This window comes from Bifidobacterium tsurumiense (genome assembly GCF_000741765.1).
GTDB classification, from domain to species: Bacteria; Actinomycetota; Actinomycetes; order Actinomycetales; family Bifidobacteriaceae; genus Bifidobacterium; species Bifidobacterium tsurumiense.
The window spans coordinates 288,357-346,027 of sequence record NZ_JGZU01000003.1 but is presented as its reverse complement, the minus strand read 5'-3'; the positions used below and the strand labels follow the sequence as shown (position 1 = coordinate 346,027).

At 53.4% G+C, this 57,671-nt stretch carries 46 protein-coding genes and 1 tRNA gene (2 of these 47 cut by a window edge); 31 read left to right on the top strand and 16 right to left on the bottom strand.

Going from position 1 to position 57,671, the window contains the following annotated elements:
* Window positions 1-115, top strand: partial view of an endonuclease NucS gene (gene nucS / locus BITS_RS02240; protein ID WP_026642752.1) — the end only. The gene continues 590 nt to the left of window position 1, outside the view; only the last 115 of its 705 coding nucleotides appear in the window; its start codon lies beyond the left edge, outside the window; the stop codon is at window positions 113-115.
* A gap of 247 nt (window positions 116-362) precedes the next feature.
* Here nucS and BITS_RS02235 read toward each other — a convergent pair whose 3' ends face one another.
* On the bottom strand, window positions 363-1,319 hold the full coding sequence (locus tag BITS_RS02235) for an FKBP-type peptidyl-prolyl cis-trans isomerase (RefSeq protein ID WP_229774932.1): 957 nt from the start codon (window positions 1,317-1,319) through the stop codon (window positions 363-365).
* Between the two features lie 114 nt (window positions 1,320-1,433).
* Here BITS_RS02235 and BITS_RS02230 point away from each other — a divergent pair, with 114 nt between their 5' ends.
* From BITS_RS02230 to BITS_RS02220, 3 genes are all read left to right on the top strand, one after another.
* On the top strand, window positions 1,434-2,639 hold the full coding sequence (locus BITS_RS02230) for a hypothetical protein (protein WP_034534422.1): 1,206 nt from the start codon (window positions 1,434-1,436) through the stop codon (window positions 2,637-2,639).
* Entirely contained in the window at window positions 2,639-3,640 is a 1,002-nt protein-coding gene (locus BITS_RS02225) for a DUF8094 domain-containing protein (RefSeq protein WP_026642754.1), read from the top strand. The genes BITS_RS02230 and BITS_RS02225 overlap by 1 nt, the downstream gene beginning before the upstream one ends.
* Before the next feature lie 344 nt (window positions 3,641-3,984).
* The gene (locus BITS_RS02220) at window positions 3,985-4,950 is read left to right on the top strand and encodes a tetratricopeptide repeat protein (protein WP_026642755.1); all 966 of its coding nucleotides are present in this window, start codon (window positions 3,985-3,987) and stop codon (window positions 4,948-4,950) included.
* A gap of 288 nt (window positions 4,951-5,238) precedes the next feature.
* Here the strand turns inward: BITS_RS02220 and BITS_RS02215 are convergent.
* A tRNA-Arg gene (locus tag BITS_RS02215) sits at window positions 5,239-5,312 on the bottom strand.
* Window positions 5,313-5,509: 197 nt separating this feature from the next.
* On the opposite strand from BITS_RS02215, the gene BITS_RS02210 reads away from it, so the two are divergent.
* Both BITS_RS02210 and BITS_RS02205 read left to right on the top strand, forming a co-directional pair.
* On the top strand, window positions 5,510-6,136 hold the full coding sequence (locus BITS_RS02210; protein WP_026642756.1) for a CYTH domain-containing protein: 627 nt from the start codon (window positions 5,510-5,512) through the stop codon (window positions 6,134-6,136).
* Window positions 6,137-6,398: 262 nt separating this feature from the next.
* A complete protein-coding gene (locus BITS_RS02205) occupies window positions 6,399-6,788 on the top strand; it encodes a Rid family detoxifying hydrolase (protein ID WP_026642757.1) in 390 nt (129 codons plus the stop codon).
* 143 nt (window positions 6,789-6,931) lie between these two features.
* Here the strand turns inward: BITS_RS02205 and BITS_RS02200 are convergent, their stop codons facing one another.
* Complete coding sequence (locus BITS_RS02200) at window positions 6,932-7,297, bottom strand: DUF1304 domain-containing protein (RefSeq protein ID WP_026642758.1); 366 nt, start codon at window positions 7,295-7,297, stop codon at window positions 6,932-6,934.
* 267 nt (window positions 7,298-7,564) lie between these two features.
* On the opposite strand from BITS_RS02200, the gene BITS_RS02195 reads away from it, so the two are divergent.
* Window positions 7,565-8,953, top strand: a complete 1,389-nt coding sequence (locus BITS_RS02195) for a metallophosphoesterase (protein ID WP_152571231.1) — start codon at window positions 7,565-7,567, stop codon at window positions 8,951-8,953.
* Between the two features lie 188 nt (window positions 8,954-9,141).
* On the opposite strand, the gene BITS_RS02190 is transcribed toward BITS_RS02195, so the two are convergent.
* Window positions 9,142-9,918, bottom strand: coding sequence for an IclR family transcriptional regulator (locus BITS_RS02190; protein ID WP_044259229.1), 777 nt, complete (start codon window positions 9,916-9,918; stop codon window positions 9,142-9,144).
* A 201-nt stretch (window positions 9,919-10,119) separates the two neighbouring features.
* Here BITS_RS02190 and leuC point away from each other — a divergent pair, with 201 nt between their 5' ends.
* The 12 genes from leuC to BITS_RS02130 all read left to right on the top strand — a co-directional run bounded on the left by leuC (window position 10,120) and on the right by BITS_RS02130 (window position 24,949).
* Window positions 10,120-11,523 (top strand): 3-isopropylmalate dehydratase large subunit, encoded by a 1,404-nt coding sequence (gene leuC / locus BITS_RS02185; protein WP_026642762.1) that lies wholly within the window; start codon window positions 10,120-10,122, stop codon window positions 11,521-11,523.
* A 13-nt stretch (window positions 11,524-11,536) separates the two neighbouring features.
* Window positions 11,537-12,217 carry a 3-isopropylmalate dehydratase small subunit gene (gene leuD, locus BITS_RS02180; protein ID WP_026642763.1) on the top strand — a complete coding sequence of 227 codons (681 nt, stop codon included), beginning with the start codon at window positions 11,537-11,539 and terminating at the stop codon, window positions 12,215-12,217.
* Between the two features lie 149 nt (window positions 12,218-12,366).
* Window positions 12,367-13,500 (top strand): tRNA-dihydrouridine synthase, encoded by a 1,134-nt coding sequence (locus tag BITS_RS02175; protein ID WP_026642765.1) that lies wholly within the window; start codon window positions 12,367-12,369, stop codon window positions 13,498-13,500.
* 438 nt (window positions 13,501-13,938) lie between these two features.
* A complete protein-coding gene (gene murA / locus BITS_RS02170) occupies window positions 13,939-15,282 on the top strand; it encodes a UDP-N-acetylglucosamine 1-carboxyvinyltransferase (RefSeq protein ID WP_051264392.1) in 1,344 nt (447 codons plus the stop codon).
* 280 nt (window positions 15,283-15,562) lie between these two features.
* Window positions 15,563-16,450 (top strand): lysophospholipid acyltransferase family protein, encoded by an 888-nt coding sequence (locus tag BITS_RS02165; protein WP_026642767.1) that lies wholly within the window; start codon window positions 15,563-15,565, stop codon window positions 16,448-16,450.
* An 82-nt stretch (window positions 16,451-16,532) separates the two neighbouring features.
* The gene (locus BITS_RS02160; RefSeq protein ID WP_026642768.1) at window positions 16,533-17,534 is read left to right on the top strand and encodes an NAD(P)H-dependent glycerol-3-phosphate dehydrogenase; all 1,002 of its coding nucleotides are present in this window, start codon (window positions 16,533-16,535) and stop codon (window positions 17,532-17,534) included.
* 222 nt (window positions 17,535-17,756) lie between these two features.
* On the top strand, window positions 17,757-18,896 hold the full coding sequence (locus BITS_RS02155; protein WP_026642770.1) for a D-alanine--D-alanine ligase family protein: 1,140 nt from the start codon (window positions 17,757-17,759) through the stop codon (window positions 18,894-18,896).
* 248 nt (window positions 18,897-19,144) lie between these two features.
* Complete coding sequence (locus BITS_RS02150; RefSeq protein WP_026642771.1) at window positions 19,145-20,287, top strand: ABC transporter substrate-binding protein; 1,143 nt, start codon at window positions 19,145-19,147, stop codon at window positions 20,285-20,287.
* A 12-nt stretch (window positions 20,288-20,299) separates the two neighbouring features.
* On the top strand, window positions 20,300-21,223 hold the full coding sequence (locus BITS_RS02145; protein WP_026642772.1) for an ABC transporter permease: 924 nt from the start codon (window positions 20,300-20,302) through the stop codon (window positions 21,221-21,223).
* The gene (locus BITS_RS02140; protein ID WP_026642773.1) at window positions 21,223-22,095 is read left to right on the top strand and encodes an ABC transporter permease subunit; all 873 of its coding nucleotides are present in this window, start codon (window positions 21,223-21,225) and stop codon (window positions 22,093-22,095) included. The genes BITS_RS02145 and BITS_RS02140 overlap by 1 nt, the downstream gene beginning before the upstream one ends.
* A complete protein-coding gene (locus BITS_RS02135) occupies window positions 22,082-23,281 on the top strand; it encodes an ABC transporter ATP-binding protein (RefSeq protein ID WP_026642774.1) in 1,200 nt (399 codons plus the stop codon). The genes BITS_RS02140 and BITS_RS02135 overlap by 14 nt, the downstream gene beginning before the upstream one ends.
* Before the next feature lie 168 nt (window positions 23,282-23,449).
* Entirely contained in the window at window positions 23,450-24,949 is a 1,500-nt protein-coding gene (locus BITS_RS02130) for a type II CAAX endopeptidase family protein (protein ID WP_051264393.1), read from the top strand.
* A gap of 14 nt (window positions 24,950-24,963) precedes the next feature.
* Here the strand turns inward: BITS_RS02130 and BITS_RS02125 are convergent, their stop codons facing one another.
* Entirely contained in the window at window positions 24,964-25,758 is a 795-nt protein-coding gene (locus BITS_RS02125) for a mechanosensitive ion channel family protein (RefSeq protein WP_026642776.1), read from the bottom strand.
* A gap of 63 nt (window positions 25,759-25,821) precedes the next feature.
* Here BITS_RS02125 and BITS_RS02120 point away from each other — a divergent pair, with 63 nt between their 5' ends.
* Window positions 25,822-27,192, top strand: coding sequence for an Mbeg1-like protein (locus BITS_RS02120; protein ID WP_044259262.1), 1,371 nt, complete (start codon window positions 25,822-25,824; stop codon window positions 27,190-27,192).
* 50 nt (window positions 27,193-27,242) lie between these two features.
* On the opposite strand, the gene BITS_RS02115 is transcribed toward BITS_RS02120, so the two are convergent.
* The 3 genes from BITS_RS02115 to BITS_RS02100 form a co-directional block, all read right to left on the bottom strand.
* Window positions 27,243-27,920, bottom strand: coding sequence for a TetR/AcrR family transcriptional regulator (locus BITS_RS02115; RefSeq protein ID WP_026642777.1), 678 nt, complete (start codon window positions 27,918-27,920; stop codon window positions 27,243-27,245).
* Window positions 27,921-28,070: 150 nt separating this feature from the next.
* The gene (locus tag BITS_RS02110; protein ID WP_026642778.1) at window positions 28,071-29,096 is read right to left on the bottom strand and encodes an adenosine deaminase; all 1,026 of its coding nucleotides are present in this window, start codon (window positions 29,094-29,096) and stop codon (window positions 28,071-28,073) included.
* 190 nt (window positions 29,097-29,286) lie between these two features.
* The gene (locus tag BITS_RS02100) at window positions 29,287-30,588 is read right to left on the bottom strand and encodes a DUF2974 domain-containing protein (RefSeq protein WP_026642780.1); all 1,302 of its coding nucleotides are present in this window, start codon (window positions 30,586-30,588) and stop codon (window positions 29,287-29,289) included.
* A 269-nt stretch (window positions 30,589-30,857) separates the two neighbouring features.
* On the opposite strand from BITS_RS02100, the gene BITS_RS02090 reads away from it, so the two are divergent.
* Window positions 30,858-31,880 carry a helix-turn-helix transcriptional regulator gene (locus BITS_RS02090; RefSeq protein ID WP_026642781.1) on the top strand — a complete coding sequence of 341 codons (1,023 nt, stop codon included), beginning with the start codon at window positions 30,858-30,860 and terminating at the stop codon, window positions 31,878-31,880.
* Window positions 31,881-32,033: 153 nt separating this feature from the next.
* Here BITS_RS02090 and BITS_RS02085 read toward each other — a convergent pair whose 3' ends face one another.
* A complete protein-coding gene (locus BITS_RS02085; RefSeq protein ID WP_407712184.1) occupies window positions 32,034-33,284 on the bottom strand; it encodes an MFS transporter in 1,251 nt (416 codons plus the stop codon).
* 224 nt (window positions 33,285-33,508) lie between these two features.
* Entirely contained in the window at window positions 33,509-34,555 is a 1,047-nt protein-coding gene (locus BITS_RS02080) for a PfkB family carbohydrate kinase (protein ID WP_026642783.1), read from the bottom strand.
* 351 nt (window positions 34,556-34,906) lie between these two features.
* Between BITS_RS02080 and rpmB the strand changes: the two genes are divergently transcribed.
* The 7 genes from rpmB to rsmD all read left to right on the top strand — a co-directional run bounded on the left by rpmB (window position 34,907) and on the right by rsmD (window position 43,585).
* Complete coding sequence (rpmB, locus tag BITS_RS02075; RefSeq protein ID WP_026642784.1) at window positions 34,907-35,101, top strand: 50S ribosomal protein L28; 195 nt, start codon at window positions 34,907-34,909, stop codon at window positions 35,099-35,101.
* A 148-nt stretch (window positions 35,102-35,249) separates the two neighbouring features.
* On the top strand, window positions 35,250-37,667 hold the full coding sequence (locus BITS_RS02070) for an ATP-dependent DNA helicase RecG (RefSeq protein ID WP_026642786.1): 2,418 nt from the start codon (window positions 35,250-35,252) through the stop codon (window positions 37,665-37,667).
* 147 nt (window positions 37,668-37,814) lie between these two features.
* Window positions 37,815-38,936, top strand: coding sequence for a PfkB family carbohydrate kinase (locus tag BITS_RS02065; protein ID WP_034534432.1), 1,122 nt, complete (start codon window positions 37,815-37,817; stop codon window positions 38,934-38,936).
* 178 nt (window positions 38,937-39,114) lie between these two features.
* Window positions 39,115-40,053 (top strand): uridine-preferring nucleoside hydrolase UriH, encoded by a 939-nt coding sequence (gene uriH / locus BITS_RS02060; RefSeq protein WP_026642788.1) that lies wholly within the window; start codon window positions 39,115-39,117, stop codon window positions 40,051-40,053.
* Between the two features lie 281 nt (window positions 40,054-40,334).
* Window positions 40,335-41,753: a uridine transporter UriT gene (gene uriT, locus BITS_RS02055; protein WP_026642789.1), complete on the top strand. Its 1,419-nt coding sequence runs from the start codon at window positions 40,335-40,337 to the stop codon at window positions 41,751-41,753.
* 370 nt (window positions 41,754-42,123) lie between these two features.
* A complete protein-coding gene (locus BITS_RS02050; protein WP_026642790.1) occupies window positions 42,124-42,723 on the top strand; it encodes a nitroreductase family protein in 600 nt (199 codons plus the stop codon).
* 166 nt (window positions 42,724-42,889) lie between these two features.
* Window positions 42,890-43,585: a 16S rRNA (guanine(966)-N(2))-methyltransferase RsmD gene (rsmD, locus tag BITS_RS02045; RefSeq protein ID WP_407712187.1), complete on the top strand. Its 696-nt coding sequence runs from the start codon at window positions 42,890-42,892 to the stop codon at window positions 43,583-43,585.
* Window positions 43,586-43,723: 138 nt separating this feature from the next.
* On the opposite strand, the gene trmD is transcribed toward rsmD, so the two are convergent.
* From trmD to rpsP, 4 genes are read right to left on the bottom strand one after another with little or no spacing between them, the layout of a single operon-like run.
* Window positions 43,724-44,695: a tRNA (guanosine(37)-N1)-methyltransferase TrmD gene (gene trmD / locus BITS_RS02040; protein ID WP_044259226.1), complete on the bottom strand. Its 972-nt coding sequence runs from the start codon at window positions 44,693-44,695 to the stop codon at window positions 43,724-43,726.
* A gap of 43 nt (window positions 44,696-44,738) precedes the next feature.
* A complete protein-coding gene (rimM, locus tag BITS_RS02035) occupies window positions 44,739-45,320 on the bottom strand; it encodes a ribosome maturation factor RimM (protein ID WP_044259224.1) in 582 nt (193 codons plus the stop codon).
* A gap of 7 nt (window positions 45,321-45,327) precedes the next feature.
* Window positions 45,328-45,564 carry an RNA-binding protein gene (locus BITS_RS02030; protein WP_026642794.1) on the bottom strand — a complete coding sequence of 79 codons (237 nt, stop codon included), beginning with the start codon at window positions 45,562-45,564 and terminating at the stop codon, window positions 45,328-45,330.
* Between the two features lie 2 nt (window positions 45,565-45,566).
* Window positions 45,567-46,031 (bottom strand): 30S ribosomal protein S16, encoded by a 465-nt coding sequence (gene rpsP / locus BITS_RS02025; RefSeq protein ID WP_026642795.1) that lies wholly within the window; start codon window positions 46,029-46,031, stop codon window positions 45,567-45,569.
* A gap of 788 nt (window positions 46,032-46,819) precedes the next feature.
* On the opposite strand from rpsP, the gene BITS_RS02015 reads away from it, so the two are divergent.
* On the top strand, window positions 46,820-52,540 hold the full coding sequence (locus tag BITS_RS02015) for an endo-alpha-N-acetylgalactosaminidase family protein (protein ID WP_238556521.1): 5,721 nt from the start codon (window positions 46,820-46,822) through the stop codon (window positions 52,538-52,540).
* Window positions 52,541-52,830: 290 nt separating this feature from the next.
* On the opposite strand, the gene BITS_RS02010 is transcribed toward BITS_RS02015, so the two are convergent.
* Together BITS_RS02010 and BITS_RS02005 are read right to left on the bottom strand one after the other, a co-directional pair.
* On the bottom strand, window positions 52,831-53,979 hold the full coding sequence (locus BITS_RS02010) for an ROK family protein (protein WP_051264394.1): 1,149 nt from the start codon (window positions 53,977-53,979) through the stop codon (window positions 52,831-52,833).
* Entirely contained in the window at window positions 53,976-55,430 is a 1,455-nt protein-coding gene (locus tag BITS_RS02005) for a right-handed parallel beta-helix repeat-containing protein (RefSeq protein ID WP_051264395.1), read from the bottom strand. The genes BITS_RS02010 and BITS_RS02005 overlap by 4 nt, the downstream gene beginning before the upstream one ends.
* A gap of 216 nt (window positions 55,431-55,646) precedes the next feature.
* Here BITS_RS02005 and BITS_RS02000 point away from each other — a divergent pair, with 216 nt between their 5' ends.
* Complete coding sequence (locus BITS_RS02000) at window positions 55,647-56,957, top strand: ABC transporter substrate-binding protein (RefSeq protein ID WP_026642799.1); 1,311 nt, start codon at window positions 55,647-55,649, stop codon at window positions 56,955-56,957.
* A gap of 155 nt (window positions 56,958-57,112) precedes the next feature.
* Window positions 57,113-57,671, top strand: partial view of a carbohydrate ABC transporter permease gene (locus BITS_RS01995; RefSeq protein WP_026642800.1) — the 5' portion only. 410 nt of this gene lie beyond the right edge of the window; 559 of the gene's 969 nt are visible here — the first part of the coding sequence; the start codon lies at window positions 57,113-57,115; its stop codon lies beyond the right edge, outside the window.

Genomic DNA, 57,671 nt, shown 5'->3' with positions numbered 1-57,671 from the left:
GCAGACCATAACCCCTCAAGCGAAGGTATTGGCAAAGGACCGTGGTTTTGAATGCCTTATTCTCGATTATGACGAAATGAAGGGTGTCGAGGACGATAGCCTGAGGTTGTTCTGATGGTGCGTCTGACTTGACCGGGGATTGTGAGCAAACACAGGATACTGCAGAAATCGAACCCGTCGCGTAGCCGACCGGATTGCAGGAAACACACACAAGTCGGAACAACAAGTTGATGACATTATGTGTCGTAACGAAGTGGGGGCGGCAACGTGAGACCAATCACGTTGCCGCCCCCCACATCATGTGGTGCATAGCCCAATCACGAATATCGCTTATCGAACACACTCATGCGCAGCCGCCGCAATCAGGAAGCGTAGAGAATGTCGACAATGAAATACAGTGTCGAATTGGCTGGAATCTTTTCTTGTGCCGTGGATCCATAACCCTGGTCCGGAGGCACAATCAGCAAAACTTGTGAACCGATGGTCTGGCCGGTAAGGCCATTCGTCCATCCCTTGATGACCTGGCTGAGCGAGAAGCTCGAAGCCGAACCGCGGTCCCATGATGAATCAAATTGCGTCAACGTGCCGTCGGAGCCTATGCACCAGCCAGTGTACTGGACGGTGAGGCTGTCGGTGGATTGCACCTCACGGCCTGAACCCTTGATCAGAGTCTGTGACACCAACTGGTCACCGGGAGTGTATCCATTGAGATCAAGCGAAGGCTTGCCGCTGTCATCCAGAGTGACCTTGGGCAGATCGGATGGGATATCGATTACTGCAGTACCTTCAGCACGTGTAGGAACGGTGCCTGTGGAAATCAGCGTCAAAACCATGATGTATGACGTGCCCGAAGTGTTGTTGTCATTCACGCCGAAGGCAATGGTGGTATTGACCTTCTTGCCGATGATCAGATTGTAATACGTGGAGTTTGTGGTGTCCTTCGTCATCGGAGTGCAGGAAGGCGTGTTATTGGTCCACGTATTCATCAGCTCCGAGCCGTCCTTGGCTTGCAGGGCCTTGCCTTGGAAACAGACCAGATCGCCTTCTTTGATGACCGCGCCATCCCCTTCCTGCAGCACGGCGCTTGCGCCATCCTCCACAGTCATTGGGGTATGGAAAGAAATCGTGGGCTCCTTGCCCAGATCGCCGGTGGCGGTTATGCCGGCGAGTTGGTCGGTGGAACCGACAGAGGAAGCGGATGAGCTGTCGGATGAAGCCGATGAGTCAGAGCAAGCGGCCATTGCGGTGCACAACGCAAGTGTGCAAAGAGCGGCTACAGCCTTGACAGGCATCCGCATAACAGATTTGAACGAAACCATGTCCCATACCCTACCGTTCAACCATGATTTTGAGGCATAAAATAGTGTTATGGATCACTGTATTCGCCTATTGGCTAGGCGTTAAGGGGACGAATCTAGTAGAATGGTTTCGCTATGACTGATGTACAAGAAGAACACGACAAGCCAAGCGATACCGGACGGCCGAGCCGGCACGCCATGATTATGCGCGGCGTCGTTGCTCCTATATTCGGTCTGCTTGCCGTGGCAAGTGTGATTTTTGGGGTGCTGAACGCGACGATATGGAAGCCTAGCTCGCAGATTACCGCGACTACTTCCGTATCAGGAACGCAGTATGTGGTCACCGATCCATCGGTACTGACTTTGGTGGACACTCAGGCGACGCTTACCGTGCAGGGGCAATCCGGGACGCAGGTGTGCGTTGCGTTTGGTTCAAGCAAGGATGTGACCGGTTGGGTAGCGGGATATCCATACACCCGCATAACGGGATTGAGTGACTGGACTACGCTGTCGACCGAACAGGCCAGCGCTCAGGGGACTAGGGAATCCACGGATGGTGCTGTCGATTTCCAGAACTCGGATATGTGGTCCTCGGTGAAATGCGGCACCGGCAGCGTCAGTCTTTCGGCGAGTGAACAAGACACCGATAAACTCGCCATTATCGATTTTGGACAAAGCATAACCACACCAGCGACCATAACCCTGCATTGGGTGCGTCAGACCTTGCCAGATTTCGCAATGCCTTTGTATTTCATAGGAGGCCTATGCGTGGTGCTGACCATCCTGTCTGCATCGGTATTTGCCATGCCGCCACACAAGCGCCGCAAGCGCATGGTTGCCAGCGAACCTGTCGAGGTCGCCGAGGAGGTAACCGTCGGTCAGGCCGTGGCGGGCAGCCTGTCGGGCTTGCGCTCGGCGGTTAAAGTTCGTCCCAAGAAGCGTCGGCGTCATGCACGGCGTGCGGATGATGGCAAGAAGTCGAGAAACGGATCGGCTCAGAACGCGAATGAAACTGAATCAGAGGCCCCACTGGTTGTGGATCCTTCCGCTCGCAATCTTGTGGCGGATCAGCAGCATGGTGAATCTCAAGGAGATGACATTCACCAGACCACGGTGATTAACACGGATGAGCTCCAGGCTTATTTTGCCAGGTTGGCTCAAGAGATGGGTGATTCGCAATCTTCCTCAGGTGAAGATGCGGAGTCTTCAACCGATGCGGCATCACTTGACGATCAAGACCATCAAGATCATTCGGAAGATATGCCAGAACAAGAAGCCCAAGGCGATAACGACCAAATGCAGAATGACCACGATTCAGCAGCTGAGGAAGGAGGCGAGTGATGAAGAATCAAGCAGCAAAAATGATCGCAGCCATCATGTCTGTCGGTCTGTTAATAGGCGTTGCCGCCTGTGAAGGCCAGGTACCCAAGCCCACTTCATCAACCTCAGCGCAAGAGAGTCCTGACCTGACTCAGGACCAGGAAAAAGCCATCAGGCAGCAAATCCTTTCGGTGATCAATGCCGCGAATGAGGCCAAAAGTGCGGATGGTCTCGATGTCCGAATGACCGGTCCCGCCTTGGAAATCAGAACCAGTGAATTGGCCATTGCACAGGCGACAGGATCTTTGGATGCGAAGACAACCATTCCTGAGGACATCACGCAGACGGTGATTCCAACCGATTCCGGATGGCCTCGTTCGGTATTCACCATTACTACAACTACTGAAGATCAGCAGTCGAAGCGTTTGCTAGTCATGAATCAGGACAGTGCTCGCAGCAACTACAAATTATGGGCGATTGCACGGCTCTTCCAGGGTGCGAAATTACCGAAGTTTGCCGTGCCCGATCATGGATCGCAAATGGGAACCGCTGATGACACCGGTTTGGTGGTCACTCCTCAGCAAGCCGTGGAGCAGTATGCTGACCTGCTGCAGAACGGTTCATCAAGCCAATATGCGTCCAATTTCGCCGACGATTATTTCCGTCAGGAATTGACGACCTTGACCCAAACCGTGCAAGAAGGCATGGAGCGGAACAACGGTACGCAGCAGCAGACCTTCTCAGCGGTGAAAGATCAAATTGCAGTTATGCGCTCGTCGGATGGCGGCGATCTCGTGGTTGCACAGATCAATTCTGAGTGGACACGGCAGGCAGGAGAAGGCCGTGAATCCCAGCCGGCTTCGGATGCTGAGCGTGCGCTATTCGGTGATGGAACGGCGACCAGCACCATGAAGGTCACGTATGTCAATGTGATAGCGCTGTATGTGCCGCCCGCGGATTCGGGCCAGCAGATCACTGCGGTTGGCGCTGAACGTCAGCCAGTGAAGGTGGAAGCGATCTAGTTTCTGGCGACTCAGCCACATATGATGCGGATGCCTCATTCCTGATATCGGAATGAGGGCATCTGTCATTTGTAGAGACAGGCATATGAAATAAAACGAGCCATAAGCCATGTGACAATTTCTGTTGTCTATTGTGACAATATGCGTATGCCCACGCTGTTGGTAGTCATCTTGTATCCAATGAAGCGGGCGGGGAATATCTGCCACCGGTGAACTCATAACCCATCGGTGACGGGTGGCGCTAAGTTGTGTGTAGATGAAGTAGGCCACGAAAGTGGATCTGGAAACGCATGAATGCGGTGAATGGCCGTGTACATGCGCGAATATTTGAGGAAAGGGCCGATATGGCAGGTCAACAGCAGTTCAATCCAGGATTCTCTCTTGCTGGGGCCGTGGATTTGGAATCATTGAAGCATCAGGTCAAGGCTGAGCCGGGGCAAGATGGCGGTGCGCCTGCAGCCGGCGGATATGTTATTGATACCACGGAAAACACGTTCCAAGCCATGGTGCAGACTTCGGCGACATTCCCCATTGTGTTGCTGCTGTGGGTTCCCACAGACGAACGGCTTATCGGCATGGCCAAAACACTTGGCGATGCCGTCAATGCTCTGAACGGCCAGATTCAGCTTTCCCGTATCGATATCAGCCAGTACCCTTCAATCGCCCAAGCCTTGCAGGTGCAAGGCGCACCGGCATTATTCGGCTTGATCGGTGGCCGTCCTATGCCGATTCTGCAAGGCCTCCCCGCTGAGGATGAGCTGCAACAAATCGTTGATCAAGTCATTCCACGGCTGATCCAGGTTGCCCAGCAAGCCGGGATTACGGGAAGCGCCCCTTATGCTGAAACAGGCGAAAACGAGAATGCCGGTGAGGATGCGCAAAGTTCCCAGGAACCACAGGTGCCTCCTGAACATGCTGAGGCCCATCGCCTGGCTCAAGAGGGTGATTATGCCGGCGCTGCAGCCGCATACGCCACGGTACTGGAGTCGGATCCCTCTGATTCATTGGCAGCGCGCGAACGCTCGAAGGCTCTTTTGCTGGCACGTTCTGGCGAAGCGGATGTGCGTGTGGTGCGCGGTCAGGCTGCCGATAATCCTGATGATGTCGATGCACAGTTGGCTGTTGCCGATATCGATATGATCGGCGGGCAGATAGAGGATGCTTTCAATAGGATTCTGGATTTCGCAGCAAGTCATCGTGCCGATATGGATGCCATAAGGCAGCGCTTGCTGGAATATTTCGTTATTCCTGAGGCGGATGACGAAAGGGTGAAGCGTGCTCGTCGTCGTTTGGCGACGCTGATGTATTAAGCAAATTATGGCTCAGGCAAATTTCATGAAGAGGAGGATTCGCAGTGAATTGCGGATCCTCCTCTCGTTATTGTTTATTGCCAGCGTCCGGGCGCGTTTCTCGGCGCTGGCATAAACGTTGGTGTCGGCTATGACTGACGGTGTTGATGCAAGTTTTCATGATGAGTCATCAGTGTTCGCAGTGGAACACAGGTGACTGGAGAGGAGAATCACTTGCATCAATGCGATAGGGCATAGGTACTTGGAATCCCGTGCGAAACGAGGGGTCGAGATTCCCGTTGAATGATGTGGGCTCGAAGAGATTCGAACTCTCGACCTTTCGCTCCGGAGGCGAACGCTCTATCCAGCTGAGCTACGAACCCATGTGCAAATGCACCGTACCTACTTTACACGCACCGTTGACTGTGCGTTGACTCATGTGTTCCTTTGATTGCATGAATTGAAGAGCTGTGGATCTCGGCATAAGTGCGAAGCCTGAAGCATACCCCGTAAGATAAGATATCTGAAGAAATATGCCCAGAACACTTGGTTTGCTACGCAAGTCACTTACACTGGAAGCATGGAAGCCGATTTCGAGTATGAGCGCCGATTTTTCTGCAGGCATATGCCAGAGGAACTGGATGACGGCGATGCTCCTACGCTTATCATCCAAAGCTATTATGTGCATGACGATAATTACGCACTGCGAGTACGTGTGCAGAGTCATCAGATTCGCATCGATGTCGATGAGCATACGGATCCCATAGCTGTTTTGGACCAACACAGGGATCTCTTCACGGACGCATTCGTCACGATAAAAGGCCCATCGGTTGGCGGAACACGATATGAGGCCGAACGTGTGATCGATGCGCATATCGCGGCCGAATTGATCAAACGTGGGGGAGTGCCGATCATCAAGAATCGCTTCTCGGCATGGATTGGCGAAGATGGTTGGAGTATCGATATTTTCGGAGGGAATAACGCCCCGCTGATCATTGCAGAAGCGGAGCGAAGTAGGCCGGTGACCAACCTTATCATCCCGAATTTTTGCGTCACTGAAATCACTGATGAGGCACGGTTCTCCAACGATGGCCTGGCCAATCGTCCATTCAGTGTATGGCGCGATGATTTCGAGCGGGACCTTGCCCAGCATGGTCCTCATTTTGAAGAGATGTTTGGTGTCAACCGTATGGAGTCGTCGAATTAATCACGCAGAAGCGATTCACTGACGATGCGGAGAACATGCAATATTGCTGGCACGTTTATGTCGGCTTCGATGCCGCATCTCAGTTGTTGACTGTTCTCTGTCGTTGAGCACAGGCTCAACGTAGTGTGTGATATTGAGATCGGCGGGTAATTTGCCGTGTTGTTCGACGCGTTCGCATGGCATACGCTGTGTGTGACTACTCGTTCACCATTGAATGGCGAAGCGGTCTCAAAACGTTGTGAACCACTTGCAAGGAGCAAAGATGAGTGCAGTGATAGAGGCAGTGTCAACGCCGAAAGCGCCGGCAGCATTGGGAGCGTACAGCCAAGCTGTTAAGGCGAATGGCTTTGTTTTCGTGTCAGGGCAGCTGGGTATTGATCCCGAAACAGGTGCGTTGCACGGAGAGGATGCTGCGAGCCAGGCATCGCAGGCGTTACGCAATATCGCTCATATTCTCGAAGAAGCTGGCACCGATATGGCCCATGTCGTTCGTGCCACGATTTATTTGAAGAATGTGGATGATTTTTCACAGGTGGATGCCCAATATGCTGCGGTATTCGCATCGGGTGTCAAGCCGGCTCGTGTGGCATTCGGTGGCAATGAGATTCCAAAGGGTGCTTTGGTAGAAATTGACGCCATTGCGGCACTGTGAAACATAGCAGGCACCGACTGTGAGGAATAGCATGGCATTCTGTGCCTAGGAATACAACGCGACCCAGCGCATACGAAGGAGTAGCGCTGGGCCGCGTTGTGATAAGCGGAAGACATACAGCTGATGAAGGACTGCACGCAGTATTAGATGCCGAAAATGGCAACCAGAATAAAGGTCACTATCGCCAACCCACCCTGCTTGAGCAGAATCGAAGGATTACTGGTTATTGCACCATATGCCGCAACGAGAACGATATAGCCCAATAGCAAGAGAACAGCCGCCTGCGAGTGGAAAACGAATATGGCTAGCAGCAGCAGGATTCCGAGCAGTCCGTTATATACTCCTTGATTTTTAAAAAGTGTGGTCACAGAAGGGCGCTTGAGTTCCTCGACACTCATATTGAACACCTTGGCTGTTCGCTGAGAAGTGGTAGCGATGGTCTCCAAATAGAAAATAAAGAAAAATTCCAAAGCAACTGCGGTACCCAGCACGGCGTTGATGATATGCATCTTGTCTCCTTATGCGTTCTGTTTCGGGCTGCATTCACCGGGAGCATTTGATATTGTGCAAATCCCAAGCCCTTCCTCCACTCCGCATTATATCCACAGCACGGGTTCGTGCCGGAAATCGTCGGATCGTTCGCAGTCTAATCGGACGTATCGATAGTGATATGAAGTGATATGAAGAGCGAATGAGGTGCATAACGCAGCCGTTGTATGAATGGTGAAGGGGAAGATGTGATGGCGTTCCGCATATCGTGCACTAGTGTGGTGCATATGAGTACGCCACGAACACACGACGCAGCATCGCGCCCTCGTATCCAGCCTGCAGAAGCAGGGGACACCAGACCACTTTCGATTTCGGCTCGCTTGGGCAGATTGCAATTCCACAATTCAGGCAAATTCAGGGTTTTGCAGCTCGCGGATATTCAAGACGGCCCTCGAATTGCGGCTGATACGATTCGCCTCATCGAAGCTGCTGCTGACACGGTTCGTCCTGATCTGGTGGTGTTCACAGGTAACCAGATCGCAGGCTACGATGAAGCGTATGCCGATACGTTCCGCAGAAGAAGGTGGGAAACCCCGGGCAACGAAGGGCACGGATTCGCTTTGTGGAAAAGCGCGCGGAATGCAAACAAAGCAAAGGCATCAGAAGATGTAGAACACACGCGTTCTCTGGTGCGTTCAAGCATCGAGCAATTCATTGAGCCCCTCAATAAGCGTTCAATTCCTTGGGCGGTGACCTATGGCAACCATGATGCCCAGTGCGGATTGGACTATGAAGAGATGGATGCGATATATCGTTCGCTTCCTGGTTGTTTGAATCCGGCTGCACCTGAGTCGGCATTGGACGACGGTGGCGTTGCACAAGAGGGAGCGGAGGCGGAAAGTGTCTTCGCTGATGGATATTCCCTTGCATTGCCTGATCAGAAAGTCATTCCTTGTGAACCGGGAACATTCATCTTGCCAGTATCCGATGTCACACGGTCCACTACCATATTCAACCTTGCGGTGGTGAATTCAGGGGACTATGCGCATGAGGGCGGATATGGCCATCCGTCTCAACGGGCATTGCAATTATTGCAGGCTTTGCCAAGTTTGGGGGCTGAGAAATCCTGCGTATTTCAACATCTTCCGGTTGAGCAGTTCTATCAATTGCTTAAAGAAGTGCCACCAACGGCAAATCATGCCATTGAAGGGTACCGTACATTCGGTGGGCGCTATTTTGTGTTGGATGAGGGCAAAACCCTGGCCGGAGGATATTTGGGCGAGGGCATCAGTTGTCCGGATGTGGACGGCGGCGAATTCGACACACTGCGGGACAGCGGTTGTTTCGCATTGATATGCGGACACGATCATCGCAATGCATTCGTTGGGGAGGTGGATGGCATCACCCTTATGGCGACGCCCACATGCGGTTTCGGCTCCTATGGTCCTGTTGGCGAGAAACGTGCCGCAAGGCTTATTGAATTCGATATTCGTCACCCATATTCTCCGCGAACGCAGCTCTTGGAATTCGGCGCGCTCGTTGGCAAACCCAGTGCTCGCAAGGCGTATACCTACGGCTTGTCAAGCCAATCGAGAGCTCGAGAACCGGAAGATGACTTGCTGCGCAGGCCGACGTGGTGGCGTCGGGCACTGGATGCAATATTCCACAGGCGATGACTTACGCATATTGGTATTGCATATATACCGAATATGCCTTCGTGAGCGCTGTTGAGGTTGAGTTTTCGTTGTGGCGCACGACTCTAGTGACGGTTTGTGCTGTGAAATGCAGAACTCCCGGGCAACATCCCATTGCGGGAAGTCGTCTGGGAGTTCTGCATTAGTGCACTTAACCTAGCGCGTGGTGATTATTGCGCAATATGGCCTGAACTTGCCTTGGCCAGAGCGTCAGTCAGGTATTTGCCTGCAGCCATGACCAGTGGGGCATAGCGGCGGCCGGGAGCTGTTCCCATACGTCCGGTCGGTCCGGAAATGGAGATCGCGGCAATCACCTGACCCGAAGCGTTCCGAATGGGGGCCGAGATGGAGCATACGCTTTCTTCGCGCTCATTAATCGATTCGGACCATCCGCGCTTGCGTACAGTGGCCAACTTCGCCGCTGTGAACTTGGCATGACGCAATCCTTGATGCAGACGTTCGGCGTCCTCCCACGCAAGCAGAATCTGGGCTGCGGAACCCGCTTCCATCGACAGCATGGCACCAACGGGAATGGAATCACGCAAACCGCTGGCACGTTCGACGGCGGCAATGCACACACGCTGATCGCCCTGACGGCGATATATCTGGGCGGATTCTCCTGTGCGATCGAGCAGTGTCTGCAAAATCGGTCCTGCAGCGGTAAGCAATCGATCTTCGCCTGCGGCGGCGGCCAATTCTGCAAATCGAGAGCCCAAAACGAAACGACCATGCTGGTCGCGGACCACAAAACGATGCCGTTCCAAAGCGATGGCCAAACGGTGGGCAGTGGGTCTGGCCAATCCGGTCGCCGTGACCAATTGCCCCAAAGTAGACGGACCCGCCTCCAAGGCGTCCAGTATTTTCACTGTTTTATCGAGGACGCCCACCCCGGAATGGATTTCGTTGGTGCCAGGAATTGGCGCTGCCGTGGCGCGTTGGCTTTGCATGAGAACGCCTTCGTCGAGGCCTGGAGACGAGGAGTTGCGTTGTGTGCTGGAAGAAGTCATGTTTTGGATTATGCCATCTCACATTTCGAAACGCAAAAGTAAGCGAGTCCTGACAGCGCCCATACTCGAGACAAGACAGTCATGCATGTGTGTGGAATGAAGTCAAATCATGCATCATGGCATATGCACCTAAGGAGACCTATGGGTACTACATTGGCCGAAAAGGTCTGGGCTGACCATCTTGTGAGACAGGGTGACAATGGGGCCCCTGACCTGATTTACATCGATCTTATGTTGATGCATGAGGTAACCAGTCCTCAGGCATTCGAAGGACTGCGGCTGGCTGGTCGTAAGCCGAGGCATACGGATTTGCTGATCGCCACAGAAGACCATAACACGCCTACCGTTGATATCGATAGACCCAATCCGGATGCCACTTCTGCCTTGCAGCTCAGCACCTTGGAGCGCAATTGCGCTGAATTCGGGGTCCGTCTGCATCCTTTAGGAGATGCCGATCAGGGCATCGTTCACGCATTCGCACCGATGCTGGGACTGACCCAGCCTGGGATGACGATAGTCTGCGGTGATTCGCATACCTCAACCCATGGTGCCTTTGGTGCATTGGCTTTTGGTATCGGCACTTCTGAAGTCGAACATGTCATGGCTACGCAGACGCTGTCGTTGAAGCCATTCAAAACCATGGCTGTGAATATTGAAGGCACACTGCCGAGTGATGTCACTGCGAAGGATATTATTCTTGCGATTATCGCCAAAATCGGGACAGGCGGCGGTCAAGGGCATGTCATCGAGTATCGGGGCGAAGCCATTCGCAACCTCTCCATGGAAGCACGCATGACCATATGCAATATGTCCATTGAAGCCGGTGCGAGGGCCGGCATGATTGCTCCGGATGAAATCACCTTCGACTACATCAAGGGCAGGCCTCACGCTCCTGAAGGAGAGATGTGGGATCAGGCAGTGGAGTATTGGAAGACGCTCAAAACCGATGACGATGCCGTTTTCGACAAGGAAGTGACCTTGCAGGCTGAGGAATTGTCTCCTTTCGTGACTTGGGGGACGAATCCGGGACAAGGTGTTCCAATTACCGATTCAGTACCGGTTCCTGAGAACATTCCTGATGCCACGGCTCGTGCCGCGGCGGTTTCCGCCATCTCATACATGGGTCTTGAACCTGGCATGCCGATGAAGAATATTCCTGTGGACACGGTTTTCATCGGTTCTTGCACCAACGGACGCATCGAAGACCTGCGCGCTGCGGCGGCTATTATGCGCGGACACCACAAGGCTGATTCGATTCACCGTGTGCTTGTGGTGCCTGCATCCTCGCGTGTGCGGTTGCAAGCGGAGGAAGAAGGGCTTGACCGCATATTCAAGGATTTCGGTGCGGAATGGCGCAATGCCGGTTGCTCGATGTGCCTCGGCATGAACCCTGACAAAATGGTGCCGGGTGAGCGTTCGGTATCGACTTCGAATCGTAATTTTGAAGGCAGGCAAGGCAAGGGCGCTCGCACTCATCTCGCTTCGCCTGCAGTAGCCGCAGCGACTGCCATTCGCGGTACCATTTCTAGTCCGGCTGATCTGTGAAAGGGGCGTTGTCATGGAAAAACTCACTGTGGTAACAGGTGTTGGCGTTCCTTTACGCCGTTCCAATGTTGATACTGACCAAATCATCCCCGCCGTATTCCTCAAGCGTGTGACCAAAACCGGTTTTGAGGATGCACTGTTCTATGCGTGGCGTCGCAATCCGGATTTCGTGCTCAATCAAAAGGCATATTCAAATGCGAAAATTTTGGTTGCCGGTCCGGATTTCGGCACCGGATCTTCACGCGAACATGCTGTGTGGGCATTGCGCGATTATGGATTCCGCGTGGTCATAGCGCCGCGATTTGCTGATATCTTCTATGGAAATACAGCGAAAAACGGTGTGCTGGCGGCCATAATGCCGCAAGAAAGCGTGGAACTGCTGTGGAAGATGCTTGAAGAAGAGCCGGGCATTCCCATGACGGTTGATCTGGGCCAGGCTACCGTAACCTGCGGCGATGTGACGCTTCCCTTCGAAGTGAATGATTACACCCGTTGGCGCTTGATGAACGGTTATGACGATATCGACCTGACCTTGCAACATGAAGACGATATCGTGGCCTATGAACGCAAAAGAGCGCAGCGCTTCCCCTTCAAACCCAAGACCTTGCCGGCAAAGCATTGGGAAGAAAAGCCCATCGAATCAGCACGCGAGGTTGAAGACGCCGGTTGGGCCGGGCCAATAGCCAATCGATAGGCCTGTTTCACCGCCGCCATATGTGATGGTCCAATGGCAATCGTCAAATCACGCGACATGCCAGCCAGAAGCGCATTCCCCTCAATATGCGGGGGAATGCCTATGGTGGAATCAATACAGATGAACTCCGCTTCGCAGATAGGAGCATAATGGTCCGGGATTTCGCACCCTTATATGATGTGAATGCTAGTTATGAAGACAATTACGAACATGGACCATTTGGTGCATTTGGCGAAGCGCTTGAACATGAAGGCGATGGCGTAGCGGCACCATCAGCAGATGGGCAATCAAATGAGGATCGGTTCCAATCGTTCCTCGGAAACATGGTTCGAGAACCATTCGGCATTCCGGCAGGACCTTTGCTGAATGAGCGGTTCGCTACCGCAGCCTTCCGCATGGGATTTGATTTGGCGGTGTACAAAACCGTGCGCTCGCGCCAATGGGGATGCAATCCCTTCCCTAATGTGCTCTCGGTGCATCCCAAGAACAAAAGCGGGTTTTTGGTGCCGGGAAACGCGGAATTGGATGAGGGAGTGCTGGCGGATACCCATTATGAGTCACCGGTTTCGATATCGAATTCCTTCGGCGTTCCATCGCGTGATCCTGACGTTTGGCAACCGGATATGCATAAGGCCATTGGTCAGGCCGGCAGGGGACAGCTTTTGATACCCAGCTTCCAGGGGTCGCGGACGCCGGAAATGGACACTCAGGCATATATTGCGGATCATGTTCTCACTGCCAAACTCGTGGCAGAAACCGGTGCTTCTTTGATGGAAATGAATACCAGCTGCCCCAACGAAGGACATAATCGTCTGCTATGCCATGATCCTCGATTGGTGGGAGAGATAACCGATGCGGTGAAACGCGAAATCGGGGATCTTCCCCTGATCATCAAACTCGCGTATATCCCCACAGATGAGGCCTTGGAATCGATGTTGCGCAATACCGTGGCGCGAGGCAGTGTGCAGGGCATAGCTGCCATCAATACCATTTCGGCGAAATTGGTGGATGCGCAAGGGGGCCAGGCATTGCCGGGAGAGGGGCGAGAGCGCAGCGGCGTGTGTGGCAACGCCATCCGTCAAGCCGGCTTGGATATGGTCCGACGTCTAGCGGCTCTGCGTGAGCGTATGGATCTGAATTTCGCCATTATCGGCGTAGGCGGTGTGTTGTCTGCGCAGGATTATGTGTCCTATCGTCAATCTGGAGCAGATGCGGTGATGAGCGCTACCGGTGCGATGTGGAATGCCCGTCTTGCTCAGGAGATTCACGCGCTGAAGCAATGATGCGTGCTCGATGATGGCATGGATCGCTGAGTTATGTATCGCTGAACTGTGGGTCACTGGGCTATGAATCCCTGAGATAGGGATTGCTCTGTTATGGATCCCTCGGTTATGCATTCGTGGGTTGTTGCAATTTCACGGTCCGTCTCGTGTGTCTTTCCAGTAATGCATAGATGCGAGGCTGCGGTTTGGTGATTGGTTATCACCCGAGTTGCATAGCACCGCACACGCCTGAATGCCGCACCCTCATAAAGGGACATCAACCAACGAGCTCGTGGTTGTTGGTTTCGAACAGGTAGCTGTGCAACTGTGATACAACCGTGTGGGTGTTGTTCGTCATCGGGGCAATTTCACCAGCTCGCTACAACCAGTGTGGCAAACTGAGACAATACCGTGGTCTTCCATAGTGCGAACGGCGAAGACACATAAGACGATGAATAGATGAAAGAGGTAGATCGCGTGGGCGAGAACAAGGAAGACGTGCTGCACGTCGAGGGAGGAAAGCCGCTGAATGGCACCATCAAGGTGCGAGGCGCAAAGAACTTCGTCAGCAAAGCCATGGTGGCTGCGCTTTTGGCCCCCGGAACCTCAGTGTTGAAGAATGTGCCGGAAATCCGTGATGTGCATGTGGTTTCCGATCTGCTCCGTTTGCATGGTGTGAATGTGGATGTCAATGGTGATGAAGGCATTGTGACCATCGATGCCACCAATGTGCAGCTTGCCGACGTGGCTGATGTGGACACGCTTTCCGGATCTTCACGCATCCCGATTCTCTTCTCCGGACCGCTCGTGCATCGCCTTGGCGAAGCGTTCATCCCCGCACTCGGCGGTTGCAATATCGGTGGCCGTCCGATTGATTTCCATTTGGAAACCTTGCGCAAGCTCGGAGCCAATGTGGACAAGGAACATGCGGACGGTATTCATATCACTGCTCCCAATGGATTGCATGGTGCCAAGATTCATCTGCCATATCCGTCTGTAGGGGCGACTGAGCAGACCTTGCTTGCGGCAGTATTGGCCGAAGGCAAGACCGAACTATCAGGCGCGGCTGTCGAGCCTGAAATCATGGATCTGGTTGCAGTGCTCCAGAAGATGGGCGCCATAATTTCCGTTGATGTGGATCGTACATTCCGTATCGAAGGCGTCAAGGAGCTGCAAGGCTACACCCACACTTCGTTGACAGATCGCATCGAAGCTGCGTCATGGGCTTCTGCGGCCTTGGCAACACACGGTGATATTTTCATCAAGGGCGCCACTCAGCCTGAAATGATGACTTTCTTAAATGTATTCCGTAAGATCGGCGGCAAATTCGATATCACGGATAAGGGCATTCGCTTCTGGCATCCGGGCGGCGATCTGAAGCCTGTTGCCATCGAAACCGATGTGCATCCAGGATTCATGACCGATTGGCAGCAGCCACTGGTCGTGGCTTTGACACAGGCCAAGGGTCTGAGCATCGTGCACGAAACCGTGTATGAGAACCGTTTCGGTTTCACCAAGCCGCTCGTGCAGATGGGTGCCACCGTGCAGCTGTATCGCGAGTGCCTGGGATCCCTGCCATGCCGTTTCCAGCAGCGCAATTACAAGCATTCCGCTGTGATCTTTGGACCGACTCCTCTGACCGGTCAGGATATCGATGTGCCGGATTTGCGCGGTGGATTCAGCCATCTGATTGCCGCTTTGGCGGCATCCGGCCCTTCTGATGTTCATGGAATATCGCTTATCGATCGAGGCTATGCTGATTTCAGAGGCAAGTTGACAGCACTGGGAGCAGTAATCGATTAGTATTGAAGCTTGAATAGTTAGAAGCCGCGCCCTGAGAATGATCACTAGGAAATTCCCAAGACGCGGCGTTTTGCTGTGTGCTGCAGTGAATATCGTCGTATGCATTCCAAACGACTGAGCCCTTGCGATGAGGTCATGCAAAGCTGCGCTTTGGCAGGCGGTGTTGCATTGCAGCGGGCGGTGCCTTCATGATAATAAAATCTTGATATTGGCAGGATGAAGTGGCTCTGGATATCCCGTAGTGTTGTCACTTGGCAATGCGTTGTTGCACAATGGAGGGATGGTATCCAAAGGCAAGCCTTCACCACGTTCTGCTGTCAACCCTTTAAGCGACGAGCAAGTGCGCAAGCTCGATGCAAAATATCATTTGGTTGATCCGACCCGTCCTTATCCCACAGGAAGAGTCAATCCGGATGTTGAGGAGATCGAATCTCAAAACCCCAAGGCGACATCGCGCCTTCTCGCAGCGATTTCATGGGTTATGCGTGGACGCAGCAAAGTAGGCGCCTGGGGATTGGATAATATTCCTGAACGGGGCACCTTTATTACTGCCGCGACCCATGTGACCATGTTTGATGTCTTCGTGCCTATGGTGGGCTTATTCCATATGGGCCGTCGACCTCGATATATGGCGAAAGCCGAAATGGGAACGTGGCCGATCCTGGGCAAATGGTTCCAACTGGTCGGTATGCAGCCGGTCCAACGCCGTAGTGGCAAGGCAAAGGATATCGAAGCCACTTCTATCGACATCATCACTTCAGGACGTCCGTTGACCGTGTGGCCGGAAGGTACCGTGACTCGTGACCCTCAGAAGTGGGCCATGAGCATGAAAAACGGGGTAGGGGTTATTGCCCTCGAGTCCTCACGCCGTCTGGGTTACCAGGTGCCTCTTTTCTGTGCGGTGACTTGGGGAGCCGCAAGTATCAACCATTGGTGGCCATGGCCGCGCAAAAATATTGTGATGTGCTATGACACGCGCATGGATTATTCGGATCTCCTCGAGAACATGGATCAATGGGGGAAGGAGCCTCCCGAGGAGTTGGCGGATGAGCTTACGCGGAGGATCCGTGTGAGAATGAATGAAATTATGGGAGAAATTCGAGGAGAAGAACCGCCGGCAGGGTATTGGGACTATCGTACGATGAGTCGGGTAACGCAGGAAGCCTGAGCTCTTGACGAAGCAATGATCGAGATTGCCGCGGTTCGCAGATGCGATTGCGGCATGACCTAGCACGCAAGGAGACATGAATATGGGTAAGAATATTACGATTCTGGGAGCAGGAGCCTGGGGCACGGCCTTCGGCCAGGTGGCGGCCGATGCGGGTAATGATGTCATGATGTGGGCTATTGAACCCGAAATCGTGGAAGGAATCCGCGATCATCACCATAACGCGGTTCGCCTGCCCAGCGTCGAGCGTTTGCCTGAAAGCATTACGGCGACTGGAGACCGCAAAGAGGCGGTTGAAGGGGCGGATATCATCATCGTGTCCATTGCCGCGCAGTTTGCCCGCGTCGCTTTGGAAGAATTCAAGGGGCTTATCGGGTCGGATGCAGTGGTGGTTTCCTTGATGAAAGGCATTGAGCGATCCACTGGCAAGCGCATGGATGAGGTGGTTCGTGAGGCTTTGGACCTTCCTGCCAATAGGTTTGCGGCGATCTCAGGCCCTAATTTGAGCAAAGAAGTGGCTGCAAGACAACCAGCTGCTGCTGTGGTGGCATGCGAAGATATTGATGCCGCTCGCATGGTGGCAGATGCCTGCACGAATGACTATTTCAAACTCTTCGTCAGCACTGATGTCATAGGTGTGGAAATGTGCGGTTCGTTGAAGAATGTGGTGGCCTTGGCCGTGGGTATGGCTCGTGGCGCAGGCTACGGTGAAAACACCGCGGCCATGATTGAAACCCGTGGATTGGCTGAGCTTACCGCACTGGGAACTGCTGCCGGAGCGCGATCCAAGACCTTTGCTGGATTGGCCGGAGTTGGCGACCTTATCGCAACATGCGGTTCGCCGCTAAGTCGTAATTACACATTCGGCGCAAACCTGGGCAAGGGCTTAAGCGTCGAAGAGGCCACCAAGGCCAGTAACGGTGTGGCAGAAGGCGTTCCCACCACCGGTGCCGTGGTGGCTTTGGGCAAGCAACTCGGGGTGAGCACCCCATTGGCTGATGCCATGAGCCATGTGCTCAATGACGGTATTACCTGTGATCAGATGCTCAGTGAGCTCTTCGAGGATACCGTGGGTGAAGAGTAGACAACAGCCGTTTCTCGCAACGACACGGATTGTATCGGGCAAACGCCGACCCTTGCGCTTTGTAACGACCTGTGAATGGTCGTGCACAAGGTATTGGTGAAGATTCATGTTGACTTCGCACGCTTCAGCATACGCATTGTGTAAGGCATGTAGTCTTGCGTACGGAATGCAAGGCCGGGTGCGCTACGAGCTCAGCATCAGTAATAACGAAGTGAGGATTTGATGGCCGTAAAACGTATTGTCGTGTTGTATGGAGGCAAAGCGGACGAGCACTCCATTTCATGCATATCCGCTGCCAATGTGCTCAGGGCCATGGATGCCACTCGTTTCGAAGCCGTGCCGATCGGCATCACCAAAGAGGGAGCGTGGTATTACGGCGTGACCGACCCTCGGGATGTTGATACCTCAAGTAATCCTCTGCCGGTCGTGAGCACTGTTGGCGGCAAGCCGGTTGTTTTGGATATGACCCAAGGCAGGGATGGATTCTTCGTGCGCAATGCCGATGGAGGCTTGGATTCCTTGGGGCATATCGATGCCGTTTTGCCTGTGTTGCATGGTGCTTATGGCGAAGACGGAACCGTCCAAGGGCTTTTGGAAATGATGGGGGTTCCGTATGTCGGATGCGGAGTACTGGCATCGGCTGCGAGTATGGATAAGCATTACACCAAGGTATTGCTTCGCCAGGCGGGCATCGCCGTCACCCCGGATGTCACCTTGGATGTGCGTGGATTCGACGCGAAGGATGGTTTCGCTTCTCACGCGCAGGATTTATTGCAACAAGTCGAGGCAGCGAATTTGCAATATCCGCTCTTCGTCAAGCCTTCCCGCGCAGGTTCCAGCTTTGGCGTGACCAAGGTTGAGCATGAGGGCGATGCAGAAGAGCTCGCCGCCGCAGTATTCGAAGCTTCCCATCACGATTGGCGAATTCTCATCGAGCAGGGAGTGGATGCCCGAGAAATTGAGTGTGCAGTGCTCTCGCCGTCCCCCTTGCAGGAGCCTGAGGCGAGTTTGCCGGGAGAAGTGGTCTTGGATCTGCGCAACAACGGACAAGACCAGTTCTATGACTTCGACAGCAAATATATCGACGCTCAATCCTCCCATGTGGAGGTTCCTGCGGATCTGCCTCAAGACGTTTTGGAACGCGTGCGCCGCACCGCATTGAAGGCGTTCAAGGCCGTGGATGGCGCTGGATTGAGCCGAGTGGACAGTTTTGTTACGGCCGAGGGTGAAATCATGGTGAATGAAATCAATACCATGCCAGGGTTCACTGCCATTTCCATGTATCCCAAGGCGTGGCAGGCAATGGGTGTGGATAACACGACCTTGATCACTCGTTTGATAGAAGGCATCCTGCAAGACTGATCAATCGCACACGTTTGCAATACTCATATTGCATAACTCAGTATCGGCTCGAATGTTCACTTGATATTCGGGCCGATTCGTGCATTGCCTCTGTATGCAATCGTCATCATCCGTTCATTCTCGTCATACAGATAACGCTACAATTTCATCTGCGATTCAATCATGCGTTAGATTCGAAGCCTAGTCTCTGATTCTGGTTGGCCGTGCAAAGAGCATAGGCCACGCGGATAGAGAATAGGAAAGAACACATGATTTCCCTGCGTAAGTTTGCAGCTGGTTCCGTTGCTGCTGTGTTGGCTGTGTCTTTGGCAGCTTGTGGATCCAGTGCTTCTGGAAGCGCTGCATCGAGCGCCGATCCCAAGTCGGCGTCTGCAACCTCGTTGTCTGATTTCGGTTCGATGAGCGATTTGGAAGCCGCGGCCAAGAAGGAAGGTGCACTCAACGTCATTGCGCTTCCTCATAACTGGTCCAATTACGGTGAGGTCATCGATGGCTTCAAGAAGAAGTATCCGGAAATCACCGTGAACGAGATGAATCCGAACGCATCTTCCAAGGAAGAAATTGATGCGGCCAATACCAATAAGGGCACGGATGCTGCCCCGGATGTCTTTGATCTCGGTTTGGCTGTCGCTGCCACAAGCACCGACTCCTTCGCTCCGTATAAGGTTCAGGCCTGGGATTCCATCCCGGATGATGTCAAGGATGCGAATGGCGCTTATTATGCCGATTACACCGGCATTATGTCCATCGGTTGGAACAAGGACAAATACGGCGATATCAGTTCACTTGATGACTTGCTGGATAGCAAGTTTGCCGGCACCGTGGCTTTGAATGGCAAGCCCGCCGAGGCCGGCGCTGCATTCAACGGCTTCCTCATGGTGAACCAGTTGGCAGGTGGGGACATTGATAATACCCAACCGGGCTTGGATTATTTCAAGAAGCTCAAGGATGCCGGCAATCTCACCCAGGTGGATGTGACCGATGCCACGATCGAATCCGGGCAGACCGGCGTGGTCTTCGACTGGACCTATAACCAGTCCTCCTACCAGTCCGCATTGAAGGACAAGGGCGTGAATTGGGAATACAAGACCTTCCCGAAGGCCCAAGTCGTCAGCTACTACAATCAGGCCATCAACAAGGATGCTCCTCATCCAGCCGCCGCACGCCTGTGGGAGGAATACCTCTACAGCGCGGATGCGCAGAACCTGTGGCTCAAGGGCGGCGCCAACCCGGTGCTTCTGGATGCCATGGAGAAGGACGGCACTGTGGATCAGGACATCCTGGCCAAGTCCATCAAGATCGAAGGAACCCCCGTCACGTACACGAACGAGGATTCCAGTCGAATCACCGAGTGGCTGCAGAACAACTGGGATGCCACAATCGGTAACTGATAAGGCGATGCAATGAGCATTACGCACACCGCCTCCAGGCCCTCCGCACATCGTTCGGAGGGCCTGAAGGCTCACAGCACAAGTTCGACACTGCGCAAAGGCATAGCGGATGCGGCAATATCAATACCGTTCTTCGCATATACCGCATGTTTCCTTCTGGTACCCACATTGATCGTCATTGTGGGCGCCTTTACTTCACGCACCGGCGGGTTCACACTCAATAACCTCGCAAAACTAGGCGAGGCCAATACGCTGCATAGCTTGATGACATCCATAACGGTTTCTGCGGCATCGGCGCTTATCGGAGCGGTGGTCGGCGCATGCGCATCCTATGCCTTGGTCATCGGCGCGAAACCCAACGGCATGCTCAGGCGCGTGATGCTGGCCGTGTCATCGGTTTTGGCGCAATTCGGCGGCATTATGTTGGCATTCGCCTTCATAGCCACCATAGGCATCAACGGCGTGCTCACTCTCGCATTGCAGCAGCTGTTCTCGTTCACGGTGAATCCGAATTGGTTGAGCTCAATCGGCGGTCTGATCACCATCTATTCGTATTTCCAGATTCCGCTGATGATCGTGATATTCCTCCCCGCAGTGGATTCGATGCGCCCGCAGTGGCGTGAAGCAGTGGAGAGTTTGGGTGGAACCACGTGGCATTATTGGTCCCGAGTGGCTGTGCCAATTCTTCTGCCACGATTCATTTCCGCATTCCTGCTGCTTTTCGCCAATGCGTTTTCGGCATACGCCACAGCTGCGGCATTGTTTGCGCAACGCGCGATTTTGTTGCCCCTTATGGTGCAAAGCGCCATGCGCAATGAGATGGATCCCAATCAGCAGGGATTCGCACAAGTATTGGCATTCACCATGATCTTGGTAGTGGCATTGGTTATGTGGCTCAGCCATGCGGTGGAAAAGAGGGCCGGTCGATGGCAGTAATGCAAGATGTCAAACCAGAACAGCCGGTGCAGCTTCGCGCAATTCGCATACGGCGCCAGAGAATAGTCAAAACTCTCGTACTCGGAGCCGTTGCGATTTTCCTTGCCACGCCGTTATTGGCCATGTTGCTCTTCACCGTGCGTCAACCCTTGTCGGGTGTCTGGGGGATTGAGCCCTGGAAGGCTATATTCACCGGCGATGGAAGTTCATTGGGAGCTGATATGTCCGCCTTGTGGAAGGGACTGGGCGTTTCGTTGGCTCTCAGTGCCGTGACGGTTGTGTTGATGCTGCTGCTTTTGGTCCCCACGATGGTCATGGCGCATATCCGCAATAAACGTTTGGAACGAGCCATTGAGTGGGTTTCAACATTGCCTCTGACCATTCCTGCCATTGTTTTGGTGGTCGGTCTCGGACCGATGTATCGGTGGATGTCCATCAACCTTCTGAGCACCAATCCGATCTGGCTGTGCTTCGCATATGTGATATTGGTGTTGCCGTTTGCCTTCAGGGCTTTGGCGGTTGGCCTTCGATCCATAGACGTCAACACATTGAGTGAAGCCGCACGGTCTTTGGGTGCCTCGTGGCCGAAAGTATTCTTCAAGGTGCTGATACCCAATCTGTGGCAGTCGATGCTCTCGGCCTCATTCATCTCAGTGGCTGTGGTACTGGGTGAATACACCGTGGCTTCGTTGTTGGGACGAACGAATTTGCAGGTTGCGCTATTTCAGTTAGGACAGTCCAATGCGCAGATATCCACGGCTATGTCACTGCTGGCATTGGTATTCGCCACTGTTTTGGTGGTTGCATTAGACGTGATTGCCGAGCATATGCGCCGGCGTCAAGAGAAAGGGCAAAACGATGTCATTGGCTGAGCGCAAAGCAGTGGCCGCGGCAATCGATGAATTGCACGATGGCAAGGCCGAACAATCCTCGGTTACCGATGCGGCTCGAGCCGTATTGGAGGATTCCCAGGAGCGTGGCGGCGGAATCTGCATGCAGCATATCGATAAGATCTACCCGGGCAATGCGACCAAGGCTTTGGATGATTTCAATCTTGATGTCAAGCCAGGTGAAATGGTGGTGCTTCTGGGCGGTTCCGGATGCGGAAAATCTACGGCACTGCGCTCACTGTCTGGATTGGAGGATATTCAGGCCGGTCGCATTATGGTCGGTGGCCAGGATGTCACCAGTGTTCCGGCGAATAAGCGCAATATGGCCATGGTCTTTCAGGCGTATTCGCTGTTCCCGCATATGACAGCGGTGCAAAATGTGGAATTCGGTCTGGAAATTCGCGGTCTCTCGTTCAAAGAACGCCATCGAATAGCGATGGAAAAACTCGAGTTGGTAGGTCTGGTCGATCAGGCCACGAAATTCACGCAGCAAATGTCTGGCGGACAACAGCAGCGCGTGGCTCTGGCACGTGCATTGGCCATTTCACCTCGAGTGCTGTTGCTTGATGAGCCGCTTTCCGCTTTGGATGCCAAGGTTCGCGTTCAATTGCGTGAGGAAATCCGCCGCATTCAGGTTGAGACGGGCACGACCACGGTATTCGTCACGCACGATCAGGAAGAGGCTCTTTCGGTGGCCGACCGCATTGGGGTTATGAACCATGGCCGCATCGAACAAATCGACGCCCCGCAGACCTTGTATCAACGACCCTCAACTGAGTATGTGGCCACGTTTATTGGAGTGACCAACCGCTTGCCCGCAGCGTCCAATGGGGATGAGGCATTGGTATTCGGTCGATGCGTGCCATTGATCGAAGGTTCTGCACGCGGTGATGAGGTGACTGCGCTGATCCGCCCCGAAGCATTGACCATCGATACTTCCGGCCGAACCAGTGCAATAGGCGAGAAGGCACAGGTGCAATCCATTCATTTCCTAGGTTCGCATATTCGTGTGGATGCGGTTTTGAAGGATGAAGTGTGGACTCGAGCCAATGGTGGAAAACCTCTGGAAGTAACGGTTCAGTGTTCTTCGACGGGCGCGCCGGACGGCTTGGCGGTGGGCGGCGATGTCACCATAGTGCCATTGCCGGTGCCAGCACTCGCCGTGTGAACAACATCATCACATGAAAGCACAAATTGGCCGGACGGTGCATTGCCGTCCGGCTGAGCTATTTTCGGCATATTTACGGAGCAACGGACGCAACCGGACGGTATATCTTCCTAGCATGGTGGGATACACTGTTCTTGGACACAAGGCATAGAGCTAAGGGGAATCGTGATGAGCGATCACCACACACCAACGGGGCCTGAACGGACACCCTTGAATCAGAACGATGATGAACAGATGAGTGCTCAATGGGGAGCATCCGATGGGAATGCCGACTCTCGTGAGACCACGGATCAACCATCTTTTGGCACTGGCAGCAGTGATTATGGGACGTCATCCGACGGTGGGCAGCAGTCTATGCCGCAATACGGCGTTCGGCAGGAAATGCCGCATGTGCCATATCAGCCGACCCCTGTGCAAACGCCCACCCCTCACAATGGTGCTGTTCAAGGTCCGCAACCTCAATACGGGGCAATGTGGCAGTCTCAGCCACAACAAGTGCCGGGCAATGCGTGGCAAGGGCAGTCCATGAACCCTATGAATGGCTATCCGCCCGCCGACTATGCGTATCCGGCACAGCAGCCGCCCGTTCCCTCGCAGATGCCCATGCAACAGTACCCGAACCAACCCATGCAGCAATATCCGAGCCTTCCCCTGCAGGAAGCCAATAGGCAGGCATATATCCAGCAGATGAAGGACATATGGATGCGCGAAGAACAATGGATGTCCAGTGTGCGCAAACGCATGTCCAGAGTGGGTTGGGCTTTGACCATCTCATTGGTTGTCTGGCTTATCGGCACTAGATTGCTGACAATACTGCTGGAATACCTGCCACAATCAGTACTGGTGCAATTCCTTGATCTGTGGTCATATCTCGTTTCCGTTCTGGGACAATATGGAATTGCCGTCCCATTGGCCATGTTGGTATTGGCCGGGGTGCCTACCACGCCGGTTCGAAAATTTGATATGTCACCAGGCCGGTTCTTTTCATTGCTGGTCATGTGCTTCCCGCTCATGATAGGCGGCAGCATAATCGGTCAACTTCTCTCCGCTCTGCTTACCGGAGGCGTCGCAATCAACCGCATAGAAAGCATCATCGCGGAAAGCAATCCTTGGATAACGTTGTTATTCACCGTAATCGTGGCGCCTCTTGGTGAAGAATGGTTCTTTAGAAAACAGATCATAGATCGCACGCGTCGCTTCGGAGAGAAGACTTCAGTGCTCTTCTCCGCATTGGCATTCGGCCTCTATCACGTCAATCTGTTTCAGTTCTTCTATGCATTCGCACTCGGTGCGATCCTCGGATATGCCTATATACGCACTTCCAAATTGCGGTACTCCGTGCTTATTCACATGCTGATCAATCTGCAGGGCGGCGTGATCGGACCGATGATTCTGCAGAATATGGGGTCAATCAACGACGATGCGGAATTGGCCAATGCGCTAGCACGAGGAGATTCCGGAGTGGTGGCATATGCCATCTACCTGATGTGCATGTTGGGCTTGGCAATCGCCGGAACAGTGCTCCTCATCGTGAACAGACGCAAGTGGGAGTGGTACTCAGCCCCGGAGGAACTGCCACAGCATCTGCGTAAGAAAGCCATATTTGGCAACGCAGGGGTCATCGTCTTCATCGTCGTTGCCATCCTCCTGAATCTGTATATGCTCTAGCCGCTTGGCCTTCGCTATTCAACAGCGGCTTCACTAACAGCTTCGCCTGCGGCACGCTGCTCCAAATAATCACAGCTGACCAGGGCGCGTGTGGTTGCATCCTTGACCGTTGAGATGAACACGCCGCGTCTTGCGAATACCCATACCTCGCCTTCTATGCCATAAGGCGAGAAGCCGGTGAATTTCACCACGGGTTCGCGTTGAGGGTCGGCATATTCACGTATTGCAGGCTGGATTGCATGAAGAATCGCATTGGTGATTTCGTCATGACCATATCCGGCACGAGCGGTGAACGGAACGGCAGCCAGACTTTCATTGGCAGGAGTGAGCCGTTCCAAGGCTGCGGTGTTCAGCACGGAATTGGGGATCACCATGCTATTGCCATTGCGCTCGCGCACAATGGTTTGACGCCATGTGATATCGGTAACCGTTCCTGTGGAACCGGCAACGGAGATCAGATCGCCGGGTTGGATGACCTTCCCCAACATCAAAGAGAAACCGCCGACAATATTGGCGATCGTATCTTTGAGGCCGAGTGACAAGGCGATGCCTCCAACTCCCAAGGCGGTAATCAATGTACTTGGATTGATGCCGAAAACCGGTTGCATCACCACCGTGACTGCGATGACCCAGATCAGCACTCGCATGATGTTGATGAATATTGATGCACTAGGAATCTGCGATCTGTCCAAGGCCTTGCGCATCAATCGAGACAATATTTTCGTGCTGACAATGGCAATGACCAGCACGATGAGCAGCAGGAGTAATTTGCTGGCGTTGTCTTGGAACCAATTGAGAAGAACGGTCATAATATCCCACTTTGATGGACGATGATTCACTGATGCTCACTGTAGACGATTAAAGTGGGAGATATGGCAAATGTTGTTGACTACGTGCGTCATGAATTCCGTGATTTCGGTGAATTGCCGTTGAGTGCCGTTGATTCCCTGGCTTTGAGTGAGCTGTCATACACGCATATGCCGGCACCGGTTTCCCGTTTCGAAGATGCCAAGCGCGTGAAAACGGTTCCGATTACGGCATTATTGCGTGCGGAAGATTATCCTAATATGTTCATTTCCGGCTCTGATGCCATGAACGAGGCGCGACGTGATCTTGTGGTGGCTATGGCGCAAAGTCCGAGGTTCCGAGGGATGCGCATCGGCGAATATGCTCAGACCTTGGATGAGGATGCAGAACAACAATTTGCCGCAGTTACTTTTGATCTCAGTGATTGCAAGGGCATAGACGCTGATGGTGGATTGTTGTTTGTGGCTTTCCGTGGAACCGATGGCACATTGGTGGGTTGGAAAGAGGATTTCAATATGGCCTTCCGCTGTCCGGTTCCTTCGCAGGAGGATGCGGCGGCATATGTGCGCTCCATTGCAAGCAGGTCGGAAGGGTTTGAAGGCCATGCCCCGCGCCTGATGATAGGCGGTCATTCCAAGGGCGGCAATATGGCAGTGTATGCGGCAATGGCACTGGCCAAACGAGATCTGCAATCCGCACAGGAGGCTGCAGATGAAACAGGCGAAACCGTGCTCCCAGTGGTACAGGCAAAAGATCCGGCCGGAATTGCAAGTAACGACACTGCGCATGCCGAAGCCACAGGCACTGCGGCTGCGGATGAATCACACAGCAAACACTACGTTCCCCGCTTGGTGCGCGTTTTCAACCATGATGGCCCGGGCTTTGGGGATGATGTAACCGCTAGTCCGGCATATATGGCCATTGCCGATCGTATTGACAAGACCATTCCGGAATCTTCGATTATTGGATTATTGATGGATCAGACGGGCTCATATCGCATTATCCATGCGGATGCCCTGAGTATCATGCAGCATCTGAGCATGTCATGGCAGGTGGAAAATGGTGATTTCGTCACTGCACAAGAGCTGACAGCCACCGCGCAAATAATCGATCACACCGTGACCGCTTGGATGCTTGATGTGGAACCCGAGGAACGTCAGCACTTGATCGATGAAGGATACGGGGTCTTTCAGGCAGCGGGCTATGATACCTTCAGCGATTTGGCGGAGAATTGGACCACTTCGGTGCCGAAGATCATCATGGCGGCACGGAAAACCGATGACCGTACCAAATCCATGCTTGGAGACATTCTCAAGTCACTGTCCACCACTGCGATTAAAAGCATAGGCGGTTTCGATGATGCTGTGCAGGACGCTGTTGAGCCGGAACAGAATACCGTCGAAGGTGGCGAAGGCGCCGATGCCGCAGGGGAATAAGACGCTTCACACTGTATCGGTGATGAAAGTGAGCGCAGCGTTGCCTTGCATTATCGAGATGATTCCTTGGCATCGTCTTGACTTGTCTTGGCTGTTCCCGTATGTGAGTCATTGTCTTGGAAAATCCGTTTCCAGTAGTCGAGCATATCCTCGCTGGAAGCGGACATATAAATCCCTGAAGCAATGGCGGCGATATCCTGCTCGAGTTCCCCTTTGTCTCGCTTGGGCTGCGTGATCACAGGCCAGCGTCCCAGAACCGAAATCAAACCTCCGGCCGCAAAATCGAGCAGGATATTGGTTTTACGATTGATGTGTTCGAGATCGATATGCATGATATCCGCCAATACCATGCGTTGGTATTGATGAAGCATTTCCTGTAATTCAGGAGAACTGTGGGGTCCTGCCAGAAGCGTGAGCTTTTCCATGCGCCGGCATTGCTCGGGTGTTTGGATGGCTTCGGACAGCGTCTGAGCCAATTGCTCAGGGGTGTTGCCTTCATATTTCAGGCGTGAGGGAACCGCTGTGACCACATGGCCTATGGCCTGGGTCGCCAGGTCAGCAAGACCTGTGTAATGGTAGTAAAAAGAGTTTCTGTTCACCTTCGCCGTTCGAACGATGTCAACGATCGTAATGGTCCGATATTCATGTTCGGCAAGGAGCTGCCAGAAGGCGTCTTCCATGCGCTGGGTTGCGGAATTCTTCTTATTGTTGTGGCTTGGGCGGGGCATATTCCCATCCTTTCTGTTGCAATCGCTCTGAGCTCATGCCACGCTGCGTAGCGTAAAGGTATGGTTGTTCAATGAATAGGCCGCATGACGCGCTGACATAGCACGTCATGTTGTAAGCACATGCTACTACATCACAGGCGAAGAATTGCGTTATTCATTGAGATATTGCGCACACCAACGTTCGTATTCCTCGAATAATACCGCTTGACGCCGGTTGCCTATGAAACTTGCCTCGATGCCATTGCGGCAGAATGCGGCGCATTCCCGCAAGGAGTAGCCTGAGTCGATCAGGGCTTCATAATTCGCTGCAAGATAACCGCCAAAATACGCAGGATCGTCTGAATTCACCGTTACGCGGATTCCTCCTTCCAAGAATTGATGCAAAGGAAGTTCGCGCAAGTCTTGCACAACCTGCAGTCTGCGATTCGAAAGCGGGCATGATGTCAATGCAATATCCGAGGAAGCGAGCCTGTGCATGAGATCCTGATCGTCACTGCAACGGATACCATGGTCGATGCGTTCCACCTGCAATTGATCGAGGGCTTCAATAACATACGAGGCAGGCCCCTCTTCACCGGCATGAGCGACAACATGCAAGCCAAGCTCACGTGCCCGGCTGAATACCTCAGTGAATAATGACGGAGGGTATCCGACCTCTGCCGAATCCAGTCCTATGCCGAGCAAGTCTTCACGACGAGATTCCAATGCTTTCAGCGTGTCCATTGCGGATGTCACAGGAAGATCGCGCACGATACAGGCGATAAGACCTCCTGTAATGCCGTAGCGTTCGCGCCCTATGGATAGACCTTCGAGTAGGCCATCCATGACGGTATCGAATTCCAGTCCGTTGTTGATATGCACTTGCGGGTCGAAGAATATTTCGGCATGACGTATGCCGTCGTGATGTGCGTGCTCCAGATAGGCGAGCATCAGGTCGCGGAAATCCTGTGCTGTGCGCAGTGTGGACATGAGCTGGTAATACAGGTCAAGGAAGGATTGCAGATTGACGAAGTCGTATTGGGCACGCAACTCTTCCAAGGTTGACCAGGGCAGTGTGATGCCATTGCGTGCGGCCAATTCCAATGCGAGCTCCGGCTCAAGTGTTCCTTCGATATGAATATGCAATTCGGTTTTCGGCAGGTCCAGGATCGCCTGATGCTCCAGTGCAGTTACCATGTCGGCTCCTTTGGGTTTTCAAATGTGTTGTTGGAAGAGATACTAATGAATGATGTGTGCACAGTCGAAATGCCGTTCGGTGTCGTTGCGTCGGCAGATGTCTGGCGCTGTTGGCCGCAAGGTAATGCCGGAGCTTGCGCAGAATCGGGGACAGGAACTTCCAAATTGGGAAATGCGCCGAATCCAAGGACTACCGATTTGCTCCGAACCATGGGATTCTCAAAATATTCCTCGGCAATGAAGCCCTGAACAACAGATTGGTGAAATAGGTGAGATTCCGTCTGTCTTCATCCGATAAGCCCGTGAATGAGCCGATCATATTAGGGATCGCTTTTGGCAGCACAGAAACCATTGCGGTGAGATTCTGCACGCCGCTTGCAGCAAGGATTCCGAACATTGCGTCCACGGTGCGTTTGAGCTGTTGCGGGCTCAGAGTGTCCATCCAATTGCACAGCGAGGTATTGAATTCTTGTGATCCCGGAGCAATGCTATCGGCATGAAGGAATCGGCCTTCGCGTAGAAAAGCAATTGCGGATTTATGGTTTGAGCCAGACGGTGTGTGCGCTTGTGCCGTTTGAGAAGACGGGGAATCCGGCTGGTCTTGCATTTGCCAAGAGAACGCCAGATGTTGCATGACTCCGGTCTGGTCGGAAACCACGACTTGAGTGGGTTCAGGAGTGTGCAGAATCATGCCGACAATCGAAGCGTCGGGAATGATCTTGCGTATGCGCGTGCGGATATGGTCATAAGCCGCGCTATGTGCCACAGCGTCGAGAAAGCCTGGGCCGTCCATGGAATAAATTCGCGTGATTCGTTGATCTACCGATTCGCTGGCATTCATGGCTGCATATATGGCGAGATTGCCTCCTTTGGAATGGCCTGTGAGAACAATGGGGCCGTCCCAGATTGCGGCGATGCGTTGCACATAGGCAGCGGCGGATTGCTGAGCGGGAACCGGATATTGATAGGACATATTGAAGTCCTCTTTCCATCCGACCAAAGAATCGTCGGTTCCTCGAAACACCACGACTAGCGTACCGTCTTGCAGCCGCATCGTCTGCGCAGAGAATTGCGTTTCATGTTCTGCATCAAATAGTTCGACATAGGCGCTCACTCGGATGTCGCGCAGTCGTGGACTTCGTGCCACCGTGTTGAACAGCTCTTCGGTGAGCTTGGGGTCGCCCAAACCGGTGTGCCCGGTTGTTACGTCGAAATCCTCGGGGCTGAGGGTGTGTGCGATTTCTTCGAGAGTCGGGCCTTTGAATTCAGCGTGCATAATATTGCGTACGCTTGCAATGGGGTGACGCCATGATGCGTTGCGCAGACGACGTAACCGAGTTCCGGATTGTTCTTCGACGAAGTCGAGTGGTGGCACAATATCGGGCATCCGCTCATAGGCAAGGCACGCCAATATCAGTGCATCTGCGTCGGTTATGGGTCGTTCGGTGAAATCCTCAACGGCAATGTTGGCGTAGTCAATGATATTCGACATCGGACCTCCTTGGCATGTGCCAAAGTCTTGGTGACAGCCATGACCATTGTATGACTGCCGGTGATACGGGGAACCCGAGGACCATGGCTTTCATTGCCGAATCAACCATTGAGTCCGCCGATGACACCATCGGTTGCACGATATTTTTGGTTGCACAGGCAATTGCAACTCAAAGATGGTGGCATGCAACCGGGCGATCTGACAGGCTGGAAGATACCGGAACACACGAGTAAAATTTCTGGTATGACGATCACGGGGAGGTGGTCACGATGGGTTTCACACAGAATTTGCAGTATTTGAGGTCCAGTCGTAATTTGACTCAGGAACGCTTGGCGATGTTGCTGGGCGTATCGCGACAGGCAATCAGCAAATGGGAATCGGGCAAGGCCTATCCGGAAATGGATAAGCTATTGGTTATCTGCGATGTTTTCGGTTGCAGTCTGGATGATCTAGTTATGGGAGATGTCCGTGGATTGCAGTCAACGTCTTCGAGCGAACGGCTGTCCGTCACCGCACCGACTGAGGGTCCTGTGGAAGATATGGTCGGTTATGGGGATCATATGCGCAGGTTTGCCTTGCGTATGACTCTTGGCATTTTCTCCATGATTCTCGGTATCGCAGCGGCAAATCTCTTCGATAGCGAGAATTCAATCATCGGGAAGACACCGCTGAATGAATTCCTGATGCCGCTATGCGTGTTCATCGGTGTGGCTATTGGTTTGGCATTGCTTATCCCAACAGGGATGGCACATGGTGATTTCAAGCATAGACATCCGTTTATCGAAGATTTCTACACGAATGAGGACCGTTCACGAGCCTCGCGTCAGCTTGCATACGGTGTGGTGGGCGGCTTGGTCGCAGTGATCGTCGGGTTTCTGGTGATGGTGTATTGCTCCGAAGTCCTAGGAGTATCAGACGGCTGGCCCGTTGCCATAATGCTCTCATGCGGTGCATTGGGAGTGGGGTCGGTCACATATTTCGGCATCATGCACAGCAGTCTCGATATCGAAAAATACAACGCGACCGACGAGCACGGCGATGTGTCTGAAAGCAATCGCGATGCATATTACAACAAGCTCACCGGTGCCGTGTGCGGAATCATCATGATGATTTCAACGATTATCGGTCTGTGGATCCTGTTCACGGGGGATATGCCGAGTGATGCGACTGACTGGTCGAACGGCTGGGGCAGTGGACATGGCCTCTTCTGGCTGGCATGGGTTATCGGAGGGCTGTGCTGTGCAATAGCCAGTATTCTGATCCAAATGTTCAAAGATCATAAGGAACGGTAATTGCCGTCAAATGCGCCTTCTGCCTTGCGGGAGGCGGCCCAGCCGGCGTGACGGGTGGGCGTTTGCCAGGGTATCGTGCGAGCGTCCACCCCGTTGTCAGCTGGGCAACGCTGCGATAGAGCGCTTGCAACCGCGAGGTAGAGATTTCCGAATCTAGTCCTTGCTCGTGGGATCCTTCTGCAAGAGCAGGAAGACCAAAGCCGCGACCAGGAGCAGTGCGATGGATAGCACGCCGATAGAGGCGTTCCCTGTGATCGAAGTGGTCGTGGCAACAAGGAATGTTCCGATTATTGATGCGGTTTTGCCGAAAATATCGTAGAAACCGTAGTATTCATTCGCCTTGTTCTTCGGGATCAGCTTGCCGTAATACGAACGAGACAAGGCTTGTATGCCGCCTTGGAACATGCCAACGAGAATGGCGAGTATCCAGAATTCCGTTGCCGTTTTCAGGAAGAAGGACGCAAAGAAGACAATGCATAAATAGGCGATGACGGCAGTGAGAATCATGGTTTTGGCACCGAATCTCGAGGAAAGCTTGCCGTAGGCGATGGCACAGGGGAATGCGACGAACTGGGTCACCAGCAGGGCCGCGACGAGTTGTGTGGAATCGATGCCGAGTTGAGTACCGTACGAGGTACTCATGGAAATTACCGTATTGACGGCGTCAATATAGAAGAAGAATGCAATCATGAACATCCACAATGGTTTGTTGCGCACGATATCTCGGAATGTATTGCGTAATTCTGAGAATGTTCCTCGAACGGCTTGAGCCATATGATCGGTGGTCACGCGGTAATGCACTTGCTTATATCCGGATAGCAGAGGGATGGTGAATGCAACCCACCAGATGGCCGTGATGATGAACGTCGCCTGAGTGCAGGCTGCCGCGGACCATCCCAGCAGGTCTGGGCCTAGGAAAATCAAGGCTATCGAAGCGATAAACGGAATTGTGGAGCCGATGTAGCCCCAGGCGAATCCATGGGAAGATACTTTGTCGAACCGGTCGTGGCTCGTGGTGTCGATGAGCATTGCGTCGTAGAAGGTTAGCGAACCGTTCAAACCGATCGTCGCAATCACGCATATGACGAGGAATGGAAGCCACGCCAAGGGAAGCGCAAGAGCGCAACAGGCCACCGCGCCTGTGCCGAAGAATCCGATGAAGAATTTGACCTTCATGCCTTGCACATCGGCTAATGATCCAAGCAACGGCATCAGCAATGCTATGACCAGAGAGGCTATGGTCTGTGCATATCCCCAAGTGGACACGATATTGCTTTGTCCTGCGGCCTCGAGCAGCGAATTGGCATATATCGGCACGACTGCTGTGGAGAGCAGCACGAATGCCGAATTTCCCACGTCGTAGAGAATCCATTGTTTTTCTCGTGTGGTCATTCGTGCGCTCATTGGTCCTCCTGTGATTGGTGCTCCTGTGATTGGTGCTCTTCCCATCCTACGGGCGCGAAGGCCTGTCAATCATGCCTGTACATGAACTTTGGGTGAATCGCATGCCGGGTTGATTTTCGCGATGGGCAACGCTGCTTGTTGTGCATCGCGAACGTGCATATGAGCTATGCATGGATTGGTGCCGTTGCTTTGGATATATGCAACGCGCCAAGAGCATCCGCACGCTAATCGGCAGGTTTATTTGCATTTTCCAATAGAGCCAATGCCTCCTCTTTGCCGGGGCAGTTGGGTATGCCTGCAATATTGTGATCAATGGCCAAGGATGCTGCTGCATTGGCAATGCGAGCGGCATCCGGCATCGACCAACCTTGGGCCAACATGGCACAGAAGGCACCGGTGTGGCATGATCCTGCCGAACGGGTATGAGTTGGTTTGGTGGGGAAGCCTTCGATATGGCTGACCTGTCCTCCCGGTTCGCGCAGCCAAACACCTCGGGAGCCTGCGCGGACAATCAGTGGGGCTCTGAGTGTTGAACCCAAGGATTCGCATAATTGAGACATGGCCTTGTCGAAGCCACCGCCCACGGTTATGCCGGACTCCTTGTCGTAAGGAACGCCCAATCGTTCTGCAAGGGTGCGCGCTTCCTGCCGGTTGCAAGACCAAATAGGTCGGACCAGAACCGTGTCCTCGAGCAAATGATCGCTCACCATATGCAATGAGTTAGTTGGATTGAGCACTATGCGATAGGGACGTTGGTGCGGATCGTTGCCGGCTTCATGCAGAAAATCATCGATTCCGGCGGCGGAATGATCCATCAGCGAATTGCCGCTGATATGCACGATATCGCCAGGCTGCGGATCTAACTGACTGAAGCTGCTTTCATCCCCTTGGGATTCGGCTCCATAGGTCGCTATGAAACTCTTGTCATTCTCATTTCGCAAGACCAGTCTGAATCCGGTATCCGAGTCGAGTCGATCGGGGCCGATGTGTTCAATGCCTTGTTCGTTGAGTGCATTGCGTACTGCAGTTCCCCAGATGCCGTTTCCTATTATTCCGGCATGCTTGGCAGGAGAGCCCATGCGACTTGCGGCTTGAAGCACGCGATAGCTCCCGCCTATTGCAGGATGGGTTGATCGGGCTACCGTGAAACCCCCGGAAGAGGGCATGTCGTCAACATCCATCATGATGTCAACCCAGATTTGGCCCAGAGAAATGACCGAAGCGGTAGGCTCTTCGTTCGAAGTCAGGTTGGACAGTAAATTTTGGAGCATGTCAACCTCCTCATTGTCGGTTCAGACGGCGAGAGAAGATCCGCCAATGCCGTCCGGTGTATTAGAGTTCTACCGCTGTGGGCTGAGTGTTGGCTGGGAATGTGGATCGGTGCAGAGTGTGAGAAAACAGGGCGGGATGTGGGTCTGGACGCGGATTTCGCGGATCGACTTCGACCGTGTGCTGTATTGTTGGGCGAGTGGATGCACCGCAGTGTGGTTGGTGGCAACAAAGTTATTTGCGTATTGTCCAGCCTCGCGGTATAGTAGTGAAGTTGTGTGTTCGGACGGATGCTTTTGCGTACGCTTCGGGCATCGCAAGACTTGCAAGTCAATAGTAATAGGGAGTCCATCATGGCAGCTCGTTGCGCAGTGTGCGGCAAGGGACCGCAGACCGGTTTCACCGTTTCGCATTCGCATATCCGCAATAAGCGCACCTTCAGGCCGAACCTCCAGCCAGTTCGCACCACGATCGACGGTCAGAACGTCCGTGTCCGCGTGTGCGCAAAATGCCTCAAGGCAGGCAAGGTTCAGCGCGTGGCCGCGTGAATCGCGAGATAGACGCTTACAAGTCCCGGATACCACAAGGTATTCGGGACTTTTGCATTATTGGGCTGTCACTACGCAGTCCGTACAGGTGCCCAGTCGGCCGTCTTGTGTCCGGATTGCTGTCTTCTGTGCTGATAAGAATGGAGTTATGAACCTCACCTTGCACACACCATTGTCTTCGGTGCTCACCAACTCCAGACGCGTACATGCGCTGAAGGCCTTGGGTGTCGTCAGTGTGGGGGACGCCTTGACCTACTACCCATTTCGCGTCGCCGATCCTGTTCCTATGTTGGCTTTGCGGCAGGCCGTGGCAGGGAATCGCATGGCCTTTGCTGCTGAAGTTCGTGATGTCAGGGCAATTCCGATGAATGCTCGGCGTGGCTACCGCGTGCAGGTGGCGGTGGATGATGCAGGATATGCGCAAAGGCGGCAATCCGCTCCTTCAACGGCCATATTGGTGTTTTTCTCATATAAAAAGCACTATATTGATTGGTTGCTTTCCCGTATGCGCATAGGGACGCGGCTCGTTGTTTCAGGAGAGCCGAGCCTGTTCAATGGGAGATTGCAATTCACGCATCCCGATGTGCTTACGGTGGCATATCATGACGATGCTGCGACCCAAGATGCCGAGCGCAGCGTATTCGATGTGGACACCGAAGAAGAAGGTCTGAGGCGAGTTACTCGACCACGCCCTGTATACCATGCGAGTTCGCGCATCTCGAGTGATATCATCCATGAAACCATACTGGATCTCCTTGCTCGTTTGGCAGACAGCGAGTCGATGGATGAGAGGGATGCGCAGAATATGTCGGCTGGTTCGAGCGGTGAACCGGAAATCATGGCGATGGTGATGGATGACAATACGCATCCTGCAGCGACGCAGCTGGATTCTGGGCGTGCATGGCCACAGACCAGTACTGCAGTTCCTGATATTCTTCCCGAAATCGTCAGGACTACGGCAAAGCTGATGCACCGCTATGACGCGTTTTGGGCCATTCATGATCCACAGTCAGTGGAGCAGTTCAAACGTGGACTGCATACGCTTCGCTATGAAGAAGCGTTCATCTCCCAGGTTGCTGTGGTGCAGATGCGTCAACAGGACAGGCAGTCGCGTTCATATGTGTGTTCCTCTCGAGTATTGCTCGAAGAATTTATTGCCGACTTGCCATTTGCGCTTACTCATGGGCAGCGCGAGGTCATCGAGGACATCGTCTCTGATATGGGACGCGAATATCCCATGCAGCGTCTGCTCCAAGGTGAAGTCGGTTCAGGGAAAACCGTTGTGGCGCTTGCTGCGATACTGCAGGCTGTGGGTTCTGGGTATCAGGCCGTTTTGGTTGCCCCCACGCAAGTGTTGGCTGAACAGCATATGGGAACCATTTCAAGGATGGTGGCAGGGCTGTCTGAAACGGAAGATGGCGAATCGGTGCCGGTTATTTTGTTGACTGGCGGTATGAAGCTAGCTGCACGGCGCAAGGCATTGGCTCAGGTTGCCAGCGGAGTGCCCTGCATTGTGGTAGCAACACATGCTGCATTTTCCAAAAGCTTCCAGGCTCCGAATCTGGCTTTGACCGTAATAGACGAACAGCACCGATTCGGCGTTGAGCAGCGCAGTGCCTTGCGATCGCAGGGTGAGCGCTTGCCTCATACTCTGGTGATGACGGCAACCCCTATTCCGCGGTCGGCTGCAATGACATGGTTTGGCAATCTGGATATCTCCTGGCTCACTGAACTGCCGGGAGGACGAAAGCCCATACGAACCGTGGTGGTTCATGAAGAGGATTCATCCACGATGGTGCGCATGTTCTCCCATATTCGCAAGCGCATTGACGCGGGGGAGCGCGTGTATGTGGTGTGTCCGCGCATTGATGAGGATGATGAAGGCGGTGATATCGCGTCGGATGGCATGAGTACGCCGATTGGCGAGGAAGACGATGCGCAGACGCGTCCAGAGCCGCATTCGGTGGTGGGCATTCGTGACAGGCTTGAAGGACTGGCTCAATTCCAGGGAGTGTCTTTCGCAACCTTGACCGGCAGGGATAGCGATGAGGATAAGCAACGAATAATGGCTGATTTCTCAACCGGTGTGACTCCGATCCTTGTGGCCACCACGGTAATCGAAGTTGGTGTTGATGTGCCTCAGGCGAGTTGCATCGTTATTTTTGACGCCGACCGCTTCGGTTTGGCACAGTTGCATCAGCTGCGAGGTCGCGTGGGGCGTGGCGGCACGGCATCTTGGGCCTTTCTCATATCGCGCATTGCACAACCTGGAAGTCTCGCTGAACAGCGCTTGGATGTTGTGCAAGGCACCTTGGACGGTGCTGAAATCGCACAAGCGGATTTGCAGCTACGCGGTGCAGGCGATGTGCTGGGTGATGCTCAGGCTGGCGTGAAATCCAGTCTTAAGCTGCTCCGCGTGGTGCAGGATGCGGATATGATCGTCGGAGCGCACGAGTTTGCGGAAAAGCTATTGGATTCGCATCCCGAGGTGTTGCAGGAACCTGAGTTGGCAGGTGCAGTGCTGGATCTTATGCGTGGCGGCGAATCGCAGTTAGTGAGCGGCTGAGTGGGTTGTGATTCATGCTTGTAGTGTGCGATATCGCCTGCGTGAAGGTGTGCGAATTGGCATAATATTGGTAACTCTGGGAGTATGGTCACAGCGCAGTGTAAACATACTATATGTAGTATTAGTGCTGATAGGGGGAACGTGGCGATGAGCGGTAATCAATCCGAACCAGCAACTGAGCGCGAACGGCAGATTTATGAGTGGATCCGTCAGAATCCCATGATCAGCCAGCAGGAACTCGCGCAACTCGCGGGGATAACGCGTTCCGGCGTGGCCGCCCATATCTCCAATCTCACCAAAAAGGGCTATGTACGCGGCAAAGGATATATCCTCGCCCCTGAGCGTTATGTCGCTGTTGTGGGTGGCGTCAGCATGGATGTTATGGGGGAAGCCTCTCGCGATATCACGCAATACAGTTCCAATCCTGGCCATGTGCACTATGTGATCGGCGGAGTTGGGCGCAATATCGCTGTGGCGTTGCAGCAACTAGGAGTCACCAATAGCTTTATTTCCGTATATGGCGATGATCATAACGGTGAACAGTTCAAAATAGAAGCGGCGAATCGCGGTATGGATATCGCCTATTCGCAACAGCTTTCCGGCAGTGCGACCGCATCGTATATGTATATCAACTGCACGGATGGTTCTCGTGCCATAGCGCTTGACGACATGGGCATATTCGCACATATGACCCCTGCATTCCTTGAAGAACGGCTGCCGGTCATTACCAATGCCGAAATGCTGGTTTTGGATACCAATTTGCAGGCTGAAGCGATTGAATGGCTATGCGGCCATGTTGATCGCCCCTTGTTTGCAAGGGCGGTCAGCGAAGAAAAAGCTGTGCGCCTGCGCAATGTGCTTGCTAGGCTGGAAGCCTTGGTGCTGGACACAGCTGAATCGGAGGCGATATCCGGGATCAAGGCGCAGGATGTGGATAGCGGCATCGAATGCGCTCGCCGTATTTTGGAAGCTGGGGTCTCTCGCGTTCTGGTGGGCATAGCGGGCGTGGGAATGATATTCGGCTGTTCTGAAGGTCTGTGGCTGTATTCGGATAGCCGCTATGTCAAGGGCAATGCCAATGGTTCCGGGGATGCAGCGATGGGGGCTTTGGCTTGGGCTTGGCTGGAAGGCTATGATGCGGAATTGCAAGGGAAGTGCGCAGCTGCGGCGTCGTTTATGAGCTGCGATTCCATTGAATCGGTGCATGAATATATGGATATTGAAGCTGTTATCGAGCAGTCCGGGCGAATAACGACGCAGAGCCTGTAGCCGTTGTTGCAGCCGATACGACATCGGTGTATTCTGAGGTAAACAACTGTTTGAATAGGTAAACATAAGTTTATGCACATGTTGCAAAATCCTGACGCGATCGATGCGGATCTGTGTACTGAGAGGTCACGGCAGGGTTTGAGCGCAATGCGATATGAAAATACACGAAGGAGTGAATATGGACAAGATCATCCTGGACTGTGATCCCGGGCATGATGATGCAATGGCGATTCTGCTTGCAGTAGGCAATCCCAATATTGATTTGATCGGTGTGACCACTGTCGGAGGCAATCAGAGCCTGGACAAGGTCACCTACAATGCCCGCGCGGTACTGGAAAAAGCGCAGGCAACCGAGATTCCCGTGCATCAAGGTTGTGGCCATCCTTTGGTTCGTCCATTGGAAGTGGCTGCGGATGTTCACGGTGAGACGGGTTTGGACGGAGTCGAGCTTCCGGAGCCGACGAGACCCTTGGATCAAGGTCATGCGGTGAACTGGATTATCGAAACCATTATGAATAACGAGCCAGGCACCATAACTCTGGTTCCTACGGGTCCGCTGACCAATATAGCCATGGCGGTACGCTTGGAACCGCGCATTGTTAAGCGCGTCAAAGAAGTGGTGCTTATGGGCGGCGGTTACCATGTGGGCAATTGGAGCGCGGTCGCAGAATTCAATATCAAGGTGGATCCAGAGGCGGCCCATGTGGTATTCAACGAATCATGGCCTGTGACCATGGTCGGCTTGGATCTGACCCATCAGGCGCTATGCACTCCCGAGGTTCAGTCTCGCATCGATGCGTTGGGAACCGATGTGTCGTCATTTGCCAGTGGACTGATGGACTTCTTCCGTGAAGCGTATCGCAATAACCAAGATTTCGTTGACCCGCCAGTGCATGATCCTTGCACGGTTGCCTACCTCATCGATAGATCCGTGATGACCACGCGCCGTTGCCCTGTTGATGTGGAATTGCACGGCGACCTCACTTTGGGAATGACCGTTGCCGATTTGCGAGGCCCTGAACCTAGTGCCGAGCAGTGCCATACACAGGTCGCGGTTGCTCTCGACTTTGACAAGTTCTGGGATCTGATTATCGACGCCATCAAGCGTATCGGTTGACGTTCGCTTGTTGGGGAAGGTTGCATTGCCCCCATGCATAGGCAAAGAGGGCGGCCATTCCCATACCAAGGGAATGTGGGAGCCGGTGCGCTGTGACGACTCATCAGCAGTGACTAGCAATGCGCTGTGACTACCAATCCACAGTCATAAGCGATCCGCAGTGATGATCGATCCACAGTGATGGCCAATGCACAGTGATCACCGATACGCAGTCACTATCTATGCGCAATGGTTGCTAATGCATAGCGAATCAAGGAAAGAAGAATAGGAAACAGGAAATTATGTCACAAGTATCTTCACAAACCATGCGGCCGCAGAGCCGCTCGTCCATATGGGCTTTGATGTGTGCCCTTATGGTGGCCATCTTTGCATTCCAACTCAATGCCTCTATGCTTTCTCCGGCCTTGACGACCATGGAGCGCGAGTTGAATACCACATCAGGCCAGATCGGTCTGACACAGACGGTGTTCTTCACCGCTGCGGCGTTGTTCTCTTTGTTCCTGCCTCGATTGGCTGATCTCGCAGGGCGCAAACGGGTGCTGCTGGGCATGTTGACGGTGACGGCAATAGGCTGCGTGCTTTCCGCATTGGCGCCGAATGTCACCGTACTCATGATTGCGCGAGTGCTTCAAGGGACGGCTGGGCCGATTGTGCCACTGTGCCTGATAATGTTGCGCGTCCGTGTGCCCGATGAGAAGAGGTACGCCCGCTTGATGGCCATCCTCACTTCGGTCAACGGCGGCATAGCTGGTGTTGATGCCTTGCTGGGTGGGTGGCTTGCCGGTACTTTTGGTTTCCGCTCCGTATTCTGGACCATGGCTGTGGTGTGTGCAGCCGCCATTGCCGGTGTGTTCGCATTTGCTGATGAATCTACTGCTGAAGAAACGCCTCGTATGGACTGGATTGGAGTCGGTGCATTAAGCGTCGCCTTTGTGACGCTGTACCTGGCGATCAATGAGATCGGGAAACTCGGGGAAGCCAATTGGGTTTTGGTGGCGATAATGGTGGTTCTTGCCGTGATCTTCTTCATCGTCTTCTGGAAAGTCGAAGAGCACTCGGACACGCCTATGGTTTCCACCACATATATGAAACAGCGCCGGACCTGGGGATTGCTGGCCACAACGTTATTGACCATGACCGGCGTTTTCGCAGTGATGAATGGCGTTGTGCCCGCACTTGCGCAAGATGCGCAATTCGGCGCTGGAATGGGCGCCGATGTGGTCTCCTTCTTCACGCTTACGCCATACGCCATTATCGGATTGGTATTTGGTCCGGTCTCAGGCATTCTTGCCAGCCGATACGGATACCGCATGGTGTTGCGAATTGGTCAAGTCGTGACCATTCTTGCATTGCTCTTGGGAATCTATGTCGCCTTCGTCCCATCGACATGGGGTTTGGTGGCATTGTCCGTGGTATTGGGAGCCAGCTATGCGGGAACGGCCAATATTATGCTCAACGGTTTGGGCATTGTGCTTTCTCCGAAAGATAATCCTGGATATTTGCCTGGTATGAATGCCGGCGCCTTTAATCTTGGCGCTGGATTGAGCTATGCGGTGCTGTACGCCTTCATGCAAGGATTTGCCAATAGTGCCGGCCAGACCACCGGATATGTCAGTGCAATTATCGTCGGCGGGGTGCTGCTGCTTGCCGCTTTCGCCTGCTCATTCCTGATTCCTGATCCGGAACGAATTGCGGAGTAACGGTCGAAAGCCAACATGAGCTCGGGGCCACGAGAAATCGTGGCCCCGAGTGTTTCTTGCATTGTTCAATTCATGGCTGAAGCGTGATACTCTGTGAAGCTTGCATATGCCGACTGAGTGGAATACGGCTTTGAAAGCCGGAGGTTGCAGTTTCCGAAAGCATACGCTGTCATGTTTATGGTTACTCCACAAGTGAAACCGCTGTTGGCTTCCAATATCACGGCGGTAGTCTGAAGATGACACTCGCTGACTCAAGTCTGGTGTGCTGTGCTGGAATGTTTGCAGCACTCAGAACGATGAGGCAGGTACAAGAAACGTTAGAGGAATGCGGTTGTATCCGCATATATGCGACTCATGCAGGAGGTTACCTATGTCCACACTCGCATCAATTTCCACCCGTCATTCGCAGTATTCTTTGACCGGCACTTCCAAGGTGTCGGATGAAGATGTCGCCAAGCTGGTCAAGGACATCACTGTCAAGGTTCCTAGCGCCTTTAATTCACAGCCCCAGCGCGTCGTGGTGCTGTTTGGCGAAGGACACAAGAAGGTGTGGGATATCGTCAAGGATTCCTTGCGCAAGGTTGTGGACGATGAGGAAGCTTTCAAGCAGACCTCTCAGAAGATCGATTCCTTCGCAGCCGCGCATGGAACCGTGCTCTACTTCGATGACACCACGGTAACCGATGGCTTGGTGGAGAAGTTCCCTCTGTATGCGGATAATTTCCCGGTCTGGGCTCAGCAGGCCAACGGTATGTTGCAGTTTGCTGTGTGGACTGCGCTGTCTGAGGCGGGTCTGGGCGCATCCCTGCAACACTACAACCCCCTGATCAACGATGCTGTGCGTGCAGCCTTCGAATTGCCTGAGCACTGGAATCTGCTGGCTCAGATGCCATTCGGAGACATTGTCGATCCTGCCGGTGAAGCAGAGCACGCTCCTATTGACGAACGCGTAAAGGTTTTCGGACTCTGATCTTCCGCTTCTCTCGCTAGGGGATAACGGTCTCAGCAACCGATAGGCGGCCATATGGCCGCCTATTTTTGTGCCCTAGGGCGAATCGATCTCATGGCGGGTCTTGCCCGTGGTGATTCCTGCTTCTGATAACGGCCACAATGCGTTTGACTCGATAATCGAGGTAATGCAATGTGGATTTTCTGATTCCCTTATATGCCGACCAAGTTCGGTTGAATGGATACAGGGGCGAAAACGAGTTGATAATGGGGCACGGTACAGTGAGGATATGCATGTTATCGCAGGGCGATTTAAAGGTGTGGCTTTAGAAGCGGCAAAAGCAGGAACCAGACCGACCACCGACCGTACCAAAGAAGCCATTTTCTCCCGGCTGGATGCTTGGGGAGTGTTGAGGGATGCCAGAATCCTGGATCTCTACGCCGGCACAGGAGCTTTGGGAATCGAGGCGATGAGCCGCGGCGGGCAGGAGCTCGTTTCGGTCGAGTCCGCCGCGCCGATGACGGCAGCCATTGCAAAAACCTTGACATCACTGAAACGGCATTCGGCTTGGAGTAATGATATGCGCGCCGTGGCGGTGCGAGGCAAAGCGGAACGCTATGTAGAGCGATATTCCGGCTCCGCATTTGATGTGGTGTTCATTGATCCTCCGTATGCTGTGAGCACTGAGGATTGCGAAGAATTATTGGGCAATATGGTGGGGGCACATATGCTTGATCCTGATGCGCTTATCGTTTTGGAACGTTCAGCGCGTTCTGAGCAGCCGGTGCCGCCTGAGGGATGGCAGATATCCGAGCGCAGGGTGTATGGGGAGACAGCCGTGTATTACATCGAATCCCTGCCTTCGCAGCAAGGTGATGAATAAATAAGCTCTCGGGTCTTGACCTGTTCGGCAACTGCCTGACAGCAGTGCGCGTTGTTGCAAGCTGTGCAGGGTGGCGATCATTGCCACGAAGAACAACATGGTGCGGCATGGGGAGTGTACAGCAGAGGATGAGCACGGCTATTTGTGCAAACGTCGAGGCGTATTGCCGGACACTTCCCAACCCAAGGACATAAGCATTTTCCTATCCGCTTTATCCAGGCTGCGGCAGTCAAGTCGTTCAATGAGATCAGGGCGGATTTGACTCGTACGCTGCAAGGCTTCGTCTCGTCGGAAACGGTCCACTTTGCCGTGGTCACCTGACAATAGGATATCGGGTACGCTCAGACCCCTCCATGTTGCGGGACGAGTGTATTGGCGATGCTCAAGCAGGGCATTGCCACCAGTGTATGACTCTTCCACAATCGAATCGGGATTGCCCATAAAACCTGGAAGCAGACGCGTAATGGCTTCCAGCATTACGCTTGTTGCTACCTCACCACCGTTGAGCACATAATCTCCTATGGAGTATTCTCGGACGTCAATACCTTGGGAACGGTAGTAATCAGGAATTCGAGCGTCATATCCCTCATATCGTCCGCAGCCAAATATCAGATGCCTGGCACCACTGAGATCAGTGGCATCGCGCTGGGTGGAAGAGGGGGAGCGGATGGGATTGGGGAAAATGAGCACTGGTCTGTTGCCCATGGTCTCATCGTGAACAACGGATGATGCTGGGCATGAGTCACCGCTTATGGGGTTCTCTGTCGGTTTCTCGGTCTGTGATGCCACGGTGGAAGGCTGAGATTCTGATGTTCTCGAATCTGTCACAGAGTTCTTGTGAGCAGGCACATCTTGGCCGCTAACTTGCTGGTTCATTGCATCTAATCCGAGCAATTCATCGAGACATTCGGCCCAGACTTCAGGCTTCATTACCATTCCGGCGCCGCCGCCCACCGGCGTATCATCCACTGAATGATGCACATCATGCGTCCAATCGCGCAAATTATGCGAATGGACCTCGATAAGACCCTTGTCTTGCGCTTTGCCAAAGAGACTGAGATTGAGAACGTCAAAATACTCTGGGAATACGGAGACAATGTCGATATGCATGGCTAGCCTACCGTGAGCTACCGCAGTCGCGGTAGCTTCGCTCTTACAGACCTGGGAAGCCGCCCGGGGGATCGAGCGTGAGATACCCCTCGTCGAGATCGATTTCCGGGACCAAAGCATCCACAAAGGGGACCAGTACGGTACGCTCATCGGTTGTCGGATTGGACAAACGAATCTTGAGCAGCGATTGTGCTGTTCCATCAAGCACGTCAACCACGGTGCCAATAACTTCGTCGGCGGCACGCCCCAATTGGTTCTCGGAGTCCATGCGGGCTTCCAAACCGATGAGATCCCTCGGATACCAAGCATCTTCTTCGGCCATATCTTCGGGGTCATCCGGTTCGCCGAATAACTCGATGCCATTGAGCGCTTCTGAGGCATTACGGTCGTTGACACCGTCGAAATGCAGGATCCACCGATTTTTATGACTCCGTGAGGCATTGACCACGAACTCTCGTGACCCATCCTGTGTATAGAGCACGGAACCGGGAGCGAAACGATATTCGGGATCATCGGTAAATGCGAACACATTGACTTCGCCTTTGAGTCCTTGCGCCCTGCCGATACGACAGACCCTCAGCAGTTCAAGCTGCTGAGGGTTGTCAGAATGTTCTTGACGCACCACGCTTATCTCACCTGCGTACGTCCATGATGTCAACGCGCACCTTGTGGTCTTCGGCCAAAGCCTGCACCACAGTGCGAATCGCGTTTGCGGTGCGTCCACTGCGGCCAATAACACGGCCGATATCTTCAGGGTTCACACGCACGCGCAGCAGTTCGCCGCGTGAGTTCTCATGGGATTTCACGGAAACATCGTCAGGAAAATCAACGATGTTTTTGATGAGATGTTCAACAGCCTGGGCGAGCATGATTATTCAGCCTTTTCTTCGGTTTCAGCTGCGGCTTCTTCAGCAGGAGCTTCTTCTGCTTCAGCAGCAGCCTCGGCTTCAGCCTTTGCCTTGGCCTCAGCCTCAGACTTTGCAGCCTTGAGCTTCTGAGCCTGGTTTTCGACTGCCTCCACGCGAGCGGCGGCGTCAGGGCCGGCTTCAGCGACCTTGAGGGTGCCTTCGGCGCCTTCAAGACCCTTGAACTTCTGCCAATCACCAGTAATCTTCAGCAGCTTGAGTACAGGCTCGGAAGGCTGTGCGCCAACGCCCAGCCAGTACTGTGCACGATCGGAATCGATCTGAATCAGCGAGGGCTGCTTATTAGGATCGTAGATGCCGATCTCTTCGATGGAACGACCGTCACGCTTGTTGCGGGAATCGGTGATGACCACGCGGTAGAAGGCATAGAACTTCTTGCCCATTCGCTTCAGACGAATCTTGGTTGCCAAAATGGCTCTCCTTGTTAACTAGGGTTGTCAGGTTTTCGGTTTGGTGTGGGGCACTTCAACACGAGAACCCACGTGTTCCTCGCAGTATGCAGGGTTAGAGGGCGCTCCATATGCGAATAACCGCTCCATTATAACGTATGGGGATGGATATTCGAAACGTCCTGTCATGCGTTCTGTGGCACATGCGTTGTATGCCGCCAACGTTTATGAGATGCAAGCCGAATGGCGCATGCTCGCAGCATTGAAATCGGGAGGTTCTGCCTTTTCTCCCGTATTGTCATCGTGCTTGGTGATGCCTGTAATGAAGGCATATCGTATCGATTTCAATGTGATGTACGCGGTGGAAATCACTGTCCATATTCGCTCTTGTCGCCATTGTTCATTGTTAGCACTGTTTTGTAAGACGCTATATATCACCTATGCATTCACTTAATTGTAAGTATTGCTGACTCAGCCGTCGTCTGAGGATTCTACTTGGATTATGTAATTTATCAATGAATTCCAACGATATTCTCAGCAAAATCCCGCAAGACTTGCCGCTGTATGCAAGTTTATTGTAAACTCTACTTACGTAATTCTTCACTTGCTGTCGTTTTGCGGCTCAGAGAGGAGCTGGGTGAAGGATGCGCACATCTCGATGATGAGAAAGGAAGCACACCCAATATGAAACGTCTTGTATCCGGTGCCATAGCCGCTGCACTCACGTTTTCTCCGGTGGCGGGCGTAACCGTGAATACGGGTCCGCTATCCTCGGGGAAACGCAGCGCATTGTAAGAGCACTGACACAGGTGAACAGTGCTAGTGCGGTGGCGGTTGCCGATCGTGCTGCAACCGACATCGGTTGGACCATTGATTCAGCAACATCCAAAGGAGGAGAGGTCCTCGAGATCACCGACGGCGTTTGGCGCCATTTGAAGGCCGGTGCGTCGAACGGCAATAGCACGACTGACGCCAGTCAATATCCCATCGTCGCAGCCAACGACGGCACGTTCGATTTCACTCAAGCAGGCGAATATCACGCCATTATCAAATCCCCGCAGGATGGTTCGAAGAATCGCTTTGGTTTCTATTTGGGATATAAGAATCCCAATAGTGGACTGTTCATCGGGTTCGACAAGGATGGATGGTTCTGGCAGCGTTATGGCGGTGACGGCACTTGGTATAGCGGATCCCGCGTAGCGGCGCCCGCTGCCAATGTCGAAACACAAGTCGATATCACTTGGACCGGTACCACTGCGACGCTCACGGTTGACGGCACCAAGGCATTCGATGTCCCATATTCAGCAATGGTCGGCATCATGAGTGACAAGCTCGCTATGAAGGCGAGTGCTTGGGGCAGTGAACTTACTGATATGTATTTGCGTGACCAAAGCGAAACGCAGAGCACCTATGCCATAAGCGGCGTAGTACGTAAGAGCGACGGCACTCCAATTTCCGGAGCCCGCGTTCGTATGTCCGGTCAGACAACGGTGACCACCGGTGCCGATGGCGCATGGAGCTTCGCCGATCTGCCTGCAGGAGAATACACGATAACCGTCGGTGCCAGCGGATATCAAGAAGCCTCGAAGACGGTGCAAGTCGTGGATGCTGATGTGAGCGGTCAGGACGTAACCCTCAGCGCGGCTGCGGCTTACGAAACGGAGAAGATTTCCAGCGAAGACATGGATGTGCTGATCAACAAGCACTTCCCGTCAGTCCAGCAATACACCATGAAGAAGCTGGATAATCGTATTATGTATGGCCAGGCCAACGACATTCGCAAGGTGAATATCAATGGCACGGAAATGCAGCTCACGGATGACAATGTCACGTTGGATGTGGCTGGTTCCAAGGCAACCTATGTGTTGACAGTGCAGAACCAAGAGCAGCATATCGACGCGAAGATCACTGTGGTCATGGAGGTCAAGGGCAACGCCCTGCATTTCGATGTCACCAAGATCGAGAACAAAGCGGGCGATGAACATCCGATTCAAACGCTGTCCTTCCCTGAACACAGCCTGATTTCCGTGCGCAGCAGCCAGCAGGATGCGCAATTCACGGGTGCTCGCATGTCTTCGAACACCACAGTCAACGGCGATACGAATTTCCCTGTCAACGATGACACCACAATCGGCGACAAGGGAGACTACGCCTATGGTTTCATCTCCGCCGATTCGTTAAGCGCCGGATTGTGGAGCAATTCAGAACATGACGGCACCACTGCGGCCAACGGCATCGCAGGCGGTTCGCAGAATACCCGCGTTCAGGCAAACACCCAGGTGGTGGACGGCGACAATTCTCTGGGGCTTTCAAGCGCACCTTGGTATTACCAGCGCGTGGTGAAGGATTCCAAGAAACGCAGCTATACCGTCAGCGAGACCGATATGCCGAAGATGGCGGTTGCCATAACCGGTGACGAAAACTCCGACGGCGTAGTGAATTGGCAGGATGGCGCTCTGGCATACCGCACCATCATGAACAATCCATACAAGTCGGAAGAAGTGCCGGAACTCGTCGCGTGGCGTATTGCCATGAACTTCGGCGGCCAGGCGCAGAATCCATTCCTGACAACACTCGATAATGTCAAGAAGGTGGCTCTGAACACCGATGGCCTCGGACAATCCGTGCTGCTCAAGGGCTACGGCAATGAAGGTCATGACTCAGGACACCCGGACTACGGCGATATCGGTCAGCGCATCGGTGGCGCAACCGATATGAATACGCTGATGACAGAGGGTGCCAAGTACGGCGCTCGCTTCGGTGTCCACGTCAATGCCTCGGAAATGTATCCAGAAGCCAAGGCTTTTGATGAGGATATGGTTCGACGCAACGCATCCGGTGGGCTGCGCTATGGCTGGAACTGGCTTGATCAGGGTGTCGGCATCGATGGCATCTATGATCTGGCTTCTAATTCCAGATTGAACCGTTTTGCAGAGCTCAAGGCTGAAGTCGGCGACAATATGGACTTCATCTACCTGGACGTCTGGGGCAACCAGACTTCCGGTACTGAGGATTCTTGGGAAACTCGCAAGATGTCGAAGATGATCAACGACAACGGTTGGCGTATGACCACTGAATGGGGTGCAGGCAACGAATATGACTCGACCTTCCAGCACTGGGCGGCTGATCTCACCTACGGCGGAAAGGGCATGAAGGGCGAGAATTCGCAGGTCATGCGCTTCCTGCGCAATCATCAGAAGGACAGCTGGGTTGGAGATTATCCGAATTACGGTGGAGCGGCCAATGCGCCACTACTCGGCGGATACAATATGAAGGATTTTGAGGGATGGCAGGGACGCAACGATTACGATGCGTATGTCACCAACCTCTTTACCCATGATGTTTCCACCAAGTTCATTCAGCATTTCAAGGTGAACCGCTGGGTGAACAGCCCTCTGGATCCCTCTTCTGTGCAGGATCCTTCGGTCAATAACGGCAACGAATTCATTGAGTTGAAGGATGATTCCGGCAATGTGGTCACACTTGCCCGTGGTTCCAACAACTCCTCTGATGCTGCGTACCGCAATCGCACGATTACGCTGAACGGTACTGTGATCTCTACAGGAGCTGTCTCCCGTGGAGATGGTACCGGTACCGGCAATGAATCGTATCTGCTGCCATGGCTGTGGGATGCACAGACCGGCGAGTTCGTGGCCGACAAGGATCAGAAGCTCTACCACTGGAATACCGCTGGCGGAACGACTGAGTGGACACTGCCTTCCGACTGGCAGAATCTGAGCAATGTCAAGGTCTACAAACTGACGGATCTCGGCAGGGCCGACGAACAGGTTGTTGCTGTTGCCAATGGCAAGATCACGCTTACCGCTGATGCAGAAACTCCGTATGTTGTCGTGAAGGGTGACGCTGCTCCCAAGCAGATCAATGTCACATGGAGCACAGGCATGCACTTGGTGGATGCCGGTTTCAACGGCGGCGAACAGGCCCTCGGCGAGGATTGGGCAATTGACGGTGACGGACAGGCCACTATTGCCAAGAGCCAGTACAGCAACCCGATGCTCAAGCTCACCGGTACTGTTTCTGCAACTCAACAGCTGACCGACCTGACGCCTGGAACGCGTTATGCAGTCTATGTGGGTGTGGATAACCGTTCCGATGGCGACGCCACGATGACGGTTATGCATGACGGCAAGGTGCTGGCGACCAATGCCACCGCACGTAGCATTGCCAAGAATTACATCAAGGCATATACGCATAACACCAATTCGGCGACAGTGGATGGCACGAGCTACTTCCAGAATATGTATGTGTTCTTCGATGCCCCCGAAAGCGGTGAGGTCACTTTGAACCTCGCTCACAAGGGCGATGGGGACGTATATTACGATGATGTTCGAGTTGTGGCCAATGCATATAACGGCATCACCACTGATTCAAGCGGCTCGCTGGTTTCTCTCACCAATGATTTCGAGAACAATGCGCAAGGTATCTGGCCGTTCGTGATTTCCGGATCCGAAGGTGTGGAAGACAACCGCGTGCATCTCTCCGAACTTCATGCTCCTTACACCCAGGCCGGTTGGGATGTCAAGAAGATGGACGATGTGCTGCAGGGCGATTGGTCTGTCAAGATCAACGGCTTGACGCAAAAGGGAACTCTGGTCTACCAGACGATTCCCCAGAACGTGAAGTTTGATGCCGGCCGCAAGTACAAGATCTCCTTCGACTACCAAAGCGGCTCGGATGGCGCCTATGCACTTGCAGTAGGTCAGGGCGAGTTCGCCACCAATGGTGCGCAGCTCACTGATCTGGAGAAGCATCTTGGCGACACCGGACATTACGAATTCGAAATCACCGGTGACGTGAATGGGGATTCATGGTTCGGCATCTACTCGACGTCGAATGCTCCGGACACCCAAGGCACCTCAGGTAATGCAGCGAACTTCGGCGGTTACAAGGATTTCGTGCTTGACAACCTCAAGGTCGAGCGCGTCGACGAAGAAGCCAAGGATAAGGACGCAGTTGAAGAGAAGCTCAAGGCGGTGACCGATGTCTACGACACCAAGGAGGCTGATGTCAGCGCTGAGGCTTGGGTTACCTACCAGAAGACCCTTGCCAAGGTCCGTGCGATGATCGACAAGAACGGTGCCAATAGTGATGATTTCACCAGGGCGTACGGCTTGCTGGAAGCGTTGGAATCCTACATGCAGAACGCGCCGAATAATGACGGAAGCGATGCTTATGATGTTGCGGCCGATCAATATACGGTGTCAGCAGGTAGCGCCCAACAGGGATATCCCGATGAAGGTCCTGTTGACTTGGCTCAGGATGGGTTGCCGGGCACAATCTGGCATACTGAATGGGGCGTGGACTCGTTGAGCCGGGGCAACGCCTGGTATCAGTTCAATCTCAATGAGCCGACAACTATTACAGGCCTGCGTTATCTGCCTCGATCTGGCGGAGATAACATGAACGGAAAGATCAAGAAATTCAATATTACCTTGACCTTTGCGGATGGAGCGACGCAGCAGATTATCACCGATGGCACCTTCAACACCGCAACGAAGTGGCAGAAGGTCACTTTCCCCAGTGACACTATGACAAGACCAGCAAGCAGTGCAGGTGTTGCAAATGTAACCTCTGTGCGCATTACCGCAACGGAAACTGCGGGTAGTGGTGAAACTCAAATCAATATGTTCGCTTCCGCTGCCGAATTGCGTCTGACCACGGATCGCGATGTTGATCCTGTCGAAATCCCGGTCGACAAGACCGATCTCAATGCCTTGATCGCTTCGACGGAATCGCTTGTTGAAAGTGATTACACAGAAGATAGCTGGGCTGAGTTGAGTGAAGCTCTTGCCGCAGCAAAGACTGAATCTGGTGATGAGGATGCGGAATTGTATGACGTGCTCTTGGCTCAGTACAATCTCGAAACCGCAATCAAGGGCTTGGTCAGGACTAATCCAAGTTCGGATGTGGATAAGAGCGCATTGCAGACTCAGGTAAATGCTGTTCAAGCCTTGAAGGAAGCGGATTACACTACGGAATCCTGGAAGGCATTCAGCGCGGCTTTGACGGCGGCCAATGGCGTGTTAGCCAATGCCGATGTCGCTCAGGATGAAGTGGATGCTGCATTGCAAGCTCTGAGAGCAGCGGCTCAGGCTTTGGTTCCTGTCAAGACCGAACCTGAAGAGCCCGGCCAAGTGACCAAGAGCGAGCTCCAGGCAGCAGTGAATCAGGCGAAGGCTCTGGATTTGCAGGCTTATACCAATGCCTCGGCAGCGGCTCTGCGCAAGGCCATGTTGGCTGCACAAGCTGTACTGGACAATGAGCAGGCAACGCAGGAAGAGGTGGATGCGGCATTGCAGTCAGTGCAGGATGCGCTGAAGGCTTTGGAGCAGCGCCCGGCAGAACAGTCCTCTGAGAACAAGGACGACTCTGGCAAGGGCTCCAACTCCACGCGACGCATCTCCAAGCTCAGCCGCACGGGTTCGGATATTGCCGTGATCGCAGCGCTGTCGATTATCGCAGCAGTCGCTGGCGCAGTGGCACTGGGAAGGAGGCGCTTCCGCCGCTAATGCCGGGCACTGAATCCTAGGGATTCACACTGGTGATAGCGGTTTGACAAGTGAGGGCGGTACCCACTACGGGTATCGCCCTCATTCGTATTTTGAATGAAATCTTTCCACTCGCAGTCGAATCAAGATTTCAAGATTGAAACAGACGATCAAGCATTGATTCAGTGTTGGAGGTCGAAAGACATGTGGCGATAACACGCTGGAATGTGACAGCATGTTGAGGCAATGTAAAAAGGTCATATCCATATGGATATGACCTTTATGTTGCCCAGAGCCGAAGGGGCGGCCGATCAGAATTGCTTGAGCTTGGATTGCACCACACTGATGCTTTCGCCGATGATCACATTGTTCTCGCCGCATTCGCAGCGGCGTGCCATTATCTTGGACTGCCGGGTACTGGTTGTAGTGGCGGCATTCAGTGTCTCCGTAACGCTGTCAAGCAGGGTGTCATTCACCACATCCGGTGGACCATAGACGACGATATCGGTGATATCGAGCAGACTTGCGGGCATGGACAAGGCTTTGCCGAGATATGCACCAGCCTGTTGCAAAATAGCGTCGCGTTCTTCTGGCTTCGCGGCCATTTGAGCGCGCAGGGTTGAAGTGGAAACCAGTGCTTCCAAGCATCCATGCTTCCCGCATGTGCATTGCGCCCCATCGGGTTCGACCACCACATGCCCGATCTCACCGGCAGCGTGATTGGTGCCCAGAACCATGGAGTCGTCGATCAGAATTGCGGCGCCAACGCCTATGGAGATCTGGATGAAAAGCATATTGCGATATCCATCGCCGAAGAATCGTTCGGTCAGGGCCGCGCTGTTAGCATCATTGTCGATGAAGCAGGGGAGGTCGAAACGTTCTTCCAGCAGATCACCGAGATGCAAATCGGACCAATCCAGGTTACGTGAATCGGTAACCGTGCCATGATCGTCAACAATGCCAGTAACGGCAATGCCTATGCCAAGCACCGTGCCTTCAGCCTTATCGATAAGACGCTGACACAGCTCAATCACGGTGTCAGGTGTGATGTCAGTGGATTTGGACACCGGTTGTTCGGCACGGGACAGCACTTGACCGAGGATGTTGGTGACGGCCCCTTGAATGATAAAAGGCTGAGAGAGATCCAGTGAGATGATATTCCAATAACCTGTTTCCACGCCGATAAGCGTGCCTTTTTTACCTCGCCGCGAAGGCGCTTCCTGCCCTGTTTCCACCAAAATATGATGATCGATCATTTCGGAAACCACTTCGGAGACGGAAACGCGAGATAGGCCGGTCCGTCTGCTGATCTGGGCGCGAGACATCACGGTATTGGGGAACAGCAGGCTGAAGATCATCATCCGGTTATTGATACGGATATCCGTAGGATCCGTTTTCTCGGTGATGGTCATAAGCGGCGCGAGATATGACACATCAGTTTGTTGTTGTTGAGATGTCATGATTCCTCCGAAGGTCGGTTGGCGAAACGCACATAAAGATTGTCTTGCCAAATGATGTGTGCGGCATGAGGATGCCAGTTGATGAGCCGTTCTTGCGGTGCATCGTTGATAAAAATATTGTGCTGGACATGCGCGGTGCCGTCCGCGCGGTCATTGTCATTGCGTATGGGGTCACAAGATTCATCGAGGATGAAGACATTGTCATGGATGTCGGCATCGGGATTTCGCGGAATGTCGATGGCTCCTAAGCGATCGTGGTATGCAACATTGTGATAGAAGTGAGAATTCACCGCCTTTTCATTGCAGAACATCACTGAACCGCCGGAATTTCCAGACGAATAGTTGTTGCGATACACCGTTCCGTCTCCGAAATCCGCGTCCCAGGCCTGTCCGTCACCGTTGCCATACTCGGCATTCAACGTATCGTAGGCCTCATTGTATTCAAACAATGCGTTTTTGCAGCGCCACGGCCATATTGCGGCTGCGACTCGGTCGTTTTCGGTTGCATTGTAGATATCGCTGCGAATATCCTTGGCAGCTCTGCGTGAAATATTGCGGCGTACTATTGGCCTGTCGCAATACATTACGGTGATTCCGTCACCGCCGGCATCTTCAACCGTATTGCCTTCTATCACGATATTGGTTGACCCAAATGTCGCAATCAGTGAATCATCAATGCTGCCATCGCCATAATCAAAGGTGTTGTTCCATTCGCCATCGGCATTGAGCCCACCTCGGTCGATGAAATTTAAATATGCCGTGTATCCAACGGCTATGCCCCAACGCCGTACATTGCGAACGGTGCAATCGCGAATGCTCAGATCGTCGAACCGAGCCACGCTATCAGTGATTCGCCGCGTGTCGGTGGGGAAGTGTGCCATGCAATATATGCCGCCATTGGCCATATGTTTGTCATATACATTGCCGTCCACGTCGTGGATATAGAGCCCTTCAAGAAGGACATGACGGGAAGTGCCGCCATCTTGCGCAATAACCGCAACTCCGGTGCGATCCATGACATTGCGTGCATTGAATACCAAGCCGTCGCTATCGTCAACGCGACGATTCGTGATTTCCAGATCGCGTACCTCTATATATGAACAATCCATCAACAGTAAAGCGGTGGATACTTCGCCGCGATTGCGATGGGGTGAGCCGCCTATTGGTGCTCGGTAATCCTGGAACCATCGGCCGGATCCGTTGGCATGGATTGCGGGGAATGGCCGCGTTTCATCGCCGTACGCACCTATGCATATTGGCTCTTCTGGTGTTCCGCTTGCGCTGATATGAAGGAACTGGTCGGAGAATATGCTGCCTCGCTCAAGCAATAACGCATCGCCTGGTTTGAAGGCGAAGCTGTTGGCAGGGCTCAGCGTTGCCCATGCGTGGCCCGGATCGGTGCCCGCATTGGCGTCATCGCCATGCGCTGCCGATATGTATATGGTAGTCATCTGTTTCCTTGTATCCGTGGTCGACGTTGACCTGTCGGCTAGGTAGTTTATTGAAAACTATATACATATCATACACATAACTAACTATTAAAAACATTGAAAACACTAAGGAAATGCTTATTGTTAGAGAAGTTGACAATTAAATCTTTTACGTGTATTCTGTTATGCAGTTGCCACACTGAAGTGGCAGCGTACAACCCCAAAGGAGTGGAGATTATGACTTCTTTCAATAAGCGCTTCATGGTTGGTCTTGCGTCGATTGCGGCGCTGGGTCTTGCGCTGTCGGGCTGTGGCTCGAGCGGAAACAGCGCCAACTCTGATTCCAGCAGCGATAAGGTGGAGATCACCTATATGCATCGTCTGCCGGATGGCGAGGGCATGACCTTGGTCAATGACATTGTCAAGAAGTGGAATGATGCTCATTCGAATATCCAGGTCACTGCAACGAAGTTCGATGGCAAGCCCGCTGAAATGATCAAGAAGCTGGAAACCGACATCAAGTCCGATGCAGCTCCTGATCTGGCTCAGATTGGTTACGGCGAGCTTCCAGAGGTCTTCAACAAGGGTATGTTGCAGGATGTCACCACCGAAGCCGCAAAGTACCAGAACAACTTCGCTTCCGGCCCATTCGATCTGATGCAGGTCAATGGCAAGACCTACGGTCTCCCGCAGGACACCGGTCCACTGGTCTACTACTACAACGCAACCGAGTTCCAAAACCTCGGATTGTCGGTGCCGACCACCAAGGACGAGCTCATTGAGACCGCCAAGAAGGCCTCTGAGCAAGGCAAGTACATCATGGCGTATGAGCCCGATGAGACCGGCTACATGTTCTCCGGTTTGGCAGGCGCTTCTGATCCTTGGTACACCGTGAAGGATGACGCATGGGTCGTCAACACCCAGACCGATGGCTCCGCAGCTGTCGCTGATGTGTTCCAGCAGCTCGTGGATGCCAAGGCTGCAACCACCAATCCTCGCTGGGATGCCTCCTTCGACACCTCCCTGCAGGATGGTACCCTGATCGGCACAATTGGCGCCGCTTGGGAAGCTCCTTTGCTGCAGTCCTCCGCTGGTGACACCGGCAAGGGCGAATGGCGCGTCACTCAGATCGGCGATTGGTTCGACAATGGTGGCAAGACCGGTTCCGACGGTGGTTCCGGCGTTGCAGTGCTCAAGAACAGCAAGCACCCGGCAGAAGCCATGGAATTCCTCAATTGGTTCAACACCCAGGTCGAAGATCTGACCTCTCAGGGTCTTGTGGTGGCAGCCTCTACCGAAGCCGCCAAGACCCCTGATTCGTGGTCCGAGTTCTACGGCGGACAGGACATCATGAAGGAATTCGCTACCGCGAATGACAACATGGGTGACTTCGCCTATATCCCTGGATTCTCCGCAGTAACCGCAGCGATGACCGAAGCGGCAGCCAAGGTTGTTGACGGTTCCGGAAAGGTCGAGGACATCTTCTCGGCGGCGCAGACCACCTCTGTGGACACCCTGAAGAACCTGGGACTCACCGTCTCCGAGTAATGCAATCGGGGGCGAATAGCCCCCACCCTTTCCCCTTTCATTTCTCTCCTACGCACTAGCGTATCCCCTCACCGCAGAAGGCCGGAGTGCCTCACTCCGGCCTTTCTGTGTGATTAAAACGATGTTCCTCTGCCGTTTGGAGACAGGACGTAATCATGACCACAACGACACAGTCGGCGTCGTCTTCCGGCGCCAGGCATACCACAGCGAAACGTTCCAAAGCAGCCAAGCGCGAAAATCGTACTGGCTGGGCATTCATGGCTCCATTCGCCATTCTGTTCGCATTCGTATTCATCCTCCCGATTTTCTGGGCCATCTATTCCAGCTTCTTCCGTCAGGTTTCTGAAGGCGGCGGAGCTTATGGTGGCGGCAGTCTTGTCAACAAATTCGTCGGACTGCAAAACTTCCAGTACGTCATCACCTCGAGCGCATTCTGGTCTGGCACCGGAAGGGTCTTGCTCTACACCTTGATCCAGGTTCCTCTGATGATCGTCTCCGCACTGGCTCTGGCTATGTTGTTGGATTCCTTCATCGTCAAGCACGTCACCACCTTCCGCTTGGGCTACTTCCTTCCTTATGCAATCCCCGGCGTCGTGGCAGCAATCATCTGGGTGTATCTGTACAACGGACAGATTTCGCCGCTGGTCAAGGGCTTGGCAGCCTTGGGAATCAATGTCGATTTCTTCGCCAATAATATTTTGCTGGCATCCATGG

Excerpts from the sequence above, each read along its gene's own strand:
- BITS_RS02235 (WP_229774932.1), bottom strand. The coding sequence starts at position 1,319 with ATGGTTTCGTTCAAATCTGTTATGCGGATGCCTGTCAAGGCTGTAGCC.
- BITS_RS02230 (WP_034534422.1), top strand. The coding sequence starts at position 1,434 with ATGACTGATGTACAAGAAGAACACGACAAGCCAAGCGATACCGGACGG.
- BITS_RS02225 (WP_026642754.1), top strand. The coding sequence starts at position 2,639 with ATGAAGAATCAAGCAGCAAAAATGATCGCAGCCATCATGTCTGTCGGT.
- BITS_RS02220 (WP_026642755.1), top strand. The coding sequence starts at position 3,985 with ATGGCAGGTCAACAGCAGTTCAATCCAGGATTCTCTCTTGCTGGGGCC.
- BITS_RS02210 (WP_026642756.1), top strand. The coding sequence starts at position 5,510 with ATGGAAGCCGATTTCGAGTATGAGCGCCGATTTTTCTGCAGGCATATG.
- BITS_RS02205 (WP_026642757.1), top strand. The coding sequence starts at position 6,399 with ATGAGTGCAGTGATAGAGGCAGTGTCAACGCCGAAAGCGCCGGCAGCA.
- BITS_RS02200 (WP_026642758.1), bottom strand. The coding sequence starts at position 7,297 with ATGCATATCATCAACGCCGTGCTGGGTACCGCAGTTGCTTTGGAATTT.
- BITS_RS02195 (WP_152571231.1), top strand. The coding sequence starts at position 7,565 with ATGAGTACGCCACGAACACACGACGCAGCATCGCGCCCTCGTATCCAG.
- BITS_RS02190 (WP_044259229.1), bottom strand. The coding sequence starts at position 9,918 with ATGCAAAGCCAACGCGCCACGGCAGCGCCAATTCCTGGCACCAACGAA.
- leuC (WP_026642762.1), top strand. The coding sequence starts at position 10,120 with ATGGGTACTACATTGGCCGAAAAGGTCTGGGCTGACCATCTTGTGAGA.
- leuD (WP_026642763.1), top strand. The coding sequence starts at position 11,537 with ATGGAAAAACTCACTGTGGTAACAGGTGTTGGCGTTCCTTTACGCCGT.
- BITS_RS02175 (WP_026642765.1), top strand. The coding sequence starts at position 12,367 with ATGGTCCGGGATTTCGCACCCTTATATGATGTGAATGCTAGTTATGAA.
- murA (WP_051264392.1), top strand. The coding sequence starts at position 13,939 with ATGAAAGAGGTAGATCGCGTGGGCGAGAACAAGGAAGACGTGCTGCAC.
- BITS_RS02165 (WP_026642767.1), top strand. The coding sequence starts at position 15,563 with ATGGTATCCAAAGGCAAGCCTTCACCACGTTCTGCTGTCAACCCTTTA.
- BITS_RS02160 (WP_026642768.1), top strand. The coding sequence starts at position 16,533 with ATGGGTAAGAATATTACGATTCTGGGAGCAGGAGCCTGGGGCACGGCC.
- BITS_RS02155 (WP_026642770.1), top strand. The coding sequence starts at position 17,757 with ATGGCCGTAAAACGTATTGTCGTGTTGTATGGAGGCAAAGCGGACGAG.
- BITS_RS02150 (WP_026642771.1), top strand. The coding sequence starts at position 19,145 with ATGATTTCCCTGCGTAAGTTTGCAGCTGGTTCCGTTGCTGCTGTGTTG.
- BITS_RS02145 (WP_026642772.1), top strand. The coding sequence starts at position 20,300 with ATGAGCATTACGCACACCGCCTCCAGGCCCTCCGCACATCGTTCGGAG.
- BITS_RS02140 (WP_026642773.1), top strand. The coding sequence starts at position 21,223 with ATGCAAGATGTCAAACCAGAACAGCCGGTGCAGCTTCGCGCAATTCGC.
- BITS_RS02135 (WP_026642774.1), top strand. The coding sequence starts at position 22,082 with ATGTCATTGGCTGAGCGCAAAGCAGTGGCCGCGGCAATCGATGAATTG.
- BITS_RS02130 (WP_051264393.1), top strand. The coding sequence starts at position 23,450 with ATGAGCGATCACCACACACCAACGGGGCCTGAACGGACACCCTTGAAT.
- BITS_RS02125 (WP_026642776.1), bottom strand. The coding sequence starts at position 25,758 with ATGACCGTTCTTCTCAATTGGTTCCAAGACAACGCCAGCAAATTACTC.
- BITS_RS02120 (WP_044259262.1), top strand. The coding sequence starts at position 25,822 with ATGGCAAATGTTGTTGACTACGTGCGTCATGAATTCCGTGATTTCGGT.
- BITS_RS02115 (WP_026642777.1), bottom strand. The coding sequence starts at position 27,920 with ATGCCCCGCCCAAGCCACAACAATAAGAAGAATTCCGCAACCCAGCGC.
- BITS_RS02110 (WP_026642778.1), bottom strand. The coding sequence starts at position 29,096 with ATGGTAACTGCACTGGAGCATCAGGCGATCCTGGACCTGCCGAAAACC.
- BITS_RS02100 (WP_026642780.1), bottom strand. The coding sequence starts at position 30,588 with ATGTCGAATATCATTGACTACGCCAACATTGCCGTTGAGGATTTCACC.
- BITS_RS02090 (WP_026642781.1), top strand. The coding sequence starts at position 30,858 with ATGGGTTTCACACAGAATTTGCAGTATTTGAGGTCCAGTCGTAATTTG.
- BITS_RS02085 (WP_407712184.1), bottom strand. The coding sequence starts at position 33,284 with ATGAGCGCACGAATGACCACACGAGAAAAACAATGGATTCTCTACGAC.
- BITS_RS02080 (WP_026642783.1), bottom strand. The coding sequence starts at position 34,555 with ATGCTCCAAAATTTACTGTCCAACCTGACTTCGAACGAAGAGCCTACC.
- rpmB (WP_026642784.1), top strand. The coding sequence starts at position 34,907 with ATGGCAGCTCGTTGCGCAGTGTGCGGCAAGGGACCGCAGACCGGTTTC.
- BITS_RS02070 (WP_026642786.1), top strand. The coding sequence starts at position 35,250 with ATGAACCTCACCTTGCACACACCATTGTCTTCGGTGCTCACCAACTCC.
- BITS_RS02065 (WP_034534432.1), top strand. The coding sequence starts at position 37,815 with ATGAGCGGTAATCAATCCGAACCAGCAACTGAGCGCGAACGGCAGATT.
- uriH (WP_026642788.1), top strand. The coding sequence starts at position 39,115 with ATGGACAAGATCATCCTGGACTGTGATCCCGGGCATGATGATGCAATG.
- uriT (WP_026642789.1), top strand. The coding sequence starts at position 40,335 with ATGTCACAAGTATCTTCACAAACCATGCGGCCGCAGAGCCGCTCGTCC.
- BITS_RS02050 (WP_026642790.1), top strand. The coding sequence starts at position 42,124 with ATGTCCACACTCGCATCAATTTCCACCCGTCATTCGCAGTATTCTTTG.
- rsmD (WP_407712187.1), top strand. The coding sequence starts at position 42,890 with ATGCAATGTGGATTTTCTGATTCCCTTATATGCCGACCAAGTTCGGTT.
- trmD (WP_044259226.1), bottom strand. The coding sequence starts at position 44,695 with ATGCATATCGACATTGTCTCCGTATTCCCAGAGTATTTTGACGTTCTC.
- BITS_RS02030 (WP_026642794.1), bottom strand. The coding sequence starts at position 45,564 with ATGCTCGCCCAGGCTGTTGAACATCTCATCAAAAACATCGTTGATTTT.
- BITS_RS02010 (WP_051264394.1), bottom strand. The coding sequence starts at position 53,979 with ATGACATCTCAACAACAACAAACTGATGTGTCATATCTCGCGCCGCTT.
- BITS_RS02005 (WP_051264395.1), bottom strand. The coding sequence starts at position 55,430 with ATGACTACCATATACATATCGGCAGCGCATGGCGATGACGCCAATGCG.
- BITS_RS02000 (WP_026642799.1), top strand. The coding sequence starts at position 55,647 with ATGACTTCTTTCAATAAGCGCTTCATGGTTGGTCTTGCGTCGATTGCG.